Origin of the sequence: Salinarimonas sp. NSM, assembly GCF_052380005.1 — a bacterium.
Taxonomy (GTDB): Bacteria; Pseudomonadota; Alphaproteobacteria; order Rhizobiales; family Beijerinckiaceae; genus Salinarimonas.
Genome location: NZ_JBQTCJ010000002.1, coordinates 110244 through 166856 on the forward strand (window position 1 = coordinate 110244; position 56613 = coordinate 166856).

Consider the following 56613-nt stretch of genomic DNA (forward strand, 5'->3'; position numbering starts at 1 on the left):
AGGTGGTCGACGAGATCGCGCTCGCCGTGACCCGCGCGGCGGCCTGACGCCGCCGCGAGGCCGCCGTACGCCGTCCCGAGGGCACGCCGTGCTCGCCCCCCCTTCGCGGCCGGTGGGAGCGCGGCCACGCCACCGTCCGAAGCGATCGGCCCCGGCGGGGGACGGCGACCGGTCACGGAGGCTTAACCCTAACGCTTAAGGTTAAGCTGTGCTTAAGGAAATCCTGCAATCGTCCCCTTCGTGAGAGCCGCGGGCCGTTCGCCCGCCGCGACGAGAACGGGGACACCACGCCATGATTCGCCTCGAGCCGGCCCTCGTGGCCGCCCTCGCCGCCGTCGGCGGCGTCATCGCGACGAGCGCCAGCGCCGCCGACCTGCCCACCCTTCCGCCCGCACCCGTCCCCGTCGCCGTCGAGAGCTTCGCCGGCGGCTGGTACCTGCGCGGCGACATCGGCCTGTCGAACCAGCGCTCCGACGATCCGAAGAACCCGCTGCTCGATGCCGCCCAGCCCGCGGCCGCCGTCGAGACGCTGCAGTCCGACTTCTCCTCCGCGGGCTTCGTCGGCGTCGGCGCGGGTTATCGCTTCAATTCCTGGTTCCGTGCCGACGTGACCGGCGAGTACCGCGGACGCGCGCATTACCGCGGGCTCGACCGCGTCCGGTGGATCGGCGCGAACGGCTTCAACCAGACGAACGAGCTCTACTTCGACAAGACCGAGTGGGTCGGCCTCGTCAACGGCTACCTCGATCTCGGCACCTGGTACGGCGTGACGCCCTTCGTCGGCGCCGGCATCGGCTTCGCGCACGTGACGATCGACAACTTCCGCGACATCGGCACGATCTTCCCGAGCAACGTCTCCGCCTTCAGCAACAGCGTCACCTACGCCGACAAGGAGTCGCGGACGAACTTCGCCTGGGCGCTCTACGCCGGCCTGGGCTACGAGGTCTCGCCGAACCTGTCGCTCGAGCTCGGCTACCGCTACCTCGCCATGGGCGACGGCGGCACCGGCGAGACCTACCGCTTCGACGGCGTCAGCACGGTGCGCGACGAGTGGGAGATCGACGCGATCCACTCGCACGACCTGAAGCTCGGCATGCGCTGGAACCTGCAGGCTCCCGCCCGGGCCGTCCATCCCGCACCGCTCAGCCGCAGCTTCTGATCGACGAGGGAGATCCGCGCATGCCCGCCTCGACCGTGCCCGCGCTCCTGCTCATCGGCCGACGCCGCGTCGCGGCCGCCGTGGTCGCGAGCGCGCTCGCCGTGCCGGCGCTCGCGCCGGCCCACGCCGCGGACATGGGAGCCGCGGACGTGGGAGCCGCGGACATGGGGGACCTGCCGCCCCTGCCGGCGATCGAGCCGGCGCCGGCGGCGCCGGTCGGCTCCGGATGGTACCTGCGCGGAGACATCTTCCACGCCACGCTCCGGGATCCGGACGTCACCGCCACGAACGGCGCCGTCGCGGCCTTTCCGGGCGCGACGGTCGACGGCGGCGTCGGGTTCGGGCTCGGGGCGGGCTACAAGGCCAACTCCTGGCTTCGCTTCGACGTCACCGCGGATCACCGCGGCGGGCTCGACGCGGAGATCTTCTCCGGCACGCCCGTCGCCGGTGCGCGCGGGACGTCGACCTTCTCCTCGACAGCGCTGCTCGCCAACGCCTATCTCGACCTGGGCACCTGGCACGGCTTCACGCCCTATGTCGGTGCGGGCGTCGGCTGGGCCTGGAACAGCCTCGACGGGCTCACCGTCTCGGGCTGCCCGGCCCCGTGCGCGGTCGCCGGCGTTTCCCTCGCTGGGCTCGACCGCGCCCACGAGACGACGGGCAGCTTCGCCTACGCGCTCACGGCCGGCGTCTCGGTCGACGCGGGGCGCAGCCTCAGCCTCGACCTGAACTACCGCTACGTTCATCTGGGGGAGGCGGCGACCGGCTTCGTCGGCGGCACGCGCATCGCGGCCGACGCGCTCTCGGCGCACGAGGCCCGCATCGGCCTGCGCTGGAGCTTCGCCGAGCCCGCGCCGGAGACGCCCCACGACTCCCCGCTCTCGCGCGCGTTCTGAGGCGTGGCGGCAACCAAGCATTAACGTTACCGGAAGACTATCGTCGTCGAGAGTGAGACCCGCCATAGGGCTTCCGAAGGGGATTCCTCGCCATGCGTACGTCCATCGCGGTCGCCTTCGCCACCGCCGTCACCCTCCTCCCGGGCGTCGCCGGCGCCGTCGACCTCGGCCCCCTGCGCGGCGCGCAGGGTTTCGGCGTGACACCCGTAACGACTTGGCAGGGCGGCTATTTCGGCCTCACCGCCGGCTACGGGCAGATGAGCTCCGACGCGACGGGCGTCTTCGCGGAGCCGATCTCGCGGCATCTGCGCGACACGGTGATCGAAAACGAGATGCGGGTCTCGACCTTCATCCAGCCGGTCGTCCGCGACTCCAAGGAGGCGGTGTACGGCGCCTTCGCCGGATACAATTTCCAGTTCTCAGAAGCCGTGCTCGGCATCGAGCTGGACTTCGCGCGCGGCGAGCATCGGGTCTCCGGCTCGGATACGCTCGGCCGCTCGCGGCAGCTGAGCAACGGCTTCCTCGGGAACGCCGTCGCCAGCGGGACCTTCGACCTCGCGCTCGACAACGTCGTCACGCTGCGCGCCCGCGCCGGCTACACGATCGGCGACTTCCTGCCCTTCATCACCGGTGGCGTGGCGCTCGCCCAGTACGAGCGCACCCGTCGGACCGATCTCGTCTATTCCGAGACGAACCACCAGACGCTGCCCAATCGCGGGCCGTTCGCCTGGAGCGAGACCTCCCCGAGCAGCGGCACCACCATCGGCCTGGCCGGCGGCGCCGGCATCGACGTGGCGCTGACCGAGAACATCTTCCTGCGCGGCGAATGGCAGTACGCCTTCTTCCCCGACGCCGGGGGGTCCGAGGTGTCGCTGAGCACCCTGCGCGGCGCCGCCGGCGTGAAGTTCTGACGTCGCCGCGGGGCCTCAGCCGCCGCGCGCCTCGAGGATCATCGCGCTCGCCTTCTCGGCGATCATGATGGTGGGCGAGTTGGTGTTGCCCGACGTGATCCGCGGCATCGCGGAGGCGTCGACGACCCGCAGGCCGGCGATCCCGTGCACGCGGAGCCGCGCGTCGAGCACCGCCGTCGGATCGGAGGCGAGCCCCATCTTCGCCGTGCCGACGGGGTGGAAGATCGTCGTGCCGATCTCGCCCGCGGCCCTCGCCAGCGCCTCGTCGCCGTCGAGGTCGGGCCCCGGCTTGAACTCCTGCGGCCGGAAGCGCGCGAGGGGCGGCTGCGCGACGATGCGCCGGGCGAGCCGGATCGAATCGGCTGCGACGCGGCGGTCCTCCTCCGTATCGAGGTAGTTGGGCTGGATCGCCGGCGGCGCGTGCGGGTCCGGGCTCGCGGCGTGGACCGAGCCTCGGCTCGTCGGGCGCAGGTTGCACACGCTCGCGGTGAAGGCCGCGAAGGGATGGGGCGCGTCGCCGAACTTGTCGAGCGACAGCGGCTGGAAGTGGAATTGCAGGTTGGGAGTCTCGTAGTCCGGCGAGGAGCGGGCGAAGGCGCCGAGCTGCGAGGGCGCCATGGTCAGCGGCCCGCGCCGGGAGAGCGCGTACTCGAGCCCCATCCAGGCGCGCCGCCAGAGCTTTCCGTAGTCCTCGTTCAAGGTGCGCACGCCCTCGACCTTGAAGATCGGCCGCAGCTGGAGATGGTCCTGGAGGTTCTCGCCGACGCCGGGCAGGTGCCGGCGCGTCTCGATGCCGAGTGCCTGCAGCCGCGCGCCGTCGCCGACGCCGGAGAGCTCCAGGATCTGCGGCGACTTCACCGCTCCCGCGCAGAGCACGACCTCGCCGGAGGCCTGCGCGGTGAACGTCTCGCCGCCGCGCGAGAGCACGACGCCGGCCGCGCGCCCGTCCTCGATCACGACGCGCTCGACGCTCACCCCCGTCTCGAGCCGCAGGTTCGGCCGCGAGAGGGCGGGCTTCAGGAAGCCGCGGGCGCTCGACCAGCGCCGGCCGCCCTTCTGGTTGACCTGGAAGTAGCCGACCCCGGAATTGTCGCCGCGGTTGAAGTCGTCGGTCGCCGGGATGCCGGCGGCGACGCAGGCGTCGATGACGGCGTCGAGCAGCGCCCAGCGAACGCGCGGATAATCGACGCGCCACTCGCCGCCCGCACCGTGATGCTCGTCCGGCCGCGCGTGGTCCTGGTGCTGGCGGAAGACGGGCCGCACGTCCTCCCAGCCCCAGCCCTCGAGGCCGAGCTGGCGCCAGCCGTCGTAGTCCTGCGCCTGGCCGCGCATGTAGATCATCGCGTTGATGGCGGACGAGCCGCCGATCACCTTGCCGCGGGGATAGGCGAGGCTGCGCCCGTTCAGCCCCGGCACCGGCTCGGTCCTGAGCATCCAGTCCGCGCGCGGGTTGCCGATGGCGAAGAGGTACCCCACGGGGATGTGGAACCAGATCCAGTCGTCCTTGCCCCCGGCCTCCAGCAGGAGGACGCGCACCGACGGATCGCGCGAGAGCCGGTTGGCGACGACGCAGCCGGCCGAGCCGGCGCCGACGACGACGTAGTCGTATGTCCCGAGATCCTGCACGGCCCCGCTCTCGCCAAATGGTCACGTTCGCGGCGGGACCCTAGCGCGCGCACGCGCCCGTGACGATGCGCATGTGCGCAAGCGCCGCTCGGGCGCGAGACGGTGGCGGAGGCGGGGCGCGTACCCGGAGAGATGCGGACGCGGTGGCGTGATGAGGGGGAAGCACGATGGGGGCCGCGCTGGAGAGCCATATCGGGGGAAGGCCGAAATACGGCCTGAGCGCGACGGCCATATTTCAGGCTCGCCAATATATGACCTGCAAGGGCGCCCTTTATTATAGGCTGGGCGATATATGGCGGGAGCTGCCACCCCATGCTAAATGCAGACCGACATCCGATACGACGTCGGCAGACGGCGAAACAGCGACGCTCTGATTTTGCGACCATCTGCCGGAGAGACACCGGCTGCTGGTGACCCGCGAGATGGGGGTGCCGCGGCCAACGGGCTGATCGTGCTGGAGCGGCTGTTCCAACGGCCGATCATCACCGTCAACGAGATGGCTCTCGCTCTGAACGTCTCGTATGCGGCAGCCAACCAGATCGTGCAGCGTCTCGCAGTGGCGGGAATACTGGAGGAGATCACCGGTCAGCGGCGAAACCGCGTCTACCGCTACACGCCGTACGTCGACTTGTTCACCGAGCGCGGCGCGATCTCCCGAGACGATGAGGACGCGACGACCCTTTGGTGACGACCGTCTGATGGACAGGCCGCGCGCTGGCCACCTCGCCCCGAGGCCGTTTCACCTCGAAGCAGGCGGACCTGTCGGCTCGACGCCGCTCACGCGCGGCGGCGTGCGTCCTTGCGCCGCAGGCGGACCACGACGTCCACGCGGGCGACCTCGAAGCCTTCCGGCGGCTCGGGCAGGTCCATCACGGTCACGCCCTCGGCCGGCACGTCCATCAGCTCCTCCTCGCCCTCGACGAAGAAGTGGTGGTGCTCGGTCGGGTTCGTGTCGAAATAAGCCTTGGACCCGTCCACCGCGAGCTGGCGCAGCAGGCCCGCCTCGGTGAACTGGTGGAGCGTGTTGTACACGGTCGCGAGCGAGACGGGGACGCGCGCGCGCATCGCCTCGTCGTAGAGCATCTCGGCCGTGATGTGCCGGTCGCCCTTGCCGAACAAGAGCCAGCCGAGGGAAACCCGCTGGCGCGTCGGCCTCAGGCCGACCCGGCGCAGCTTGTCGCGCAGGTTCGAGAGCGGGCAGCCGGGGCGCCCGGCCTGCGCGCCGGCGAAGGGGGCGGCAGGGGACGCGGAAGGAGCGCTGTGATCCATGGCGGAGTCGTGACGCCTCGTTCGGGTGAGCGGCGGGAACGCCCGCGCGGGGCGCTCGTTCTTTCCTTTGTAGGGTTTGCGCGCCGCACCCGCAACCCGGCAAAGCACGGAAGCGTCTCACCGGGACGTCGGCGCGCGCACGGCTGCAACGGTCGATCGGAGGTGGCGAAGCCGCGCGCCCGGCACCGGCCCGCTTCGCGAGCGGCACCGATCCGCGCTTTCGCGCGGCTCGCAACGTGTGTTACCAGGGCCGTCCCGAGCCGCGGGTCCGCCTTCGGCCAGGACGGGATTCGTGAGACCAGAAGAGGACCGGCCGCACGCATGAGCCAGACGCTCGCCAGAAAGCCCGAATACTCCTACGAGGAGCTGCTCGCCTGCGGACGCGGCGAGCTGTTCGGCCCCGGCAACGCCCAGCTTCCGCTGCCGCCGATGCTGATGTTCGATCGGATCACCTCGATCGGCGAGGACGGCGGGGCCTACGGCAAGGGCCACGTCCGCGCCGAGCTCGACGTGCGCCCGGACCTCTGGTTCTTCGCCTGCCACTTCAAGGGCGATCCCGTCATGCCCGGCTGCCTGGGCGTCGACGCGCTCTGGCAGCTGTGCGGCTTCCATCTCGGCTGGCTCGGCGCGCACGGGCGCGGCCGCGCGCTCGGGGTGGGCGAGGTGAAGTTCTCCGACCAGGTCTTGCCGAGCGTGAGCAAGGTGGTCTACGGCGTCGACCTGAAGCGCGTGTTCCGCTCGAAGCTCGTCCTCGGCATCGCCGACGGCTTCCTCGAGGCGGACGGCCGGCGCATCTACGAGGCGAAGGACCTGCGGGTGGGCCTGTTCCAGGCCGAGGCCGCGGGCGGCTGAGCCCGCCGAGACGCCGGACAGGCGCGAGCGCGGGCCGGACAGGGAGGTATCAGCGAATGAGGCGCGTCGTCGTCACGGGGATGGGCATCGTCTCCTCGATCGGGGACGACATTCCCCAGGTGCTCGAGAGCCTGCGCCAGGGGCGCTCGGGCATCGTCTTCGCCGAGGACTACGCGCGGCTGAACTTCCGCTGCCGCGTCCACGGCGCTCCGCGCGTCGTGCCCGAGGAGAAGGTCGACCGGCGTGCCATGCGCTTCCACGCCCGCGGCACGGGCTGGAACCACGTCGCCATGGACGAGGCGATCGCCGATTCGGGGCTCGAGCCCGGCGAGGTCTCCAACGAGCGCACCGGCATCATCATGGGCTCGGGCGGACCTTCCACGCGCACCGTCGTCGAGGCGGCGGCGATCACGCAGGACAAGGGTCCCAAGCGCATCGGCCCCTTCGCGGTGCCCAAGTCGATGTCCTCGACCGCGTCGGCCACGCTCGCGACCTGGTTCAAGATCAAGGGCGTGAACTACTCGATCTCGTCCGCCTGCGCGACCTCGAACCATTGCATCGGCAACGCCTACGAGACCATCGCGATGGGTCGCCAGGACGTGATCTTCGCCGGAGGCTGCGAGGATCTCGACTGGACCATGTCGAACCTGTTCGACGCCATGGGCGCCATGTCGACGAAGTACAACGACACGCCCGCCGTCGCGTCGCGGGCCTACGACGTCAACCGCGACGGGTTCGTCATCGCCGGCGGCGCCGGCGTGCTGGTGCTCGAGGAGTACGAGCACGCGCGTGCACGCGGCGCGAGGATCCACGGCGAGATCGTCGGCTACGGCGCCACCTCCGACGGCTACGACATGGTCGCCCCCTCGGGCGAGGGCGCGGTGCGCTGCATGCGCCAGGCGCTGTCGACCGTGAAGGTGCCCGTCGACTACATCAACCCGCACGCCACCTCGACGCCGGTCGGCGACGAGAAGGAGATCGAGGCGTTGCGCGAGGTCTTCGGCACGGGCGACGCGTGCCCGCCGATCGCCGCCACGAAGTCGCTCACCGGTCATTCGCTCGGCGCCACCGGCGTGCAGGAAGCGATCTACTCCCTCCTGATGATGAACAACGACTTCATCTGCGCCTCCGCCAACATCGAGGAGCTCGACCCGTCCTTCGCCGACATGCCGATCGTGCGCGAGCGCCGCGACGGGGTCTCGCTCGGCTGCGTGCTGTCGAACTCGTTCGGGTTCGGCGGGACGAACGCGACGATCGTGATGAAGCGCTTGGAGGCGTAGTGTTTCGCGGCGTCGCGCTTTCTCCTCGACGCCCCACACCCCCGGCCCCTCTCCACGAGGGAGAGGGGAGACCGGCGCAGCCGGCATGAGCGGCGCGCACATCCCGCCGCCGGACGGATGGTCGAGACGCCCGCGGCACACGCGACGCCCTCCCCTCTCCCTGGTGGAGAGGGGCCGGGGGTGTGGGGCGCCGGGTGAAGAGCTCGACGCCGCATCCACGCAACTCGATGATCCTAGAAGAAGCGACCAGGAGACCGACACGATGACCGGGCTGATGCAGGGCAAGCGGGGCCTGATCATGGGCGTCGCCAACGACCATTCGATCGCCTGGGGCATCGCGCGCACGCTCGCTGCGCACGGGGCCGAGCTCGCCTTCACCTACCAGGGCGAGGCGCTCGGCCGGCGGGTGACGCCGCTCGCGCAGTCCGTCGGCTCCGATCTCGCGATCCCCTGCGACGTCGAGGACGTCGCGACGCTCGACGCCGCCTTCGCCCGGCTCGACGAGGCCTGGGACGGCAGGCTCGACTTCGTCGTCCACGCGATCGGCTTCTCGGCGAAGGCCGAGCTCAAGGGCCGCTACATCGACGCCACGACGCGGGAGAACTTCTCGCGCACGATGGTGATCTCGGCCTTCTCCTTCACCGAGGTGGCGCAGCGCGCGGCCAAGCGCATGGGCACGGGCGGCGCGCTCCTCACGCTGACCTACGGCGGCTCGAGCCGGGTGATGCCGAACTACAACGTCATGGGCCTCGCCAAGGCGGCGCTCGAGGCCTCGGTGCGCTATCTCGCCAACGACCTGGGGCCCGAGGGTATCCGCGTCAACGCGCTCTCGCCCGGGCCGGTGCGCACGCTCGCGGGCGCCGGCATCGCGGACGCGCGCCTGATGTACGCCCACCAGGCGGCGAACGCGCCTCTCCGGCGCACGGTGACCCTCGACGAGATCGGCGGCTCGGCGCTCTACCTGCTTTCGGACCTCGCCGGCGGGGTGACCGGCGAGATCCACCACGTCGATTCGGGCTACAACATCGTCTCGATGCCGCGCCCGGACGTGCTCAAGGCGCAGGACGACGCCGGCGTCACCGACGCCTGAGGGTTGCCCCCGGCGTCGTCAGCGCGGCGCGCGCTTGGCCAGGATGCGCTGGAGGGTGCGGCGATGCATGTTGAGGCGCCGCGCCGTCTCCGACACGTTGCGGCCGCACAGCTCGTAGACGCGCTGGATGTGCTCCCAGCGCACCCGGTCCGCCGACATCGGGTTCTCCGGCGGCTCGGCGCGGGCGCCGGGCTCGGCCCGCAGCGCCGCGTCGATCTCGTCGGCGTCGGCGGGCTTGGCGAGGTAGTCGAAGGCGCCGAGCTTCACGGCGGTCACGGCGGTGGCGATGTTGCCGTAGCCGGTGAGCACCACACCGCGTGCATCGGGCCGCTTCTCCTTGAGGCGCGTGATCACCTCCAGCCCGTTGCCGTCGCCCAGCCGCATGTCGATCACCGCGAAGGCGGGGGGCGCGCCGTCGACGGCGGCGATGCCGTCCGCGACGCTCTCGGCCACCCGAACCACGTAGCCGCGGCTCTCCATGGCGCGCGCGAGGCGCGTCGAGAAGGGGCGGTCGTCATCGACGATGAGGAGGGTCATGTCCTCCTGCGTCCGTGTCGGGGCCTCCAGGCTCTGCGCTTCGACCATCGTCCTCGTACTCCTGCTTCGGTGGCCGGACTGCGCCCGTCCCACACCCGCCCAGTCGGCTCGTCCTCACGTGCCGAGTCGTTCCGTTGAAAAGTCATGTAGGACGCCCGGCGGGCTTATCCAGCGCAGCGCCGTCGGTCACGTTCTCGTGATGAACGATTGGTCGACGGAATGCTCAGCCGCCGGCCTCGAACGCGGCGCGCGACCAGGCCACGCGGGCGATGGCGCCGACCTCGGGGGCGGGGCCGTTGGTGAGGGTGAGCTGCGCGCCCGTGCGTTCGATCAGCGTCTTCGCGATGAAGACGCCGAGCCCGTGGCCCGCGGCCTCCTCCTCGGGCCCGCGCTTGTCGTGCCCGCGGGTCGTGACGTAGGGCTCGCCGAGCCGCAGCAGCACCTCGGCGGGAAAGCCCGGGCCGTCGTCGCGGATCTCGATCCAGACCTGCCGCTCGTCCCAGCCCGCCTCGACCACGACCTCGTCGTCGGCGAAGTCGACCGCGTTGTCGAGCAGGTTGGTGAGCCCGTAGACGAGGCCCGCGTTGCGCCGCCCACGCGGCGGCGCGCCCTCGCCCGTGCGGGTGACGCGGATGGCGACGCCGATGCCGCGCATCGGGTCGACGAGGTCCTCGACGAGGTGCATGAGCGTCATGCGCTCGAGGAACTCCCCGTCAGCCTCATCCCCGCGCGAGGTGAGCTGGCCGAGGATGCCGCGGCAGCGCTCGACCTGCTCGCGCAGGAGGGTGACGTCCTCGGCGAGCTCGTCGTTGCCGGCGAGCCGCTTCGAGAGCTCCTTGGCCACGAGCGCGATCGTCGCCAGCGGGGTGCCGAGCTCGTGCGCGGCGGCGGCGGCGAGGCCGTCGATCTGGGAGAGATGCTGCTCGCGCGCGAGCACGAGCTCGGTCGCCGCGAGCGCCTGCGAGAGCTGGCGCGCCTCCTCCGCCACGCGCCAGGCGTAGACGCCGGTGAAGCCCGTTCCGAGCAGGATCGCCGCCCAGACGCCGACCACGTAGACGAAGGGCAGTTCCAGCATCTCCCCCTCGCGCCAGGGCAGCGGCAGGTGCGCGAAGCCGAGGGCGGTGGCGCAGGCGACGACGAGCGCGCCCAGCAGCAGCGTGCGCCTGGGCGTGAGCGCCGTCGCCGAGATCAGGACCGGGGCGAGGAACAGGATCGCGAAGGGGTTCTGCAGGCCGCCCGTGAGGAACAGGAGGGCGGCGAGCTGGGCGACGTCGAAGGCGAGCAGGAAGGTCGCCGCGTCGTCCGACAGCCGGTGGCTCGCGGGGTAGCGGACCCGGAGCGCGAGGTTGAGCCAGGCCGAGGCCGCGATCAGCACGAAGCAGGCGCCGAAGGCCAGGGCGTAGCCGAGCCCGAAATGCACGCCCGCCACCGCCGCGCTCTGGCCGATCACGGCGAGCCAGCGCAGGCGCACGAGCGTGTCGAGGCGCAGGCGCCGGGCGCTTCCGGTGAGGCGATGGGGCTCGATGGCGTTCACGGGAGAATAGGTAGCGTGGAAGAGGTCGCTCGAACAGGAGCCGCCGTTCTCGTGCGCGTCTCGTGCGCGCGCCGACGGACGGCGATCTGTATCGACACAGAGACGATGTGATAAGAGGTCCTATGTAGGAATGCGGTCGACCGATCGCCGCATTCCCGCCAGGATGGGGAACGGCCGGGGGATCGGGTGGGTTCGCGTCACACCCGACCGCCGAGGTCGGCGCGGCCCGGGACGCCGGGCGCCGTTCGCGAAAGGTTGGCTGACGATGGATCCCGCTTACTTCTGGTACGAAGCCGGTCACATGATGCTGGCCCCGGCCCGCGCGGCGACCGACGCGACGCGCATCGCCTTCAAGAATCCCGTCAACCCGCTCACGCACACGCCCTACGGCAAGGCGATGGCGGCGGGCTGCGAGCTGTTCGAGCGCGTGACGCGGCGCTACGGCAAGCCCGCCTTCCTGCTCGACGAGACCCGCGTCGACGGCGTGCCGACGCCGGTCTACGAGCGCGTGGCCTGGGAGCGGCCCTTCTGCCGCCTGCTGCATTTCGATCGCGCCATCGCCGATCCCGATCGTCCGTCGGACCCGAAGGTGCTGATGGTCGCGCCGATGTCGGGCCACTACGCCACGCTCCTGCGCGGCACGGTCGAGGCCTTCCTGCCCAATCACGAGGTCTACATCACCGACTGGGCGGACGCCCGCGAGGTGCCGCTCGTCGAGGGCGCCTTCGATCTCGACACCTACATCGACTACGTGATCCAGATGTGCCGCCTGCTCGGCCCGGACGTGCACGTCATGGCCGTGTGCCAGCCCGCCGTGCCGGTGCTCGCCGCGATCTCGCTGATGGAAGCGGCGGACGATCCCTGCATCCCGCGCTCGATGACGCTGATGGGCGGGCCGATCGACACGCGCCGCTCGCCCACCGCGGTCAACCTGGTGGCCCAGGAGCGCGGCACGGAGTGGTTCCGGCGCAACTGCATCGTCAAGGTGCCGCCACCGAACCTAGGCCTGTGGCGTGACGTCTACCCGGGGTTCTACCAGCTCTCCGGCTTCATGGCGATGAACCTCGATCGTCACATCTCCGCCCACTGGGAGATGTTCAACCACCTCGTCGACGACGATGGCGATTCGGCCGAGAAGCACCGCGAGTTCTACGACGAGTACCTCGCGGTGATGGACCTCACGGCGGAGTTCTACCTCCAGACCGTCGAGACGGTGTTCGTCTCGCACGCGCTGCCGAAGGGCGAGATGACCCATCGCGGGCGCCCGGTCGACCCCTCCGCCATCACGCGCTGCGCCATCATGGCCGTCGAGGGCGAGCGCGACGACATCTCCGGCGTCGGGCAGACGCTGGCGGCGCTCGAGCTGACGCCGAACCTGCCGGACGACCGCAAGCTCTACCACCTCCAGGCGCGCGTCGGGCATTACGGCGTGTTCAACGGCTCGCGCTTCCGCGCCGAGGTCGCACCGCGCATCGGCGCCTTCATGCGCGCGCAGGAGGCGAAGGCGCGAGGGGAGGCGCAAGGCCAGCGTCGCCGCGGGCCCCGCGCGGTCGCCGGCTGATCGCGCCGGCATGAGCGAGGAGGACGATGCGCCGCCTCCCGGCGCCTTGGTCGCCCCGGCCGCGGCGCGCAACCGCGGCCCGATCCTCGCGGTGCTGCGCAGGGTCCTGCCGCCGACGGGCGTCGTGCTCGAGATCGCGAGCGGAACGGGCGAGCATGCCGTCCACATGGCCCGCGCGCTGCCGGGCCTCACGTGGCTGCCGAGCGACCCGGACCCGCAGGCTCGTGCGAGCATCGACGCCCGGCGGGCGCACGCGGACCTCGCCAACCTCGAGCCGCCGATCGCGCTCGACGCCGCCGCGCCCGGTTGGCCGGTCGCGCGCGCCGACGCCGTCGTATCGATCAACATGATCCATATCGCGCCGTGGGAGGCGGGGCTCGGGCTGATGGCGGGCGCCGGACGGCTGCTGCCACCCGGCGCACCGCTCGTGCTCTACGGCCCCTTCAACCTGGAGGGCCGCTTCACGGCCCCGTCCAACGCGGAGTTCGACGCCTCCCTGAAGGCGCGCGATCGGCGTTGGGGGATCCGCGACGTCGCCGACGTCGCTGCAGCCGCCGCTGTCCGGGACCTGTCGCTCGTCGAGCGGGTCGACATGCCCGCGAACAACATGATGCTCGTCTTCCGCCGCGGCGGGTGAGGCCACGTCGTCAGTTCGGGTCGGCGGTGGGGACCGGGTTCACCTCGTTCGCGGGCGAGTTCACCGCGGGCGTCTCCGTGGGCGCCGCGACATCCGGCGCGGACTCGAAGGCCCAGCCCATGTAGACGAGGAAGGCCAGCGTCGCGAGCGCCATGGAGATGACGAGAATCGCGAGGACGGGCCGGCCGCGCCAGCCCTGGCGCGCGCGCACGTCTTCGACTTTGCGGTCCATCGGGTACCCTTTCGTATCGGAACGTCGACGTCGCGCCGCGTCGGGCGGCGGCGTCGGGACACGAAGGGAGAACGCGGCGCGAGGCTGGGCCGTTCCGCGCCGATCCGCGTCCGCGTCGGCGTCGCCCAGTCGCCCAGTCGCCAGCCGCTCAGCCGCGCGCCTCGTCGCCGGAGGCGAGGATCGCCTCGACGAGCTCCTGCACCGCGAGCGCCTCGGCCAGCGAGGCGAGGCCGTGCGGCGCGCCGCGGGTCATGGCGGAGACCTTCTCGAGCTGGCGCGCGAGGGTGATCGGGCGCGCCTCCTCCTGCGGCAGCGCGCCCTCGGCCTCGCGCCAGGCGCCGTCGACGAGGCGCTCGGCGATCGACCAGTCGCGCAGGCGGATCGTGCCGTTCTCGCCGTGGAGCGTGAGGGCGTTGGTGTCGGCCTTCTCCGTCTCGCCGACGCGGCCGTTCACGCGCACGGGCAGCGTTCCGCAGGCCAGCTCCGCCGCGACCGCCCGCTCGCTCGCGCCGTCGACGGGATAGCGCACGCTCGCCGGCCCGAGCGTCGCGGGTCCGAGCAGGCGTCCGGCGAGGAACAGGAAGTGCGAGAGCACCTCGCGGGTGAAGCCGCCCTGAAGGCGCCGGTCGAGCCAGGCGGCGGCGTCCTCCTGCCAGGGGCGCGGCCAGGCCGCGAAGCCGACCTCGATGTCGGCCTCCCGCAGCCGCCCCACGGTGCCGTCCGCCATCCAGGCCTCGAGCTGATCGACGGCGGGCGACGAGGCGAAGGGAAAGTTCACCGCCGCCCGCATGCCGGCAGCGTCCGCGTCGCGCACGAAGGCGCGGGCCTGGCCGACGTCGACGGCGAGCGGCTTCTCGCAGAACAGCGCCTTGCCGGCGGCGAGGGCGGCGCGGGCATGGTCGAGATGCGAGGCGGGAGGGGCCGCCACGTAGACGCACGCGCAGGTCTCGATGAGCGGGGCGACGCCGTCGAAGCGGGCGATCTCCGGGAAGCTCTCGGCGAGCCGCGCCATCGCGGCCGGCGAGGGGTCCCACACGCCGCACACGCGCACGGACGACGCACCCGGCCCGAGCGCGGCCCGCAGCAGCCGCTCGCCCATGATGCCGTAGCCGATGATGCCGATCCCGATGCCGTCGCCGCCGCGATCCATTGACCGTCCCGAAGATGAAGAAGCTCCCGCCTGATTGCCATGGCGCCCCCGTTTCGCCAAGTGGCGAAAACGCGACAGCGCTGGGGAGATCGGCCCGGGCGGGATGCGGCGCTCGGCCCCTGGACAGGGGCGGGCGCGGGGCCGACACTCCGGCCGATCGGTGAGGACGCGAGACGAAGGGACCACATGCGCGACGAAGAACCCGCGAAGGGGCGGCAGCCGGCAGCGAGCCCCGTGCGCGCCGGCCGCGGGCCGCGCCGGCGCCCGCGTGGCCGCCCCCTCGAAGAGACGGCGCTCGCCGAGGTGCGCGCGCTCCTCGACGGCATGCCGCGCCGCCGCGACCTGCTGATCGAGGCGCTCCACCGCCTCCAGGACGGCGTCGGGCACCTCTCGGCCCGCCACCTGAAGGCGCTGGCCGAGGAGTTCCGCATTCCCGAGGCGGAGGTCCACGAGGTCGCGAGCTTCTACCACCATTTCGACATCGTGAAGGAGGGCGAGGCCCCGCCGCCGCCGCTGACGATCCGCGTCTGCGACGGCGTCGCGTGCATGATGGCCGGTGCCGAGCGGCTGCGCGGGGCGCTCGCCGAGGGCGTCGACCCGGCCGCGATCCGTGTGCTCGCCGCCCCCTGCATCGGGCGCTGCGCCGGCGCGCCAGCGGTCCACGTCGGCACGCGCGCGATCGAGCGGGCGACGCCCGAGGCGGTGCTCGCCGCGGCGCGGGCGGGCGACACGGTCGAGCCGGTGCCCGCGGACGCGATCGGGCTCGAGGCCTACCGGGCCGGGGGCGGCTATCGCCTGCTCGAGGACTGCCTGTCGGGCGCGCGCGACGCCGAGAGCCTCGTCGCGCTCCTCTCCGACGCGGATCTGCGCGGGCTCGGCGGCGCGGGCTTCCCGGCCGGGCGCAAGTGGGCGATCGTGCGCGGCCGTCCCGGCCCGCGGCTGATGACGGTGAACGGCGACGAGGGCGAGCCCGGCACGTTCAAGGATCGCTTCCATCTCGAGCGCGACCCGCACCGCTTCCTCGAGGGTGCCCTCGTCGCGGCTTTCGCGGTGGAGGCGACGCGGCTCTACGTCTACCTGCGCGACGAGTACGCCGGCGTGCGCGCGCTGCTCGAGCGCGAGATCGCCGCGGTGAAGGCGGCGGGGCTCGACCGGCACGCGCCGATCGAGATCCGGCGCGGGGCGGGGGCCTACATCTGCGGCGAGGAGAGCGCGATGCTCGAATCGATCGAGGGAAAGCGCGGCCTTCCCCGGCACCGCCCGCCCTACATCGCGCAATCCGGCCTGTTCGGCCGCCCGACGCTCAACCACAATGTCGAGACGCTCCACTGGATCCGCGACATCGTCGAGAAGGGGCCCGCCTGGTTCGCGGGGCTGGGCCGGCGCGGGCACAAGGGCCTGCGCTCGTTCTCGGTATCCGGGCGCGTGCGCGACCCCGGCGTCAAGCTCGCCCCCGCCGGCATCACCTGCCGGGAGCTGATCGCCGAGTTCTGCGGCGGCATGGCGGAGGGCCACATGCTCGCGGGCTATCTCCCGGGAGGCGCATCGGGGGGGATCCTGCCCGCTCGGATGGCGGACCTGCCGCTCGACTTCGGCATGCTCGAGCCGCACAAGGCCTTCGTCGGCTCGCACGCGGTCGTGGTCCTCTCGGACCGCGACGACGTGCGCGCCATCGCGCTCAACCTCGTGCGCTTCTTCCGCCACGAGTCGTGCGGGCAATGCACGCCCTGCCGCACCGGCACGCAGAAGCTCGAGGCCCTCCTCGCGGCCGGGCGCTGGGACCTGCATCTGCTGGGCGATCTCGAGCAGGTGATGCGCGACGCCTCGATCTGCGGGCTCGGCCAGGCGGCGCCGAACCCGGTCGCGAGCGTGCTCAACTACTTCGCGGAGGAGACGTGCTGAGCCCGCGCGCCCCCGTCGTTCTCGCGCGTGTCGCCCGCCGGGACGGGCGCTCCGGCGAGCAGGCGCGCGAGCACGACGTCCCACGCGAGCGTCTCGCGCCGCGCCGCGACGCAGGCTGCGTCGGCGTCGCTCGGGAGGCAGGCGCGCACGCGCGCGCGATCGTCGTCGGCGGCGGCGGCGATCATCGGCGTCCGCCGGTGCGGGCGAAGGCGCGCCTCGGCGCGATGGAGGCAGGCGCGCATGGCGCACAGCCGCCCGCCCGACAGGCGATCGAGCACGAGCTCGGGGATCGCATGGGCCGGCAGCACGCCCGTCGCCACCGGGACGCCCGCGTCGAGGACGAAGAGCGGCGTCTGCATCATGCCGGGCTCCCCGGTCGGTCCCGCGACGAGGCCGTTCTCGGCGCGGCCGCTCGCACGATAGGGCGCGTGATCGGCGCCGAGCGGCGGGGCGTGGTCGCCGAGCACCACGACGATCGCGTCCGGGTCGTGCGCCGCGAGCCAGGCGAGATGCAGCTCGACCGCCGCGAAGCTCCAGTACGCGGCGTTGGCCCAGCCGTGCACCGCGGCGTCGTACGGAGAGACGGCCACGATGTCGGGGCGCTTCGCCCGGTCGCGCTCGAAGGGGAAGTGCGCGGCGTTCACGAACGTGTAGTCGAGGAAGGGGCGCCCTTGCGCGAGGCGCGCGGCGATGCGCTCCCGGGCGTGCGCCAGGGTCGCCTCCGCCGAGAGCCAGCGGCCGTCGAGGTCGTGCATGGGGGCGAAGTCGCGGTCGAACTCGGCGTGCGTGAAGCCGATATGGCGGTAGGCGCTCTCGGCACTGAAGAAGGCCGGATGGCTCGGCACGCGGCCCTCCGTCGCGAAGCCGCGCTCGGCGAGGAGCCGCGGGAGGCACGGCAGGGGGCGCGCGATCGCGTTGAAGACGAGACCCGAGGCGTGCGTCAGGGCCGGGACGCCGCAGAGCACCTCGAACTCCGTGTTGGAGGAGCGGTTGCCGAAGATCGGCACGAGCGCGCGATCGCTGCCGCCGCGCGCGCGCCAGGCCCGCAGCACCGGCGGCGCGGGATCGGGCTCGTGCGCGAAGCCGGCGAGCCAGGAGGGGTCGACGAGGCTCTCGGCGACGACGATGTGGACGTTGCGCGCGGCGAGCGGCGGCAGCGCGGTCGTGCCGATCGGCTGCGGCAGCTCGGCGGCGTCGAGGTCCCCGGCCGCGGCGCGCACGTGGGCGCGCTCGACCTCCTCGACGAAGCGCGTCGCCGCCTGCAGCCAGTGCCCGTAGACCGGCAGGCTGAACTGCTGCATCGGCAGGACCTTGGCCACGGCGGCGGCGGCGGCGGGGGAGAGGCTCGCCGCGACGAGTCCGCCGACGACGATCGCGGGCGCGGCGAAGGCCACGGCGGCCTCCCGCGCCGTCGGCCGGCGCAGCCCCAGGGCGAAGAGCGCCAGCAGCGCGAGGACGATCGCCGCGGCAGCGGCGACCTGCCAGTACGGCAGCGTGCGCGCGGCGTCGACGACGAGGAGCAGGTCGCCGGCCACCGCGGTCTCCCCGAGCGCGGCGAACTTGGCCGCGGACGCAGCGAGCGGCAACGCGGCGAGGAGCGCGCACACGAACGTCGCGCGCCATCCCGGCTTCTGGACCGCCAGCAACGCCGCGCCGAGCATCAGCGTGAGCGCCCCGTCGAGGAACAGGCTGAACGCCCGCATCAGCGGCGGCAGGACATCGAAGGCGAGCGGCGCCGTCGCCGCCAGCGCCGCGGCCAGAACGATCAACGGAGCGAACGACGACGTGCGCGGCTCCGGCGGGCGGGCGAGGGCGCTCCGGCGGGTGCTCTCGACCAGGCTCTTTCGCGCAGTGGGCATGGCGGGCATGGCTCGTTGCGGCTCGCAGACGGACGCGACCCTAGGCGCGACGCGTTAACCCCCCGTTCCCCGCCGCCCCCGTCCCGCAGGGAGACCGCCCGATGACGATCCGCTTCACCCTCGACGGCCGTACGGTCGCCGCGCGCGAGGGCGAGACCATCTGGGAGGTCGCCCGCCGCGAGGGCACGACGATCCCGCATCTGTGCCACCGTCCCGAGCCGGGCTACCGGCCCGACGGGAACTGCCGCGCCTGCATGGTCGAGATCGAGGGCGAGCGCGTGCTCGCCGCCTCCTGCATCCGCCCGCCGGCGGAGGGGATGGTCGTGCGCACCGCCTCCGAGCGGGCGCGCGCCGCCCGCAAGCTCGTGATGGAGCTGCTCGTGGCCGACCAGCCGCCCCGGGAGCTGGCCCACGACGCCGCCTCCCCGCTCTGGCGCTTCGCCGACGAGCAGGGGGGCGCGCACGCCCGCTTCCCGGGCCGCGATCGTCCGGCCGCGCCGGACCTCTCCCATCCCGCCATGGCGGTGAACCTCGACGCGTGCATCTCCTGCACGCTGTGCGCCCGCGCCTGCCGCGAGGTGCAGGTCAACGACGTCATCGGAATGGCCTATCGCGGCGACCACCACCGCCCGGTCTTCGATCTCGACGACGCGATGGGCGCCTCGACCTGCGTCGCCTGCGGCGAGTGCGTCCAGGCCTGCCCGACCGGCGCGCTGATGCCGGCCTCGATCGTCGATCCGAAGACGCAGGTCGGCACGCGCGGGGCGGACGAGACGGTTGAGTCCGTCTGCCCCTATTGCGGCGTCGGGTGCCAGATCTCCTACCAGCTGCGGGACGGGAAGATCGCCTATGTCGAGGGCCGCGACGGGCCGGCCAACGAGAGCCGCCTGTGCGTGAAGGGCCGCTTCGGCTTCGACTACGTCGCGAGCCCGCAGCGCCTCACGGTGCCGCTGATCCGCCGCGCGGGCGCGCCCAAGGGCCTGAACGTCGACCCGGCGAACCCGCTCACGCATTTCCGCGAGGCGACCTGGGAGGAGGCGCTCGACGCCGCCGCCGCCGGCCTCGCCCGCATCCGCGATGCGCACGGGGGCCGCGCGGTCGCCGGCTTCGGCTCCGCCAAGGGCTCGAACGAGGAGGCCTACCTCGTCCAGAAGCTCATCCGCCAGGCCTTCGGCCACAACAACGTCGACCATTGCACGCGGCTGTGCCACGCCTCCTCGGTCGCCGCGCTGATGGAGGGGATCGGCTCGGGCGCCGTCACCGCGCCGTTCAACGACGCGCTCGTGGCCGACGTCATCGTCGTCATCGGCGCGAACCCCACCGAGAATCACCCGGTCGCCGCCACCTATTTCAAGCAGGCGGTGAAGCGTGGCGCGAAGCTCGTCGTCATCGACCCGCGCGGCAACGCGCTGATGGCCAAGCACGCGACCCACAAGCTGCGCTTCCGTCCGGGCTCGGACGTCGCGCTGCTCAACGCGATGATGCACGTCATCGCGACGGAGGGCCTCGTCGCCGCGGACTACGTCGCCACCCACACCGAGGGGTACGAACGGCTGGTGGAGCATCTCGCCGCCTACGCACCCGACGCGATGGCCGATCGCTGCGGCGTCGACGCGGGCACGATCCGGGAGGTGGCGCGGCTCTATGCGACCGCGGAGCGGTCGATGATCTTCTGGGGCATGGGCGTCTCCCAGCACGTCCACGGCACCGACAACGCGCGCTGCCTGATCTCGCTCGCCCTGATGACCGGGCAGGTCGGGCGCCCTGGTACGGGGCTCCATCCCCTGCGCGGGCAGAACAACGTCCAGGGCGCCTCCGACGCCGGGTTGATCCCGATGGTCCTGCCGGACTACGCCAAGGTCGGCGATCCCGCGCAGCGCGCGCGCTTCGAGGCGGCCTGGGGCTTCCCGGTCTCGCCGCAGCCGGGGCTGACCGTCACCGAGATCATGGACGCGATCCACGCGGGCGACATCCGCGCGCTCTACGTCATGGGCGAGAACCCGGCGATGTCGGACCCGGACGTCGCCCACGCCCGCGACGCGCTCGCCGCGCTCGAGCACTGCGTCGTCCAGGACATCTTCCTCACCGAGACGGCGATGTACGCCGACGTCGTCCTCCCCGCCTCCGCCTGGCCGGAGAAGACCGGCACGGTGACGAACACCAACCGGCAGGTCCAGATGGGCCGCCCGGCGCTGCCGCCGCCCGGGCAGGCGCGGGAGGATTTCACGATCCTCGTCGATCTCGGCCGCCGCCTCGGCCTGCCCTGGGACTACGCGCACCCGCGGGACGTCTTCGCCGAGATGGCGGGCGTGATGCCCTCGCTCGCCAACATCTCCTGGGAGCGGCTCGCGCGCGAGGGTGCCGTCACCTACCCGTGCCCCGCGCCGGACGCGCCGGGCCATGCGGTCGTCTTCGGCGACGCCTTCCCGCGTGCGGGCGGCAGGGCGCTGTTCGTGCCGGCGGGCCTGCGCGATCCCGACGAGACGCCCGACGAGGCCTATCCGATGGTGCTCACGACCGGGCGGCAGCTGGAGCATTGGCACACCGGCGCCATGACCCGGCGTGCCGGCATCCTCGACGCGCTCGAGCCGGCGCCGACCGCGAGCCTCAACCCGCGCACGCTCGCCCGCCTGGGCGTCGCCGCCGGCGCGCCGATCCGCGTCGAGACCCGCCGCGGCGCGATCACGCTCAGCGCCCGCGCGGACGCGGCGCTGCAGGAGGACATGGTCTTCGTGCCGTTCGCCTACGTGGAGGCGGCGGCGAACCTGCTGACCAACCCGGCGATCGACCCCGACGGCAAAATCCCGGAGTTCAAGTACTGCGCGGCCCGTGTCGTCGCAGCCTGACATGCTCCCGCCGCCCGTTCGAGAGGATGCCCGAGATGACCGACCCGCGCCGTAACGCCCGCACCGTCCGCGCGCCGCGCGGGCCGCAGCTCACCGCCAGGAGCTGGCTCACCGAGGCGCCGCTGCGGATGCTGATGAACAACCTCGACCCGGAGGTGGCGGAGAACCCGCACGAGCTCGTCGTCTACGGCGGCATCGGGCGCGCGGCGCGGACCTGGGGCGACTTCGACGCCATCGTCGCGGCGCTCACCGACCTCGGCGAGGACGAGACGCTGCTCGTCCAGTCCGGCAAGCCGGTGGGGGTCTTCCGCACGCACCCCGACGCGCCGCGGGTGCTGATCGCCAACTCGAACCTCGTGCCGCACTGGGCCACCTGGGCGCATTTCAACGAGCTCGACCGCAAGGGGCTCGCGATGTACGGCCAGATGACCGCGGGCTCGTGGATCTACATCGGCACGCAGGGCATCGTGCAGGGCACCTACGAGACCTTCGCCGAGGCCGGTCGGCAGCACTACGGCGGATCCCTGAAGGGCCGCTGGATCCTCACCGCCGGGCTCGGCGGCATGGGCGGCGCGCAGCCGCTCGCCGCCGTGATGGCGGGCGCCTCCTGCCTCGCGATCGAGTGCGACCCGGACCGGATCGATTTCCGCCTGCGCACCCGCTACCTCGACGAGAGGACCGACAGCCTCGACGAGGCGCTCGCCATGGTGGAGCGCTGGACGAGGGCCGGCGCGGCGAAGTCGGTGGGGCTCGTCGGCAACGCCGCCGAGATCGTGCCCGAGCTCGTGCGCCGGGGCGTGCGCCCCGACATCGTCACGGACCAGACCTCCGCGCACGATCCGATCAACGGCTATCTCCCCGCCGGCTGGACGCTCGCCGAGTGGCGCGAGACGCGCGAGAGCGACCCGGCCGCCGTCGAGCACGCGGCCCGTGCGTCGATGCGCACCCATGTCGAGGCGATGGTGGCCTTCTGGAACGCGGGCGTGCCGACGTTGGATTACGGCAACAACATCCGCCAGGTGGCGAAGGAGGAGGGCCTCGAGACCGCCTTCGCCTTCCCGGGCTTCGTGCCGGCCTACATCCGCCCGCTGTTCTGCCGCGGCATCGGCCCCTTCCGCTGGGCGGCGCTCTCCGGCGACCCCGAGGACATCTACAGGACCGACGCCAAGGTGAAGGAGCTCACCCCGGGCGACACGCACCTGCACGCCTGGCTCGACATGGCCCGGGAGCGGATCGCCTTCCAGGGCCTGCCGGCGCGGATCTGCTGGGTGGGGCTGGGCCTTCGCGACAGGCTCGGCCTCGCTTTCAACGAGATGGTGGCCGAGGGCGAGCTGAAGGCGCCGGTGGTGATCGGGCGCGACCATCTCGATTCGGGCTCCGTCGCCTCCCCCAACCGCGAGACCGAGGCGATGAAGGACGGCTCGGACGCCGTGTCCGACTGGCCGCTCCTCAACGCGCTCCTCAACACCGCATCCGGCGCGACCTGGGTGTCGCTCCACCACGGCGGCGGCGTCGGCATGGGCTTCTCCCAGCATGCCGGCATGGTGATCTGCGCCGACGGGACCGAGGCGGCGGTGAAGCGCATCGCCCGCGTGCTGTGGAACGACCCCGCCACCGGCGTCATGCGCCACGCCGACGCCGGCTACGAGGAGGCCCGCGACTGCGCCCGGGAGAACGGGCTCCGGCTGCCGGGGATCCTGGGGAGCTGACCGCCCCCGTCATCCCGGATTGCGATAGCCAGGTCCGGGACCCAGACGCTCCGGAGCCGTGACGAGCGCGTGCCGACGCCGCGTCGTGACACGCCTCCGGCAGCGTTCGTGGACGCGCGCGCTTCCGCGCACGCTGAACACGCTCCTGCGGATCTGGGCCCCGGGCCCGCTTCGCGACCAGGGGTGACAACTCCTGTCATCCCGGATTGCGAAGCAAGTCCGGGACCCAGAACCACAGGTGCCCGTCGAGCGGCGTGCATACGCCGCGGCGTGACGCGCCTCCATCGGCGTTTCGTGGACGCGCGCGCTCCCGCGCACGCTGAACACACGCCTGTGGTTCTGGGCCCCGGGCCCGCTTCGCGGCCCGGGTTGACAACCGGTGTCATCCCGGATTGCGAAGCAAGTCCGGGACCCAGAACCACAGGTGCCGATCGAGCGGCGTGCATACGCTGCGTCGTGACGCGCCTCCATCGGCGTTTCGTGGACGCGCGCACTATCGCGCACGCTGAACACACCCCTGCGGATCTGGGCCCCGGGCCCGCTTCGCGACCCGGGTGACAGAGGCACTACCGCAGCCGCGCGCCGCCCTGCGGGTCGAACAGGTAGATGCGGGCGGGATCGATCGCGACGGCGACCCGCGCCCCGGGGCGCGGGGCGTCGGTGCCGCGGGTCTCGACCACGAGCCGCGCCCCCCCGCCCGCGTCGCAATGCACGTGGCAGACCGAGCCCAGGTTCTCGACGATGTCGACGACGAGCCCCTCGCCGGGCGCGAGCGTCAGGTCCTCCGGCCGCAGGCCCACCGTCACCGCGCCGTCTCGCGGGCGCACCGGCGTCTCGGCCGTCCGTCCGAGCGCGGGGATCGCGACGCCGCCCGCCTCGGCTCGGCCGTCGAGGAAGTTCATCGAGGGCGAGCCGATGAAGCCCGCGACGAAGCGGTTGTCCGGGTCCTGGTAGAGCGCGAGCGGCGCACCGACCTGCTCCACGCGCCCGGCGCGAAGGACCACGATCTTGTCGGCGAGCGTCATCGCCTCGACCTGGTCGTGGGTCACGTAGACCATGGTCGCGCCCAGGGACTTGTGCAGATGGGCGATCTCCACGCGCATCTCGACCCGAAGCTCCGCGTCTAGGTTGGAGAGCGGCTCGTCGAACAGGAATACGGAGGGGTCGCGCACGATGGCGCGTCCGATCGCGACGCGCTGGCGCTGGCCGCCCGAGAGCGCCTTCGGCTTGCGCGCGAGATAGGGCTCGAGCCGCAGCGTGCGCGCGGCCTCCTTCACCCGGCGGGCGACCTCGTCCTTCGGGTGCCCGGTCATCTTGAGGCCGAAGCCCATGTTCTCCGCGACCGTCATGTGCGGGTAGAGCGCGTAGGTCTGGAAGACCATGGCGACGCCCCGCTCGGAGGGGTCGGCGCGGGTGACGTCCTCGCCCGCGATGACGATGCGCCCGTCGGTCGTCTCCTCGAGGCCGGCGATCATGCGCAGGAGCGTCGACTTCCCGCAGCCGGAGGGGCCGACGAAGACGCACAGCTCCCCCTCCGCGATCTCGAGATCGATGCCGTGGATCACCTGGGTCTCGCCATAGCGCTTGATCACGCGCTCCAGGCTCACGCCGGTCATGCGCTCGTCCCTCCGCTCGTCGGGGCGCGTCGCGCGCCGGGAAAGGTGAAGGCGGCCGCCTCGCGGGCGATGTCCGCCGCGGTCTCGGCCAGGCGCGGCGCGAGCGCCGCGAGGTCGTCGAGCGAATGGCGCAGCGTCGAGGAGGTCACCGACATGGCGCCCAGCGGGCGCCCCGCCTCGTCGAGGATCGGGACGGCCACGCAGATGATCGTCGGCTCGTGCTCCTCGCGGTCGAAGGCGACGCCGGTCGCGCGGATCTCGGCGAGCTCGGCACGCAACGCATCGGGCGAGACCCGGGTCGCGGGTGTGTGCGCATACCAGCTCTGCTGCGCGAGCGCCTTCTCCAGCGCCGGCGGGTCGAGGTGGGCGAGCATCGCCTTGCCGACGCCCGTGCAGTAGGCCGGCCCGATCTTGCCCGCGTCCGAGAACATCGGGATCGGGCGGCGCGCGTTGCGCTTGTCGACGTAGAGGACCTGGCCGTTGTCGAGCTTGGCGAGGTGCACCGTCTCGCCGATCGCCTCCGAGAGCCGGTCGAGATGCGGGCGCGCCAGCGGCGCCAGCGTCGTCTGCTGCCAGGCGGCGTGGGCGAGGCGGATCAGTCGCGAGCCCAGCGCGTAGGTGTGATCGGCCTCGTCGTAGGCCAGCATGCGCTGGCTCACCAGCGTCTGGAGCAGGCGGTAGAGCGTGGCCTTCGGCAGATCGGCGCCGGAGAGGATCTCGGCGAAGCGCACCGGGCGGCCGTATCCGGCCACCTCGTCGAGCAGCGTCAACGCCTTCCCCACCGTGCCGTCGGCGGGCTTGTCCATGCCCGGTCCCTCCGCTCGTTTCCATCCCGCGGCGCAGCATTCGCCGGCTGCGCTCTTCTGGTTGACAAGCCTAGCGAGGAGAGGCATCGTTTTCAATAATCAAAACACGGTTCCATTATTCGGAACAAATCCGAAGGCGGAGCCATCGGGAGGAGACCTGGAATGCCGTCCGTCACGAAAACCACGCTCGCCGTCCTCGCCGCCACGACCATGCTCGCCGGCGCCGCCGCTCCCGCCGCCGCGCAGGGCGAGCCGCTCACCGGCGAGCTGCGCATCTTCCTCGACACGTCGAACCCGGCGCCGCGCGCCGCGATGGAGGGGATGATCGCGCGCTTCCAGGAGATGCACCCCGATCTCGAGATCGAGACGACGATCATCGACCGCGAGGCCTACAAGACGCAGCTGCGCAACTTCCTCTCCGCCAACGCGCCGGACGTCGCCACCTGGCACGCGGGCAACCGCATGGCTCCCTACGTCGAGGCCGGGCTCTTCGAGGACGTCTCCGACCTGTGGGACGAGGAGATGTCGCGCGATCTCGCCTCGACCAAGGGCTCGATGACGATGGACGGCAAGCAGTGGGGCGTGCCCTACACCTATTATCAGTGGGGCGTGTACTACCGCGAGGACCTGTTCGCGCAGTACGGGCTCTCGGAGCCGGAGACGTGGGACGACTTCAAGGCGAACTGCCAGACGCTGCTCGACAACGGCGTCAAGTGCTTCGCCATCGGCACGAAGTTCCTGTGGACCGCGGCTGGCTGGTTCGACTACATCAACCTGCGCACCAACGGCTACGAGTTCCACATGGACCTCACCGCCGGCCGCGTGCCGTGGACCGATGAGCGCGTGCGGGCGACCTTCGCCAACTGGCGCGAGCTCATCGACATGAACGCCTACATCGACAACCACACCTCCTATTCCTGGCAGGAGGCGCTGCCCTTCATGGTGCAGGGCGACGCGGCCATGTACCTGATGGGCAACTTCGTGGTCGCGCCGCTTCGCGAGGCGGGGCTCTCCGACGACCAGCTCGGCTTCTTCCAGTTCCCGGCGATCGACCCGGAGCGGCAGATGGCCGAGGAGGCGCCCACCGACACGTTCCACATCCCGGCCCAGGCGCAGAACAAGGACGCCGCCCGCGCCTTCCTGCGCTACGTGGCGGACGCGGAGAACCAGACGATCATCAACGCCGAGCTCGGCCAGCTGCCGGTCAACGCGCGCGCGACGATCGAGGACGACGAGTTCCTGAACGAGGGCTTCGCCATGCTGTCCGCGGCGCAAGGTCTGGCCCAGTTCTTCGACCGCGACGCGCCGGCCGAGATGGCCAAGGCCGGCATGGAGGGCTTCCAGGAGTTCATGGTGCGCCCGGACAACGTCGACGCGATCCTGGAGCGGCTGGAGCGCGTGCGCCAGCGCGTGTATTGAGCCGTCGAAGTGCGCGCGCGGTCCCGGGCGGCTCGCCGTCCGGGACCGCGGCACCGCATCCTCAGCGACGAACCGAGGAGACCCGCCATGGTCGCCGTCGCGACCCCGCCGCGCGGAGCCAGGCGCAAGGCGCTCGCGCCGTCCGCCTTCGGCGGGTATTGGCGCCGCAACCAACTCGCGCTCGCGCCGTGGCTCTTCCTGGCGCCGGGCGCGCTGTTCTTCGCGCTCTACGTCGTCGCGCCGATCCTGCAGTCCTTCCAGATCTCGCTCTACGAATGGGACGGCCTCGGCACGAAGGAATGGGTGGGCCTGCGCAATTACGAGGAGCTGTGGTGGGACGACGCGTTCTGGACGTCGCTGCGCAACAACGTGATCTGGCTGGTGCTCTACCTCTTGGCGATTCCGGCGGGGCTGTTCATCGCGCTGTTCCTGAACCAGACCGTCGCCGGAATCCGGATCTACAAGTCGCTGTTCTTCTTCCCCTTCGTGATCAGCCAGGTCGTGGTCGGGCTCGTCTTCTCGTGGTTCTACGACCCGACCTTCGGGCTCTTCAACGAGATCCTCGGCGTCTTCGGGCTCGGGCCGATCGCGGTGCTGGGGGATCCGACCTACGTCACCTACGGGATCATCGCCGCAGGCCTGTGGCCGCAGACGGCCTATTGCATGATCCTCTACCTCACCGGGCTCAACGCCGTCGACCCGGAGCAGATCGAGGCCGGGCGGCTCGACGGGGCCAAGGGCTGGCGCATGCTCTGGTACGTCGTCCTGCCGCAGCTGCGCCCGGCGACCTTCATCGCCTTCGTGGTGACGATCATCGGCGCGCTGCGCTCCTTCGACCTCGTGTCGGTGATGACCGCGGGCGGGCCCTTCGGCGAGAGCCGGGTGCTCGCCTACTACATGTTCGAGGTGGCGCTGTCGGAGTACGGCTTCCGCATGGGCTACGGCGCGGCGATCGCCGTGGTGCTGTTCGCCATCATGATGATCTACATCGCCTTCTTCCTCGCCAAGATGTACCGCGACGAGAAGGGCGTGTGATGAGCGCCTCCCTCCGCCAGCGCGTCGCCGCGATCTGCGCGCCCCTCCCCGGGGCTGAGGCCTCCGACCCGTGGGGCGGCGGGCACGAGGCCTGGAAGGTCGGCGGCAAGATGTTCGCGTGCATCGGCTCCGTGACGCCGGGCGTCGCGGTGAAGTGCGCCGACGTCGAGACCGCATCCATGCTGATCGAGGCGGGCGTGGGCGCGCGCGCGCCCTACTTCCACCGCTCCTGGCTGCTCCTGCCGGAGGACGCGCCCGAGGACGAGCTCGCGCATCGGCTCGTCGTCTCCTACGACCTCGTGCGCGCCAAGCTGCCCAGGCGCCTCCTCGCCGACCTGCCCGTGCGGGAGGGCGCCTGACATGTTCCCCACCCCCGTCGAGAAGTCGTCCGCCGCCTGGCGCGCCTCCTATCAGGCGCTCCTGCCCATCGCGCTCGTGCTCTGGCTCCTGCCGCTGATCGCGGTGGCGGTGTTCTCGATCCGGCCGGACGCGGACTTCGCCAACGCGAACTACTGGGGCTGGCCGTCCGCGTTCGACCTGGTGGAGAACTACGGCGCGGTGTTCTTCCGCTCCGACATGCCGCGCTACCTGCTCAACTCGGTGCTGATCACGGTGCCGACCGTGATCGGCGCGGTGGGGCTCGCCTGCATGACGGGCTTCGCGCTCGGCGTGTACAAGTTCAAGGCGAACCTGGTCGTCTTCTTCGTCTTCGTCGCCGGCAACTTCGTGCCCTTCCAGATCCTGATGGTGCCGGTGCGCGAGCTCACCCTCGACCTCGGCCTCTACGACACGAAGACCGGCCTCGTGCTCTTCCACGTCGCCTTCCAGGCGGGGTTCTGCACGCTGTTCATGCGCAACTTCATCCGTGCGCTGCCGCGCGAGCTGATCGAGGCGGCGCGGGTCGAGGGCGTCTCGGAGATCCGGATCTTCTGGTACGTGGTGCTGCCCTTGATGCGCCCGGCCATCGCGGCGCTCTCGGTGCTGATCTTCACCTTCGTCTGGAACGACTACTTCTGGGCGATCGTGCTCACCCAGGGTCCGGACACGCAGCCGGTGACGGCTGGGATCACGGCCTTCAACTCGCAATACCGCGCGGCCTACCACCTGATGAGCGCGGGCTCGATCGTCGCCGCACTGCCGCCCGTGCTGATCTTCTTCCTCATGCAGCGCCACTTCATCGCCGGCCTCACCCTCGGGGCGGTCAAATGAGGCATGCCTGGCGCCTCGACACGCCGGTGCAGACGCTTCTGCTGGCGAGCCGCGCGGGCGGCCTGCCGGAGGTGGCGCACTGGGGCGCGCCCTTGCCGGCCGACGAGGACCTCGCCGCGCTCGCCGAGGCGCTGCTGCCGCGCGAGGTCACGGGAGGCATGGCGGATGCCCGCCCGCCGCTCACCATCTGCCCGCTCGCGGGCGACGGGCACGGCGGCGCGCTCGGGGCCGATCTCGGGGACGCGCACCCGCGGCTCCTGCTCGAGAGCGCCGACTATGCGCAGGGCCGCAGCCTGCGGGCCGTCTTCGTCGGGGACGGCCATCGCTATGCGCTCGCGATCGAGGCCGATGCCGAGACGGACGTGCTCGTCCTCTCGGCGACGCTGGACGCGCCCGCGCCGATCCGCCACCTCGCCGCGCCGGCGCTCCCCGGCCCCCCGCTCGGCGAGGCGGTGACGACCTTCGCCGGGCGCTGGACGTCGGAATTCCAGCGCCGGGACGTGCCCTGGTCCGCCGGGCCGCACCTGCGCGAGATCCGCGAGGGCCGCACCTCGCACGCGGCCTATCCCGGCCTCCTGATGCCCGCGGGGACGCTGCGGCACGAGACCGGCGAGGTCTTCGCCCTCGCGCTGGGGCAATCCACCGGCCACCGCCTCGTCGTCGAGGAGCTGCCGGACGGGCGCCGGCAGGTGATGCTCGGCCCCGTGCTGCACCCCGCCGGCGCGACCCGCGTCGAGGCCGGCCCCCTCTACGCCACGCGCTCGGGCGCGGGCGCGAACGGCGTGCTCGACGCCTTCCACCGGCATCTGCGCGCGCGGATCGTGCGCGTCCCCGATCCGGCGCGCCCGCGGCCGGTGCACTACAATTCCTGGGAGGCGGTCTACTTCCACCACGACATCGAGGAGCTGAAGGAGATCGCCACCCGCGCCGCCGCGCTCGGCGCCGAGCGCTTCGTGCTGGACGACGGCTGGTTCAAGGGTCGCAACAACGACACGACGAGCCTGGGCGACTGGATCGTCGACGCCGACAAGTACCCGGACGGCCTCCACCCGCTCCTCGCCCACGTGCGCGCGCTCGGCATGCGCTTCGGCCTGTGGGTCGAGCCGGAGATGGCGAGCCCGGATTCCGATCTCGCCCGCGCGCATCCGGCGTGGATCCTCGGCCCCGCCGACCAGCCGCTCGCCCGCAACCAACTCGTCCTCGACCTCTCGCGGGAGGACGTGCGCGACCACCTCTTCGCCCGGCTCGACGCGCTGCTCGTCGAGTACGACATCGACTACCTGAAGTGGGACCACAACCGCGCGCTCCCCCGCCCGGATCATCGGCAGGCCGAGGGCTTCGCCGCGCTGTTGACGCGGTTGCGCGTTGCGCATCCCCTGGTTGAGATCGAGAGCTGCGCGTCGGGCGGCGGGCGGCTCGACTGGGGGACGCTGGCGCTCACCCAGCGCGTCTGGCTGTCCGACTCGAACGACGCGCTGGAGCGGCTGCGCATCCAGCACGAGGCGCTGCCCTTCCTGATCCCCGAGGTCACCGGCAGCCATGTAGGTCCGTGCACCTGCCACACCTCCGGGCGCATCCTGCCGATGCGGCTGCGGGCCTGGACGGCGGCGCAGCGCCATTTCGGCTTCGAGATGGACCCCCGCGAGCTCGCGCCCGAGGAGGCGGAGATCCTGGCGGGCGTGTGCGCCTGGTGGAAGGCGCGGCGCGACTGGCTGATGCCGGCGCGGCGCCTGCGAATCGACACCGACGACCCGACCCGCCTCGCCGAGATCGCCATCGCGCCCGACCGCGGCCGCTTCGCGCTGTGGCTCGCGCAGGTCGCGACACCAGGGCGCAGCCTCCCGATCCGCCTGCGCATCCCCGGCCTCGAACAGGACGCACGCTGGCGCGTATCCCTCGCCGACCCCCACGCCCTCTCGCCGCTCTCGCGCGGCGCCCACCCGCTCGCGTCCAGAGCGATCACGCTCTCGGGCGCCGCCCTCGCCGGCGCAGGCCTCGCGCCGCCGCTCCAGGACCCGCAGAGCGTCCTCGTGCTCGAAGGAGAGCGTCTGCCATGAATTCACACGCGACCGCCGAGACCGTCGTGCCCGTCCATCCCGATCTCGCCGGCGCGAGCGTCTTCGTCACAGGCGGCGGCTCGGGCATCGGCGCGGCGCTGACCGAGGGCTTCCTGCGCCAGGGCGCGAAGGTCGCCTTCGTGCAGCGCTCGGACGCCGCCGCCTTCTGCGACCGCATGGCGGAGGCGACCGGCAACCGTCCGCTCTTCATCCGCTGCGACGTCACGGACGCCCCCGCACTCGAGCGGGCCATCGCCGAGGCGTCCGCCGCGCACGGATCCGTCGGCGTGCTGGTCTCCAACGCGGCGAACGACGTGCGCCACACGATCGCCGAAACCGACGCGGCGGCGTGGGAGGCGAACCTCGCCGTCAACCTGACGCCCTACTACGTCGCGGCGCGCGCGGCGGCGCCGGGCATGCGCGCGGCGGGCGGAGGGGCGATCGTCAACATGTCCTCGATCAGCTACATGATGGGCAATGCCGGCTATCCCGCCTACGTCACGGCGAATGCCGGCATCACCGGCCTCACGAGGGCGCTCGCCCGCGAGTTGGGGCCCGACGGCATCCGCGTCAACGCGCTGATGCCGGGCTGGGTGCTGACGGAAAAGCAGATTTCCCACTGGGCGACGCCGCAGGATCTCGCCGCCCATCTGGACAAGCAATGCCTGAAGCGGCACCTGGAGCCCGCCGACATGGTCGGCGGATGCCTATTCCTGGCGTCCGGCGCGAGCCGGATGATGACGGGCCAGGCTCTGGTGATCGACGGCGGGGTCGTGGTGACGGGATGACGAAGACGATCGAGACGGCGGGTAAGGGAACCGAGGCGGCCGCGGCGCCCGAGCGCATCGCGGCGGAGTGGATCGGCCTCGACTGGGGCACGACGAACCTGCGCGCCTACGCCATGGCCGGCGAGGCCTGCCTCGCCGAGGCCCGCGCCCGCAAGGGCATGAACACGCTCGCCACGCGCGACGACTTCGAGCGCGCGCTGTTCGATACGGTCGGCGCTTGGCTTCCCGAGGACCCCGAGGCCCGCGTGCGCGTGGTCGCCTGCGGGATGGTCGGCGCCCGCCAGGGCTGGCGCGAGGCGCCCTACCTGCGCGCGCCGACGAAGCCGATCGGCGAGCCCCGTGCCGTGCCGACCTCGCGGCCGGGCATCCTCGTGGAGATCCTGCCCGGCATCAGCCAGGACGAGCCCGCCGAGGTGATGCGCGGGGAGGAGACCCAGATCGCGGGGCTGCTGGCGGCCGAGCCGGACTTCGAAGGCGTCGTCTGCCTGCCGGGCACGCACACGAAGTGGGTGCGCGTCGCCGACGGCTGCATCGTCGCCTTCCGCACGGCCATGACGGGCGAGATCTTCGGGCTCCTGTCCGAGCGCTCGGTGCTGCGCCACGTGATGGACGAGGAGTGGGACGACGGCATCTTCGCCGCCGCGGTGGCGGAGGCCGCCGCCGATCCCGCGCAGGCGCCGCTCGCCTTCTTCCGCATCCGCGCGCAGAGCCTCCTGCACGACACGATCCCCGGCGAGAGCCGCGCGCGGCTGTCGGGCCTCCTGATCGGCGCGGAGCTCGCCGCGCTCGGGCCGTTCCGGGAGGCGGCGGCGGTGCGGGTCGTCGGCAACGCCGTGCTGGCGGGGCACTACGCCAAGGCGCTCGGCGCGCTCGGGCAGGGCGCCATCCTGCACGACGGCGCCGCCATGACCCGCGCCGGCCTCGCGGCCGCCTGGGCGCGAGGCGCGCCGTGAGCGAGACGCCCCTCGCCTGCCGGCGGCCGCTGATCGCCATCCTGCGCGGCATCGCGCCGTCCGAGGCGGTGCCGGTGGCGCGCGCCCTCGTCGAGGCGGGGTTCGGCCTGATCGAGGTGCCGCTGAACTCGCCCGACCCGCTCGCCTCCATCGCCGCCATGGCCGACGCGCTGGGGGACCGCGCGGACTTCGGCGCGGGGACGGTGCTGACGCCCGAGGAGGTCGTCGCCGTCGCCGGCGCGGGGGCGCGGTTCGTCGTGTCGCCCAACACCGACGCCGCCGTGATCCGCGAGACGAAGCGGCGCGGGCTCGGCTCGTATCCCGGCGCCTTCACGCCCACCGAGTGCCTCGCGGCGCTGAAGGCCGGGGCGGACGCGCTCAAGATCTTCCCCGCCTCGATGATGGGACCCTCCGGCCTGAAGGCCATCCGCGCGGTGCTGCCCGCCGGCACGCGCGTCTACGCCGTCGGCGGCGCCGACGCCGACACCTTCCCCGCGTGGCTGGCCGCGGGCGCCGACGGCTTCGGCATCGGCTCGGCGCTCTACGCGCCGGGGCGCGGTGCGGACGAGGTGGGGCGACGGGCGCGGGCGATCGTGGCGGCGTATGATGGGGCGGTTGCATCGCCCCTCGGACGAAAGTAGAGCCGCATGCCCACCCCCAAGCTCGGCGTCTGCTACTACCCGGAGCATTGGCCCGAATCGCGCTGGGTGACCGACGCGCGGATGATGCGCGAGGCCGGCATCTCATTGGTACGCATCGGCGAGTTCGCCTGGAGCCGGCTCGAGCCGCGCCCCGGCGTCCTCGATTTCGCCTGGCTCGACCGGGCGATCGCGACGCTGGGCGAGGCCGGGCTCGGCGTCGTGCTCGGCACGCCCACCGCGACGCCGCCGCGGTGGATGCTCGACCGGCATCCGGACATGCTCGCGGTGGACGCCGAGGGGCGCCCGCGCAAGTTCGGCTCTCGGCGGCACTATTGCTTCGCCCACGAGGGCTACCGCGCCGAGGCCGCGCGCATCGCCGGCATCCTCGGGGCGCGATACGGACGCGACCCGCGGGTCGTCGCCTGGCAGATCGACAACGAGTACGGCTGCCACGACACGGTCGTGAGCTACTCCGACGCCGCCGCACGCGGATTCCGCCGCTGGCTGGCGGAGCGCCACGGCGGGATCGAGGCGCTCAACGCCGCCTGGGGCAACGTCTTCTGGTCGATGGAATACGCCTCGTTCGACGAGATCGACCCGCCCAACCTCACGGTGACGCAGGCGAACCCGGCGCACGTGCTCGACTATCGCCGCTTCCTGTCCGATTGCGTCGTCGCCTTCAACGAGGCCCAGGTCGCGGCGCTGCGGCCGCACACCGACGCGCCGCTGTCGCACAACTACATGGGCCGCATCCTCTCCTTCGATCATTTCGCGGTGGGGCGCGACCTCGAGATCGCGACCTGGGACAGCTATCCGTTGGGATTCCTGGAGGACCGCTCCGACCAGGGCGAGGACTGGCGCCGGCGCTTCGCGCGCCAGGGCGACCCAGATTTCCAGGCCTTCCACCACGACCTCTACCGCGCGGTGGGCCGCGGGCGCTGGTGGGTGATGGAGCAGCAGCCCGGCCCGGTGAACTGGGCGCCGCACAACCCCGCACCCCTCGACGGCATGGTCGCGCTGTGGACCTGGGAGGCGATCGCCCACGGCGCCGAGGCCGTGTGCTACTTCCGCTGGCGCCAGGCGCCCTTCGCGCAGGAGCAGATGCACGCGGGCCTGCTGCGCCCGGACGGCGCGCCCGCGCCCGGCCTCGCCGAGGCGCGCGCCGTGGCGGACGCGCTCACCGACCTGCCCGAGACCGGCACCGCCCCCGTCGGCCTCGTCGTCGACTACGAGGCGTCCTGGGTGTGGGAGACCGAGCGGCAGGGGGAGGAGTGCGACTATTTCCGCCTCGTGTTCGACGTCTACCGCGCCCTGCGGCGCGCCGGGCTCTCCGTCGACGTCGTTCCGCCGACGACCGCCGATCTCTCGCCCTGGGCGATGGTGCTCGCGCCCGGCCTCGCGATCTGGCCGTCGGCGCTGCGCGACGCCTTCGCAGCCTACGACGGCGTCGCCCTCCTCGGCCCGCGCACCGGCGCGAAGACGAGGGATTTCCGCATCCCCGACGCGCTGCCGCCGGAGGTGCCGCGTCTCGATGTCCGCGTGGCGCGCATCGAGACGCTTCGCGCCGACTGCCCCGTGCCGCTGGCGGAGGGCGGCGCATTCCGGTTCTGGCGCGAGGTCGTCGAGGGCGCGGCGCCGGTTCTGGAGACCTGCGCGGATGGGACGCCGGCGCTCGTTGGCGACCCGCGCCGCGCCTATCTCGCCGGCTGGCCGGACGATGCCGCGCTGGACCGGATCGTGCGCCGCGCCGCCGCCACCGCGGGCCTTCCGACGCTCGCGCTCCCCGACGGCCTGCGCGTGCGCGATCGCGGGAGCGTGCGCTTCGTCACGAACTATTCGGCCGAGGCGATGGCGCTCGACGGCGTGCTCCCCGGCGCGACGGGTACCCTCCCGCCCGCCGGCGTCCTGCGCCTGCCGCGGGGCTGAGCCGCTCGCGTCGCTCGGCCGCGCGCTACGGCGCCGTCCGCTGCGCGACCCGCGCCGCCCGCGCCTGGCGCACGAGCGAGGCGGTGTAGAGCGCGAGCGCCGCCCAGATCAGGGCGAAGGCGAGGAGCTGCGCGCGTCCAAACGGCTCACCGAACAGGAACACCGCGGTGAGGAAGATCATGGTCGGCGCGATGTACTGCAGAATGCCGATCGTCGACAGCCGCAGGCCCTTGGCGCCGTAGGCGTAGAGGATCAGCGGCACGGCGGTGACGATGCCCGACCCGATCAGGAGCCAGCCGTCGGAGGCCGCGGCGGTGAAGAAGTGGCTCTCGCCGCGCGCCGCGATCGCCGCGAGGACGACGATCGCCACCGGCGAGAGGACGAGCACCTCGAGCAGGAAGCCCTGGTTCGGCCCGATCGGCAGCCACTTCTTGAAGAAGGCGTAGCCGCCCCAGCTGAACGTCAGCGCCAGCGCGGCGACGGGCACGCGCCCGCTCTGCACCGTCAGGAGGACCACGGCGGCCGCTGCGAGCACGATCGCGGCGATCTGCGCCGGCCTCAGCCGCTCCTTCAGCAGCACCGCCCCCAGGAACACCGAGAAGAGCGGGTTGACGTAGTAGCCGAGCGCCGCGTCGAGCGCGTAGCCTGCGCCCACCGCCCAGACGTAGGTCCCCCAATTGACGGTGATGAAGGCGGCCGTGACCGCGGCCATGACCAGCGTGCGCGGCGACGTCAGCGCGCGGCGCAGGTCGCCCGTGCGCCCGGTCGCCCACAGGATCGCGGCGGCGACGGGAATCGACCACAGGATTCTGTGCGCGACCACCTCGACGGGCGGCACGTGGGCGAGCGCCTTCATGTAGAGCGGCAGGAAGCCCCACAGGAAGTAGGCCGACACCGCGAAGCCGAACCCGGCCGCCGTATCCTCGTTCGTCGCCGGTGCGGCCATGCTGCTCTCGCCTCGACCCTCTGCGAGACCCGCCCCGCGGGGCGCCCGCGGGCAGAGGAAGACCACCGAACCGGGCGCGAGGCAAGCGCGCGGCCGGCACGCCCGATCGCAGCCGACCTGTGCCCCCGCGCGCGGGTCCCCCGCCGCCACGCCGCTCAGGCGAGCAGCGGGATCGCGTCGCGCCATGCGAAGGCCAGCGCCAGACCCACGGCGACGGCACCCGTCAGCACGGCGAACCAGAACGCGCGCTCCATCCTCATCGGCATCTCCCCATAGGGCATCGCCAGCCGCGATCAGACGAACTCGAAGACCTCGGTGCGAATGTGCGACTGCGGCACGCCGAGATCCACGAGCGCGGCACGGGCGGCCTCCGTCATCGGCGTGGGTCCGCACAGGAAGCACACGAGACCCTCCCTCGAACACGGCAGGTGCCGTTCGATGATGTCTCGCGTGACGTACCCACGCTCCCCGCTCCAGCTTTCGGGCGGATCGGCGAGAACGTGGACGACGGTCAGTCTCAGGCGTGCCGCGAGCCCGTCGATTTCCGCGCGATAGCTGCTCTCCGATATCGTCGCGTTGCCGTAGAAGAGCCAGAGCGGACGCGTCGCGCCGCGCTCGGCCAGGCTGCGCAGCATGCTCAGGATCGGCGTCACGCCGATGCCGCCGGCGATGAAGACGTAGCCGGTCGCCTCTGGATGCGCGTCGACCGAGAACACGCCATAGGGTCCGTCGAGGTAGGCGATCTCGCCGGGCGTTATGTCGCGAACCGTGCCGGTGAAGTCGCCCAGTGCCTTGATGCCGAAGTGCATTCGCGGCAGCTCCTCGGGTGGGGATTCGATCGAGAACGGATGCTCGCGCAGCAGGAAAGGCGACGATCTCAGCGTCAGCCACGCGAACTGCCCGGGTGCGAACCGCCTCATGCCGGGATGCCCCTGCGGCTCGAGGACGAGGGTCGCGACGTCGCCGGGCCTGGCCCGAACGTCCACGACCCGGTAGGGTGCGCCCACCTGGCGCCACGGCTTCACGAGCCGCACCCACAGGATCGCCCCGAGCCACGACGCGGTGAGAGCGACCCACACGGCGGTCGTGCCGGACAGCGCGGTGTAGGTTCCGACGCCGAGGACGTGGGCGACGGCCGCGGCGAAGCCCGTCGTCGCGAGCCCGGCGTGGAGGTAGCGCCAGGCGCCGTACTCGAGGCGCAGCCGCTTTCGCCATTGCGAGGTGACGACCGCCGCCCCGAGCAGCAGCAGCGCAGCGCGCCCCGAGGTCAGCTCCCACCGCGCCTCGCGCGGGTCCAGCACGCCGAGAGCGTCCTCGTAGAACAGCCACAGGATGGCGAAGTGCGTGGCGACGAGGCCGATCGCGATCCAGGCGAGGTAGCGGTGCAGGAGGTAGACGACGTCGATGCCGAACGGGCTCGTCAGGCGACGGAACCGGGCGGTGAGCACGAACTGCAGGCCGAAGAGGCCGAGGCCGGCGAAGCCCAGCCCCATCGAGAATTCCCACGCCCGCTCGCCGGGGGGGTGAAGCCCGCCGGCGAGGAGGACGACGACGGGCGCGCAAACGAGCGCGAAGTACCCGGCGATCCACGCGGCGCGGCGCCAGCGACCTCCCACCGTCAGATCCCGGTGCGGATCGACGGCGCGCCCTTGTGGTCGTCCAGCCGGCCGAGCGTGCCGTCCAGGACGCGACGCAGCTTCTGGAGCGCGCCGGAAACCGCGCCGTCGATCGTCGCGGCGTCCTCGGTGACGGTTTCGGGTCTGCGGCCTGCCGGCCGGACCTCGATCACGCAACGCTTGTCGTCGGGGCCGGGCTTGGCGCCGTTCACGTCGCTCAGATGGACCTCGAGCCGCGTGATCCGCTCCTCGAAGCGTCCGAGAGCGTCGCGGGCGGCGGCCTCGACGCGGCTCGCGAGGGCATCGTCGCCGGCGATGCTGGAATCCGTATTGACCTGAACCTGCATGTCAGACTCACTCCGTCGTGCGGGCACTCCCTCGTGCGGGATCGTGCCCGAGCCGTGCGATGCGGACCGGCGCCGAGCGGCGCCGGGTCCGGCGGCCTCAGAAGATCAGCAGAAGGACGATGATGATCGGGATCGGGATGCCGATCATCCACAGCAATGCACCCTTGAGCATGACGTCTCTCCTTCTTCGCCGCGGCAACAACCGTGGCCGTCGAGAAGTTCCTCGGCAGACCCGGGGATGCCGCCGCACGGCTCTCGGCGTGGTTTCGCCGGTTCGGGAAATGCTCTAGAAGCGCGCGTTGAAGACGGCACGCAGAGCCGAGGAAAGCGCCTTCGACCGATGAGCGACACGATCGTCACCCGCTTCGCGCCCTCCCCGACGGGGTTCCTCCACATCGGCGGGGCGCGCACCGCCCTGTTCAACTGGCTGCTCGCCCGCCGGCACGGCGGCAGGATGCTCCTGCGCATCGAGGATACCGACCGCGAGCGCTCGACGGACGCGGCCATCGCCGCGATCCTCGACGGGCTGAGATGGCTCGGGCTCGACTGGGACGGGGAGGCCGTGCACCAGTTCGCCCGCGCCGAGCGCCACCGCGAGGTGGCGCTCCGGCTGCTGGCGGAGGGCAAGGCGTACTACTGCTATGCGAGCCAGGACGAGCTCACCGAGATGCGCGAGCGCGCCAAGGCCGAGAAGCGCCCGCTGCGCTACGACGGCCGCTGGCGCGACCGCGACCCGTCGGAGGCGCCCGCGGGCGTGAAGCCCGTCGTGCGCTTCAAGGCGCCGCTCGAGGGCGAGACCGTCGTCGAGGACAGGGTGCAGGGCCGCGTCACGTGGTCCAACAAGGAGCTCGACGACCTCGTGCTGCTGCGCTCGGACGGGACGCCCACCTACATGCTCGCCGTCGTCGTCGACGATCACGACATGGGCGTCACCCACATCGTGCGCGGCGACGACCACCTCACCAATGCCGCCCGCCAGAGCCAGATCTACCACGCGCTCGGCTGGACCGTGCCGGTGATGGCGCACATCCCGCTCATCCACGGCGCGGACGGGGCGAAGCTCTCGAAACGCCATGGCGCGCTCGGCGTCGAGGCCTACCGCGCCATGGGCTACCTGCCCGAGGCGCTGCGCAACTATCTCGTGCGGCTCGGCTGGGCCCACGGCGACCAGGAGATCTTCACGACGCAGGAGATGATCGACGCCTTCGAACTGGCCGGCATCGGCCGCTCGGCGGCGCGGTTCGACTTCGTCAAGCTCGAGGCCCTCAACGGCCACTGGATGCGCCACACGGACGACGTGCGGCTCGTCGACGCCCTGGAGACGATCCTGCCCGAGATCGGGCCGGAGCGCGGGCTCGGGCCGACGTTCCCGCCCGACCTGCGCGCGAAGCTCGTCGCGGCCATGCCCGGCCTGAAGGAGCGCGCGCGCACACTCGTCGAGCTCCTCGACGGCGCCGCCTATCTCTGGCGCGCCCGCCCGCTCGCCATGGACGAGAAGGCCGCGCGGCTCCTCGACGAGGCGGCGCGCGCGCGGATCGCCGCTCTCGTTCCGCGGCTCGAGGCGCTCGAGCCCTTCGACGCCGCGACTACGGAGGCCGCCGTGCGCGCCTTCGCGGAGGAGACCGGCGTCAAGCTCGGACAGGTCGCGCAGCCGCTGCGCGCCGCTCTGACCGGCACCACGACCTCCCCGCCGCTCTTCGACGTGATGGCGGTGCTCGGGCGCTCGGAGACGCTCGCGCGCCTGAGAGATCAGGAAAAACCCTGATATTTCGACACCAACGCGTGGTCCACGTTCGCGCGGCTGCCCAAAACCCCGCCTTTCGGCGTGCTTGAACGATGCGAGGGGATCGGCTAACCCGTCTCCACCTTCGCGTCAGCGACAGCCGCCGGAAGGGTCCGCGATCGTCCCGGGTCTCTTCTCCGGCGCGAGACCGGCCCGCCTTTCGGAAGGCGCTCAGCATGAAAGGGCCAACTCGCATGAGCAGCACCACGAGCACCCTGCAGATGGACGGCAAGTCGGTCGAGCTGCCGGTGAAACCGGGCACGATCGGGCCGAGCGTCGTCGACATCTCGAAGCTCTACGGGCAGACCGGGGCGTTCACCTACGATCCCGGCTTCACCTCGACGGCCTCGTGCGAGTCGAGCATCACCTACATCGACGGCGACGAGGGCACGCTGCTCTATCGCGGCTACCCGATCGAGCAGCTCGCCGAGCACGGCGACTTCCTCGAGACCTGCTACCTGCTGCTCTACGGCGAGCTGCCGACAGCCGCCCAGAAGGCGGACTTCGACTATCGCGTGACGCGCCACACGATGGTCCACGAGCAGATGCAGCGCTTCTTCATGGGCTTCCGCCGCGACGCCCACCCGATGGCGATCATGGTCGGCTCGGTGGGTGCGCTCTCGGCGTTCTACCACGACTCGACCGACATCTCGGACGCCCAGCAGCGCATGATCGCGTCGATGCGCATGATCGCCAAGATCCCGACGCTGGCGGCGATGGCGTTCAAGTACTCGATCGGCCAGCCCTTCGTCTATCCGAAGAACGAGCTCGACTACGCCTCGAACTTCCTGCGCATGTGCTTCGCGGTGCCCTGCGAGGAGTACAAGGTCAACCCGATCCTGTCGCGCGCGCTCGACCGGATCTTCATCCTCCACGCCGACCACGAGCAGAACGCCTCGACCTCGACCGTGCGCCTCGCCGGCTCGTCGGGCGCCAACCCCTTCGCCTGCATCGCCGCGGGCGTCGCCTGCCTGTGGGGCCCCGCGCACGGCGGCGCCAACGAGGCGGCGCTGAGGATGCTCGAGGAGATCGGCACGCCCGACCGCATCCCCGAGTTCGTGGCCCGCGCCAAGGACAAGAACGACCCCTTCCGCCTGATGGGCTTCGGCCACCGGGTCTACAAGAACTACGACCCGCGCGCCAAGATCATGCAGAAGACCACCCACGAGGTGCTGAGCGAGCTGGGCATCAAGGACGACCCGCTGCTCGAGGTCGCCGTGGAGCTCGAGCAGATCGCCCTGCGCGACGAGTACTTCGTCGAGAAGAAGCTCTACCCGAACATCGACTTCTACTCGGGCATCACGCTCAAGGCCATGGGCTTCCCGACGACCATGTTCACCGTGCTCTTCGCGGTGGCGCGCACGGTCGGCTGGATCGCCCAGTGGAAGGAGATGATCGAGGACCCCTCCCAGCGCATCGGCCGCCCCCGCCAGCTCTACGTCGGCGAGCCGCAGCGGGACTACACGCCGATCGCGCAGCGGGGGTGATCCCGGCCGATCGGGTCCGGAAACGAACGCGGGAGGCGGGCTTCGGCCCGCCTTTCGTGCTCTTCGGGCGCCGCCGACGCCCCTCACCGCCCCAGCACCGCCTCCGGCAGCCCCGTCACGATCTCCGGCACCAGCCAGCAGATCGCGAGCCCCAGCGCCTGGAGCGCCACGAAGGCGGGGGCGGCGCGGTAGAGGTCGGCCAGCGTCACCGAGGGCGGGGCGACTGACTTGAGGTAGAACAGGTTGTAGCCGAAGGGCGGCGTCAGGTAGGCCATCTCGAGGTTGAGGATGACGAGGCCGCCGAAGAGGATCGGGTCGAAGCCGATCGCGGTCACGATGGGGATGAAGATCGGCATCGTCAGGAACAGGATGCCGATCGGGTCCATGACGAAGCCGAGCGCGAAGACGATCGCCATCATCGAGAGCACCACCGCGCCGGGCGGCAGGTCGAGGCCCTCGACGAGGCCGCGGATGAAGGTCTCCCCGCCGGTGCCGGAATAGACCGCCACGAACAGGAGCGCGTTGATCGCGATCCACATCACCATGGCGGTCTGCCGGCCGGTCTCCAGCGCCATGGTCGCGAGGTCGCCCGCCCGCAGGCGCCGCTGGAGCGCGGCGACGAGGAGGCTCGTCGCAGCCCCCATGGCGGCGGCCTCGGTGGGGCTCGCGAGGCCGGCGAACATCGAGCCGAGCACGGCGAGGACGACGACGATGGCCGGGACGACGCGCAGCGTCGCGACGAGCCGCTCGCGCCGCCCGACCTTCGCCCGCTCCGCTTTCGGCAACGCGGGCGCGAGGCGCGGGTCGAGCCCCGCGCGCACCAGCACGTAGGTGCAGAACAGCGCGGTCAGCAGCAGCCCCGGCCCGACGCCGGCGAGGAACATCTTGCCGATTGAGACGCCGGCGAGCCCGCTGTAGACGATGGCGATCAGGCTCGGCGGGATCAGCTGCCCGAGCGCCCCGCCAGCGAGGATGACGCCGAGCGCGATACCCCGGTCGTAGCCGCGCTCCAGCATGGCCGGCAGCGCGAGCCGCCCCATCGCCATCACGCCCACCGCGCTCACCCCCGACATCGCCGCGATCCCCGCGCAGGCGAGCACGGTGCCCACCGCGAGCCCGCCGCGCAGCGCGCCCATCCACAGGTGCATGGCCGCGTAGAGGTCGTCGGCGATGCCGGCGCGGGCGAGCACGCTCGCCATGAACATGAAGAAGGGCAGGGCGATTAGCGTCTGGTTGGAGAGCGCGCCGGCGACCTGGCTCGACAGCAGGAAGGCCGAGAACGGCCCCCATTCGACGAAGCCCACGACGATGGCGACGATGCCGAGCGCGAAGGCGATCGGCACGCCGATCAGCACCGTCGCGAACAGGAGCCCGAACAGGACGAGGGTGAGCGCCGCGCCCTCCATCACGGCCCCCGCGCGGCGCGGCGCAGCTCCGCGACCGCGATCGCCAGGGCCTGGAGCGCCATCAGCGCGATCGAGAGCCCGACGATCACCCAGGAGGGCCAGATCGGCGGATCCCAGGGCGTGCGCGTCCGCTCGAGCCTCGCGACGGCGTCGATGACGCGGGCGTGGACGATGACGCCGAGCACCACGAGGTAGGCGAGCACGAGGAGGTGGGCGATCCCGTCGAGCGCCGCGCGCACCCGCGGCGGCACGATCTGGTGGAGAAGGTCGACCTGCACGTGGGCGCGGGCCTTCAGCGCCTCCGCGCCGCACAGGAAGAACAGCGCGCCGAACAGGATCTGGGTGAGCTCGCCCGCCCAGATCGTCGGCGCGCCGAAGGCGTAGCGCGCGCCCACCTCCCACACGACGATCGCGATCATGGGCAGCACGAGCAGGCTCGCGAGCCGGCCCACGCGCGCGACGATCGCCTCGATCACGGCCATGGCACGCCCTCCCCGCACGCCCTCCCCGGCTTCGCGCGTCAGTCGGCGACGGCGTGGCCGAGCGAGCGCAGGTAGGCGTTGCGCGAGGCGAAGGCTGCGGCGAAGGCCTCCGAGCGGGGCAGGTAGACCTCCTTCATCACCGCCACGCGCGTCTCCTCGACGCGGCGCATGTCGTCCGCCGGCCATTCGAGGAAGGTCGCGCCGGCGTCCGCCATCTCGCGCATCAGCCGTGCCTCCTCGGCCTTCGCGGTGCGCCACCAGTCGAAGGCGGCGGCGCGCAGGGCCGCGTCGACGACGGCCTTCAGGTCGTCCGGCAGCGCCTCCCAGGCGTCGCCGTTGACGATCCAGTCCGAGGAGCCGCCGGCGGTGAAGGAGGGCAGCACGACCCAGGGGGCGACCTCCTGCCAGCCGAGGCCGTGGTGGATCGGCAGCGAGGTGAACTCCGCCCCCTCGATCACGCCGCGCTGGAGGCCGGTGTAGATCTCCTCCGCGGGCATCGAGACCACGGCCGCCCCGAGCCGGCTGAAGGCGTCGGCGGTCAGCCCCGTGGAGCGGATCTTCACGCCCTCGAGCGCGTCGAGGCTCTCCACCGGCTCGGTCAGCCAGAGCTGCTCGCCGAGCAGCGGCGAGACGCCGAGATAGTGCAGGCCGTGCTCCGCGAGCACCGGCCGCAGCAGGTCGGCGCCGCCGCCGTCGTAGAACCAGCCGACGCCCTGGAGCGGATCGTAGCCCGCTGCCCACTCGTTGATGCCGTAGAGCGCGGGCTCGCGGCCGACGTAGTAGACGAGATAGGTGTGGCCGAGCTCCAGCGCGCCGGCGCGGACCGCCTCGACCACTTCCGGCGTCGGCACGAGCTGGCCCGCCGGGAACACGTCGATGCGCATGCGCCCGTTCGAGGCCTCGGCGACGCGGTCGGCGAAGCTGCGCACGAGAGCGTCGAGCTCGGTCGTCGCGGCACCCGCGACCGTCTGCATGCGCCAGGTGACCTCGGCGGCGGCGGCGGGCGTCGGGGCGAGGGCGAGCCCGGGGCTCAAGGCGAGCGTGGCGGCGGCGAGGGCGGTCGCGGGGAGACGAGCGCGCATGGCGAGATCCTCCGGGATGGCCGGCCGGCGCCGGCACCCGAAGGGTTCGCGGCGGGCCGGGAATGTGTGACGGGACCGGAACGGGGCGGCTGCTCCAGCGGACCCGACCACGAAATCAGTATTCGAACAACTCTTGATAGATCGCCTTGCTGCTACAATGGTGTTGCGATTGCTGTTGCAGCGATGCTGGATAGCGCTCACCAGCGGAACGCCCGCGGGGCAGTCATGCCGCACCGCAACGAAGAAAGTCCCATCAGTGCGCATCTCTCCTTGACAACCTGTCGCAGCGGGCGCAAATGAACCCTCGTTCATCCCGATTGAATGAGCGTTCATTCAATCGTGGCCGTATGCATCACCAGCGGCAGCGGGCGGTTGCCGTGATCGGAAGCGAGAGACCATGGACGACCGAGCACAGGGCGCGAGCGCGCCGAGCGCGCAGCCCCTCGCCCAGGACCGGCGCCTCGCCATCCTGGACGCGGCGGAGCTGTGCTTCGCCCGGGCGGGCTTCCATCGCACGACGATGCAGGACATCGCCGCCGCCGCCGGCATGTCGGTGGGCAACCTCTACCGCTACTTCGCCAACAAGGACGCCGTGATCATCGCCCTCGGAGAGCGCGACCGCACCGAGGTGGCGCGCGACTTCGCAGCGCTCGACGATGCGCAGGACTTCCTCGCCGCCTTCCGCGCCATCGGCGAGAAGCACCTGCGGGCCATGCCCGCGACGCGCTCCGCGATCTGCCTCGAGATCTGGGCGGAGGCGACGCGCAACGCCGTCTTCGCCGAGATCACCCGGGCCTTCGAGACCGAGGTGACCGGCCGGCTGGAGCGCGCCTTCGCGCTCGCCCAGGCGCGTGGCGCCATCCGTTCCAAGGCCGACCCTCGCGCGCTCGCGGTGACGATCGGGACGCTGGCCGACGGTCTGTTCGTGCGGCGCGCGGTCTCCCAATCCTTCGACGCGGGCGCCGAGATCGACCGCGTCCTGGCGCTCGTCGGCGCCATCCTCCACGGCGCCATCGACGGCGCATCGACCGCATCCGAGCCCGGGCCGGAGCGCCCGGCGACGTCCCCCGAGGTTCTGCAATGAACGCCTCCCGTATCGCATCGATCGCCATCGTCATCGGCGCCGTCGCCTGGGTGGCGTCCGGCCAGGCGGTGGTCACGGCGCTCCTCGGCGAGCCGAAGGCGGCCGTCGCCGCCGCGCCGCAGCCCGAGGGAGGGGCGGCCGAGGAGCACGATCTCTTCGCCGTCGCGGTCCACCGCGTGCCGGTGGTCGATCACGCCCGCACGATCACGCTCTCGGGCTTCACCCGGGCCGACCGCCGCGCGTCCGCCGTCACCCGTGCCCAGGGCACCGTCGTCGAGCTCGCGGTGCGCCGCGGGACCGAGGTGGCGGAGGGCGACGTCGTCGCCGTCCTCTCCGACGAGGCCCGCGAGGCGCAGGTCGTCCAGGCCCGCGCCCGGCTCGAGCAGCGGATCGCCGAGGGCGAGGCGCGCATGCGCCTCATCGAGAACGGCACGCTGCCCGCCCTCCAGCGCCCCGAGATCGAGGCGGACCTCAAGAGCGCCGAAGCGGCGCTCGCCCAGGCCGAGGCGGAGGCCGCCCGCGGCTTCGTGCGCGCGCCGCTCGCCGGCGTGGTCGACGCGGTCCCCGCCGAGCTCGGCCAGGCGCTCCAGGTCGGCGATCCGGTGGCCGAGATCATCGCGCTCGACCCGATGCTCGTCGTCGTCGAGATCGCCGAGCGCCAGCTCGGCGGCGTGCGCGTCGGTGATCATGCCGAGGTGCGGCTCGTCACCGGCCAGACGGCGCGGGGCGAGGTGCGCTTCGTCTCGAACCGCGCATCCGAGGGCACGCGCACCTACCGCGTCGAGATCGGCATCGACAACGCCGAGGGCGCCATCGCCGACGGCATCACCGCAGAGGCGACGCTCGCGCTCGCCGCCGTGCCGGCCGCCGAGATCCCGCGCTCGGCTCTCACCTTCTCGGGCGAGGGCACGCTCGGCGTGCGGATCGTCGACGCGGAGGAGCGCGTGGCGTTCGTCCCGGTCGGGCTCGTCGAGGACGGGCGCGAGACGCTGTGGGTGTCGGGCATCCCCGACGGCGCCGCCGTGATCGTGCAGGGCCAGGACTTCGTCGTCGAGGGCCAGCACGTCGCGCCGGTGCCCTTCGCGCTGGCCGCCGCGCGCCGCTGATCGGCCGCGCGGACATCCTCGAGACTGGAGCCCGGCGCCGAGCCGGGGAGACCGATGGGCAGAATCGTCGACTACGCCATCTCGCACGCGCGCCTGACGCTCGCGATCCTGGCCTTCGTCCTGATCGCGGGCTTCGTCGCCTATCAGGAGATCCCCAAGGAGGCCGAGCCGGACGTCCAGGTCCCGCTCGTCTACGTGGGCCTGCATCAGCGCGGCATCTCGCCGGAGGATGCCGAGCGGCTGCTGCTGCGTCCCATGGAGACGAAGCTCAAGTCGGTCGAGAGCGTCAAGGAGATGCGCTCGGCCGCCTACGAGGGCGGCGGCTTCGTGCTGCTCGAGTTCGAGGCCGGCTTCGACGGCGACGCGGCGCTCGCCGACGTGCGCGCCAAGGTCGACTCGGCGCGCAGCGAGCTGCCGCGCGACGCCGACGAGCCGACGGTGGAGGAAGTCAACCTCTCGCTCTTCCCCGTGCTCGTCGTCGGGCTCGGCGGCGACATCCCCGAGCGCACGCTGCTGCGGCTCGCGCGCGACGCGGAGACCGCGATCGAGCAGGTGCCGGGCGTCCTCTCGGCGGAGCTGCGCGGCGCGCGCGACGAGGTCGTCGAGATCATCGCCGAGCCGATGCTGCTGCGCTCCTACGGGCTCGACCTCACCGACGTGATCAACGCCTTCAACGCCGGCAACAGCCTCGTCGCCGCCGGCGCGCTCGAGGGCGACACCGGCCGTTTCGCCGTGAAGGTGCCCGCGCTCATCGAGAACGCGCAGGACATCCTCGACTTCCCCATCGCCGCGAGCGGGGACGCCGTCGTGCGGCTCGGCGACGTCGCCGAGGTGCGCCCCACCTTCAAGGACCCGGACTCGATCACGCGCATCAACGGCAAGCCGGCGATCGTGCTCGAGGTCTCCAAGCGCACCGGCGCGAACCTGATCGAGACGGTCGACGCCGTGAAGGCCACCGTCGAGGCCCTGCGCCAGACCTGGCCGGCGACGGTCGAGATCACCTTCTCGCAGGACAAGTCCGGCGACATCCGCACGATGCTCCACGAGCTGCAGAACTCGGTCATCACCGCGGTGCTGCTCGTCATCGTGATCATGCTCTACACGCTCGGCGCGCGGGCCTCGATCTTCATCGGAATCGCCATCCCCGGCGCCTTCCTGGCGGGCATCCTCGCGCTCTACCTCGCGGGGCTGACCGTCAACATCGTCGTCCTGTTCTCGCTCATCCTGGCGGTGGGCATGCTCGTCGACGACGCGATCATCGTCTCGGAATTCGCCGAGCGGCGCATGAGCGAGGGCATGGCCGCCCCGCAGGCCTACGCGCTCGCCGCCAAGCGCATGGCGGGGCCGGTGATCGCGGCGACGGCGACGCGCGTCGCCGCCTTCTCGCCGCTGCTGTTCTGGCCGGGCATCGTCGGCGAGTTCATGATGTACATGCCGCTGACGCTGATCGCCACGCTCTCGGCGTCCCTCGTCATCGCGCTGATCTTCACCCCGACGCTGGGCGCGCTCCTCGCCAAGCCGCCGAAGGAGACCCACGAGGAAGGGCATCTGCCCGAGCGTGGCGCCTATCTCGGCCTCATCCGCCTCGTCACCCGCCATCCGGTCGTGACGATCGCGCTCACCGTCGCGCTCCTCGTCTCCGTGGTGCAGACCTACGGCCGCTACGGCAACGGCGTCGAGTTCTTCCCCGACGTCGAGCCCGAATTCGCACTCGTCCAGGTCCGCGCCCGCGGCAACCTCGCCATCCAGGAGAAGGACGCGCTCGTGCGCGCGGTCGAGGAGCGGCTCATCGGAATGGACGAGCTCGAGACGGTCTACGCCCGTGTCGGCTCGGGCCAGCGCGGCTCGCAGGAGGTGACGGAGGACACGGTCGGCACGGTTCAGTTCGAGCTCGTCGACTGGCGCGAGCGCCGCTCCGCGTCCGAGATCATGGCGGACATCCGTGGACGCACGGCCGACATTCCCGGCGCGATCATCGAGGTGACGAAGCCCGCCGCCGGTCCCCCGACCGGCAAGCCGATCACGATCGAGGTCGGCGCGATCGACCCGGCGCGCCTGTTCCCGGCGGCGCAGCGCGTGGCCGAGCTGCTGCGCGCCGTGCCCGAGGCACGCGACGTCGACGACGGCCTGCCGCTGCCGGGCGTCGACTGGACGCTCGAGGTCGACAAGGCCGAGGCCGCCCGCTACGGCGCCAATGCGCTCACCGTCGGCAACGTGGTGCAGCTCGTCACCAACGGGCTCAAGGTCACCGAGTACCGGCCCAACGACACCGACACCTCGGTCGACGTGCTCGTGCGCTTCCCCGAGGAGCGGCGCTCGCTCGACCAGCTCGACGAGCTGCGGGTGAACACGCCCGCGGGCTCGGTGCCGATCGCGAACTTCGTCACCCGCGAGCCGGTGGAGCGCGTGGGGCTGATCAACCGCGTCGACGGACGGCGCGTCGTCACCGTCACGGCGAACGTGGCGGAGGGCGTGCAGTCGGCCGCGGTGCAGGCGGCGGTGGAGGCGCAGCTCGCCCGGCTGGACCTCGGCCCGGGCATCACCTGGCGCATGAAGGGCGAGGACGAGGAGCGCGAGAAGGCGAGCGCCTTCCTCGTCACCGCCTTCGGCGCGGCGCTGTTCCTGATCTTCGCCATCCTGCTCGCGCAGTTCAACAAGTTCACGAGCGTGCTGATCACGCTCTCGGCCGTCATCATGTCGACGATCGGCGTGCTGATCGGGCTCATGGTCATGGGCCAGGCCTTCGGCGTGGTGATGACCGGCATCGGCGTCATCGCCAATGCGGGCGTGATCGTGAACAACAACATCGTGCTCATCGACACCTACGACCGGCTGCGCCGGGAGGGCGTCGAGGCCAGGCTCGCGATCCTGCGGACCTGCCACGAGCGCGCGCGCCCGGTGCTGCTCACCGCCGTCACCGCCGTGCTCGGCGTGCTCGGCATCGCCTTCGGCGTGAACATCGACTTCGTCCAGCGGGCGGTCGACGTCGGGGCGCCCTCCACGCAATGGTGGGTTCAGCTCTCCACCGCGATCGTGTTCGGCCTCTCCTTCGCGACCATGCTGACGCTGATCGTCACGCCGGCGATGCTGATGGCGCTCGCGGATCTCGCCGCCTGGAACGCCCGGCGCAAGGCGCGTCAGGCGGATCGTAAGGCCGCCAAGGCGGCCGCCCGCGCCCCGGCGGCGGTGCCCGCCGAGTGACGCCCCCCGAGTGATCGGTCGCGTGATCGAGGTCGTGAGCGGCGGCCTCAGGCACTCTCGCGCGCGGGGACGCGCTTCACCCGCGCGCGGGCGTCACGCTGCCAGCGCTCCGTCGCCACGCGGGCGTGGAACAGCGGATCGCCGGGACGCAGGTTGACCGCCAGGTCGGCGATGGCGACGCGGTCCGGATAGAGCGTCTCGAGCACGCTGCCCGGCAGCGTCGCCGAGTCGAGCCGGTCGCAGAATCGCTCCTCGTGGAGAGCCCGCACGATCGCGTCCTCCAGCAGCACGCCCGGGCCGAGCGCGCGGTGGCGCTCGTCGTAGGCGGTCTTGACCAGGAAAGCGGTGCCGGCGCTCACCAGCGCGAGGCTCGCGGCGATCGGCGCGTCGTCGAGCGCGATGACGTCGGCGCGCGCCGTAACCGGGCCGCGGGCGGAGAGGAACAGCTCGCGCGCGAAGGCGCGGGTGACCGGGTCCGTCCCGAGCGCCGTGCCCAGGCGCCCCTTCCAGCCGCCGGTCTCGAGCGTCATGAAGTCGTCCACCGCCCGCGCCAGCGCCGCGCCGCCGCGGGCGACCCGATGGGCGACGCGTCCGCGCTCGGCGAGGCGGCGCCGGCAGCGCTCGAGCCCCTTGCGCCGGGAGCGGCCGAGCGCCTCTGCGACGTAGGCCTCGTAGTGCGTGCGCACCGAGAGGACCGGCCTCTGGAACGGCGCCAGCGCCGCGACGTCCGCGCCGATGCGCGCGAAAGCCTCGCGCACAGCGATACCGATCGGCGAGGCGACGGGGAGCATCGGGAACAGGAAGGCGCCGCCCCTGCAGGCGCGGCGGATCGCGCGCACGAGCCCGTCCGCCCAGCCGTCCGGCGCGTCGCGGGCGACCAGCGGCGTCGAGAGCGTCGAGAAGGGCGAGCCGAGCACGCCGGGCGCGTCGCACCAGCCGAGCCGGCCCGCGCGGGCCGTCACCGGCAGGAGCGCCACCAGCCGCGCCCCGGAGCGGACGCAGGCGAAGCGTGGGCGCGGCGCGCAGAAGCGGTGGGCGAGATGGGTGTCGACGAGCGGGCGGGTGAAGAACGGGTTCGCGGCGCGGGCGTTCGAAGCGAGCGCGTCCCAGGCGTCGCGCTCGCCTTCCAGCCCCTCGCGGTCGAGGATGTCGATCGTCATCGCAGGCATGGGTCGGCAGTCCATCCGCCGTCGGGTGCGCCCATCCGGCTTCCCGGAACGAACTTCGAGAGGGGGGCGGATGTTTCAGGAAAGATCGCCGGCGCGGCTGTGACCCGCGGACGCTCCGAACAAGTGTAAAGGATGGAACCGGACGCGTCGCTCGCGGGTTGACGAGCGCTCGCGCATGCGGCCGGTCCGGCGGAGCTTGCTCGGGTTGCGCGTGGTGCGCACCGGAGGCGGAATTCTGTCGATGAACCCCTGACATGCTCGATAGGCTCACGCAGACCCCGCCGCCCGACCCGCGCGACTCGGCCGCTCCAACGGCGCCGAGGGTGCCGCGATTGCCACGTCCGGCGGCGCTCCCCTACTTTCTCGTGGTGGCGGTGCTCGCGCCGCTCGTCTTCTTCGGGCTCGCCGCCGCCGACGACTGGCGCGCGATCGAGAGCGAGGCGCGGGAGCGTATCGTCTACATCCGCGATGCCGTCGCCGAGCACGCCAAGCGCGTCTTCCAGACGCACGAGCTCGTCGCAGTGTCGATCCGCGGGCGGATCGGCGGCATGAGCTGGGACGAGATCGCGTCCTCGGCGGAGCTGAAGGCCTATCTCGGCGAGATCGAGCGAAACTTCGAGGAGGTGCACGAGATCTGGCTCGTCGACCGCGAGGGGCGGTTGCGCGCCTCGAGCCACGCCGTTCCGGTCCCTGTGCGCGACGTCTCCGATCGGCCGTGGTTTCGCGCGGCGCAGCGGGAAGGCGGCATGCTCGTCGTCGGCCCGCCGGAGGACGAGGCGGCCTACTTCACGCGGAGGCTGCCCCGCCTGAGCGGCCCGGTGGGCAGCGATTTCGAGGGCGTGATCCGCATCTGGATCGCGCCGAGCTACTTCACGGACTTCTACGACAGCGCCTATCCCGCGGAGGGCGAGATCGCCCTCGTGCTCGGCAATGGCGAGGTGCTGGTGAAGCATCCCCCGCACGCGGAGCTGCCCGGCCGCATCCCGCGCGAGCCGGTCGGCGCCGAGGGCCGCGCCGAGGACGGCACGCCGAGCGCAGTCGGCTTCGATCCCGAGGGTACGGGCGGGGCCGGGCTGCGCAGCATCGTCTTCGAGGCCGTATCGGCCCCGGAGGGCGAGCCGCGCATCCAGACCTGGACGCGTCTGGGCGACCTGCCGGTCTATGCCGCCTTCGCGATCGACCGCGCCAGCCTGGAGGCGGCCTGGCGCAGCCGGCTCGCGGGCTACGTGGCGTACTTCGTGCCCGCCGTCGCGGCGCTCCTCTTCCTGGGAGCGCTCGCCTGGCGGAGCCACCGGGCGCTCGAGGAGAAGGTGGAGCTGCGCACACGCGCGCTCTCGGAGGCGGTCGCCGAGAAGAACCAGCTACTCAAGGAGGTGCACCACCGGGTCAAGAACAACATGCAGATCGTCTCGAGCCTGATTCGCATGCAGGAGCGCGTGCACACCTCGCCCGAGGATACGATCCGCCGCGTGCAGGCGATGGCGCTCGTTCACGACCTGATCTACAGTCACGGTGAGTTCGCGAGCGTCAACCTCGGCGCCTACGTGAGGCGCCTGAGCGAGATGCTCGTGGGCGCCGGCACCGGACCCGGCGCGGGACCGGGTGTCGCCGCCCCGCGGGTGCGCTTCGCCTTCGACCTCGATCACGTGGCGGTCACGCTCGATCGGGCGATGCCCTTCGCGCTGATTCTATCGGAGGTGCTCACGAACGCATTCGACCACGCCTTCCCGGACGGCGAGGGCCGGGTCACGATCACGCTCGACCGGCACGACGGGCGTGTGGAGCTGCGCGTCGCCGACGACGGCCGCGGCTTCGACCCGGACGCGACGACCGCCGGCTTCGGGCTGAAGCTGATCCGTTCGCTCGCTGTGCAGCTGGAAGCCGACATGCGCTTCGAGCCGGCTGCCGTCGACGAGCTCGCGCGGGACGGCCGGGCCGACGGCGGGCCCCATCCGAGCGAGCGCCTCGCGGCTGGCCGCGGATCGGTTTTCGTGCTGGAGTTCCCCGCCTGAGGGGCCGCGCCGTGCGCGCCGCGACGCTTGCGTCCGGCCTGCGCGGGCCTCACGATCGCGGCCCGCGCACGAAAGGGACCCGCCATGCTCGACGTCCGCCCCGTGGTCGTCTTCGATGCCTTCGGCACGCTGTTCGACGTCCATTCCGCCGTCGCCCGCAACGCGGCGTCCATCGGTCCCGCCTCGGTGCACCTCTCGGAGATCTGGCGGGCGAAGCAGCTCGAGTACACCTGGACGCTGTCGCTGATGGGGCGCTTCGAGCCGTTCTGGCGGCTGACCGAGCTGGCGCTCGACCAGGCGCTCGCACGCTCGCCGGAGGTCGACCCGATCGTGCGCGACACGCTGCTCGCGAGCTATCGCACGCTCGACGCCTACGCGGAGGTGCCCCGCACGCTCGCGCGGCTGCGCGCGCGGGGCGCGCGCACCGCGATCCTCTCGAACGGCGACGAGGCCATGCTCGCCGACGCCGTCGCGTCGGCGGGCATCGGCGGCGCCCTCGACGCCGTGCTGTCGGTCGATCGCGTGCGTGTGTTCAAGACCGACCCGCGCACCTACGCCCTCGTCGAGGCCGAGCTCGGATGCGCCCGCTCGGACGTGCTGTTCGTCTCGTCTAACCGCTGGGACGTCGCCGGCGCCGTCGCCTACGGCTTCGCCGCCGCGTGGGTCAACCGGTCCGGCGCGCCCGACGAGTACGCCGATCTCGCGCCGGAGGCGACGATCGCGGATCTCGACGCGGTGCCCTGAGCGCCTCCCCCCGCGATGCGAGGGGGAGGCGGGGCCGCGCGTCACTGCGCGGTGGCGTCCTCGACGGCCGGCGACCCGCCCGTCGTCCCGGTCGCCTCCGGCGCGTCGTACGTCACGCGCCACAGCGTGCCGGCGGTCTCGTCGGCGACGATCAGCGCGCCGTCGGGCATTACGGCGACGTCCGTCGGGCGGCCCCAGACCACGGCGCGCTCGTCGCCTTCGACCCAGAAGCCGGTCATGAAGTTCTCGTAGCCACCCTCCGGCTCGCCGTTCTCGAACGGCACGCGCACGACCTTGTACCCGGTGGGGTCGGCGCGGTTCCAGGAGCCCTTGAGCGCCACGAAGGCGTCGCCGCTGTACTCCTCCGGGAACATGCCGGCGTCGTAGAAGGCGAGGTTCATCGCCGAGGAATGCGCCTCGAACAGGAGGTCGGGCGTGATCGTCGCCGAGACCTTCTCCGGCGCGCGCTCGGCGAAGCCCGGCTGCTCCAGGCCGCCGGCATAGGCCCAGGGCCAGCCGTAGAAGCCGCCCTCCTCGACCTGCGTCAGGAAGTCCGGCACGAGCTCGTCGCCGAGCCCGTCGCGTTCCTGCACGATCGCCCAGAGCGCGCCCGTCTCGGGGTGCAGCGCCATGCCGATCGGGTTGCGCGTGCCGGAGGCGTAGGTGCGCTGGCTCGACCCGTCGAGGTCGAAGGCCTGGATCGTGGCGCGCGGCTCCGCCTCCTCGGCGATGTTGCCCGCCGAGCCGACGCCCACGTACATGACGCCCGCCTCCTCGTCACGCAGCAGCGAGCGCGTGGTGTGGCCGATCGGGCGGCCGAAGACGCCCTCGTCGGTCACCGCGAAATGGTCCATCGGCGCCTGCGGCCGGCGCTGGTCCTCCGGCACCTCCGAGCGGGGGGAGGGGTAGAAGAGCTCCGCACCGGTGGCGCGGATCTCGCCGTCGGCATAGGGCACGCGCCAGATGCCGCGCACGTCCGCCACGAGGACGTCGCCGGCGTTCTCGCCCCTCTCGATGCGGGCGATGCCGTAGGGCTGCTGGAAGCCGCTGGCGAACAGGCTCACGGTCTCGGCGGTGCCGTCGCCGTCCGAGTCGCGCAGGAACATCACGTCGCCCTGCGACTGGCGCGCCACGAGGAGATCGCCGCTCTCGAGCACGAAGAGCTTGCGCGGCCCGTCGAGCTCGGCGAAGAGCGCCGCCTCGAAGCCCTCCGGAACGTTGGGCGTGCGGCCGTCCCGAGCGATGGTGAGTGCCGGGTTGCGCACCGCCTCGTCGGGCTGGGGCGGGGGCAGGTCGGCGGGCTCGACCCGGAATCGCTTGCCGACCTCCTGGTCCTGGAAGGCGGGGACCGCGGGGCTGACGGCGGTCGCGCCCGGCGCGGCCGCGCTCCCTTGCGCGTGCGTGGCCGAAGACGCGGCCATGGCGAGGAGGCTGGCGGCGGCGAGGTGGGGGATACGGTTCGTCACGAGGCGTCTCTCCGTCCTGTCGCAGGTGATCCTGCCACGGCAACAGGAGGGCGAGCGGCGCGGTTCCCCGCGCGGGGGCGCGCGCAACGGTCGCGCGGCGGCGCGCCGCGCGCTATACCGCCGTCGACCGGAGCGGAGGAAACGAAAATGGCCGACGAGCTCGTTCTCTACACGAACCCGATGTCGCGCGGGCGCATCGCCCGCTGGATGCTGGAGGAGATCGGCACGCCCTACGCGGTCGAGATCGTGCAGTACGGCGAGGAGATGCAGGGGGAGGCCTACCGCGCGATCAACCCGATGGCGAAGGTGCCCGCGCTCAGGCACGGCGAGACGGTCGTCACCGAGGTCGCCGCCATCTGCGCCTATCTCGCCGACGCCTTCCCGGAGGCGGGGCTGGCACCGGCGCACGGCTCGCGGGAGCGCGGCACGTACTACCGCTGGCTCTTCTTCGGGGCCGGACCGATGGAGGCGGCGGTGACGAATCGCGCCCTGGGCTTCGTACCGCCGCCGGAGCGGTCGCGGATGGTGGGCTACGGCAGCTTCGAGCGCATGCTCGACGCGCTGGAGGGCGCCGTCGCGGCGGGACCCTTCATCCTGGGCGAGCGCTTCAGCGCCGTGGACGTGCTCCTCGGCGCGCAGGTGGGCTGGGGTCTCACCTTCGGCACGTTGGAGAAGCGGCCCGCCTTCGAGGCCTATGCCGAGCGGACCATGGGTCGACCCGCCGCCCGGCGCGCACAGGCGATCGACGAGGCGGCGGCCCCGCCCGCGCACTGATCACGCGTCACGCCCGCCAGGTCGCGTCGAGCACCCGCAGCCAGTTGCGCCAGCAGATCTTCTCCAGCGCCTCGCCGCCGTAGCCGCGCTCGGCGAGCGCCGCGACGAGGTTGGGCAGCCCGCGCGCGTCGCCGATCGCGTCGGGCATCGTCGCGCCGTCGAAGTCCGAGCCGAGGCCCACGCCGTCGATGCCGACCAGCGAGACCAGATGGTCGATGTGGTCGACCATCATCGAAAGCGGCGTGGCCGCGTCGCGCCGCCCGTCCGGGCGGATGAACGAGGTGGCGAAGTTGAGCCCCACCATGCCGCGGCTCTCGCGTATGGCGGCGAGCTGCGCATCGGTGAGGTTGCGGGCGTGGGGGCAGACGGCATGGGCGTTCGAGTGGGTCGCGACGAGCGGCGCGCGGC

Annotated in this window: 48 protein-coding genes (2 of these 48 running past the window's edge); 30 read left to right on the plus strand and 18 right to left on the minus strand. The window is 72.0% G+C overall.

The genetic code is table 11. The annotated features are described in order from the left end of the window. The 4 genes from glmM to ACTZWW_RS01855 all read left to right on the plus strand — a co-directional run. Positions 1–47: the 3' end of a phosphoglucosamine mutase gene (glmM, locus tag ACTZWW_RS01840; protein WP_444779223.1), read on the plus strand. 1294 nt of this gene lie to the left of the window's left edge; the window shows 47 of its 1341 coding nt (coding positions 1295–1341); the start codon falls outside the window, past its left edge; its stop codon occupies positions 45–47. 245 nt (positions 48–292) lie between these two features. Further along, entirely contained in the window at positions 293–1159 is an 867-nt protein-coding gene (locus ACTZWW_RS01845; RefSeq protein ID WP_444779224.1) for an outer membrane protein, read from the plus strand. A 20-nt stretch (positions 1160–1179) separates the two neighbouring features. Then, positions 1180–2055, plus strand: a complete 876-nt coding sequence (locus ACTZWW_RS01850) for an outer membrane protein (RefSeq protein WP_444779225.1) — start codon at positions 1180–1182, stop codon at positions 2053–2055. A gap of 92 nt (positions 2056–2147) precedes the next feature. Then, on the plus strand, positions 2148–2966 hold the full coding sequence (locus tag ACTZWW_RS01855) for an outer membrane protein (RefSeq protein ID WP_444779226.1): 819 nt from the start codon (positions 2148–2150) through the stop codon (positions 2964–2966). A gap of 15 nt (positions 2967–2981) precedes the next feature. Here ACTZWW_RS01855 and ACTZWW_RS01860 read toward each other — a convergent pair whose 3' ends face one another. Next, positions 2982–4592, minus strand: coding sequence for a GMC family oxidoreductase (locus ACTZWW_RS01860; protein ID WP_444779227.1), 1611 nt, complete (start codon positions 4590–4592; stop codon positions 2982–2984). Positions 4593–4911: 319 nt separating this feature from the next. On the opposite strand from ACTZWW_RS01860, the gene ACTZWW_RS01865 reads away from it, so the two are divergent. Next, positions 4912–5280, plus strand: a complete 369-nt coding sequence (locus ACTZWW_RS01865) for a hypothetical protein (RefSeq protein WP_444779228.1) — start codon at positions 4912–4914, stop codon at positions 5278–5280. 89 nt (positions 5281–5369) lie between these two features. Here the strand turns inward: ACTZWW_RS01865 and irr are convergent, their stop codons facing one another. Further along, a complete protein-coding gene (irr, locus tag ACTZWW_RS01870) occupies positions 5370–5861 on the minus strand; it encodes a Fur family transcriptional regulator Irr (protein ID WP_444779229.1) in 492 nt (163 codons plus the stop codon). A 321-nt stretch (positions 5862–6182) separates the two neighbouring features. Between irr and fabA the strand changes: the two genes are divergently transcribed. The 3 genes from fabA (at position 6183) to fabI (ending at position 9083) form a co-directional block, all read left to right on the plus strand. Beyond that, a complete protein-coding gene (gene fabA / locus ACTZWW_RS01875; protein WP_444779230.1) occupies positions 6183–6713 on the plus strand; it encodes a 3-hydroxyacyl-[acyl-carrier-protein] dehydratase FabA in 531 nt (176 codons plus the stop codon). A 56-nt stretch (positions 6714–6769) separates the two neighbouring features. Then, entirely contained in the window at positions 6770–7993 is a 1224-nt protein-coding gene (fabB, locus tag ACTZWW_RS01880) for a beta-ketoacyl-ACP synthase I (RefSeq protein ID WP_444779231.1), read from the plus strand. A gap of 262 nt (positions 7994–8255) precedes the next feature. Then, entirely contained in the window at positions 8256–9083 is an 828-nt protein-coding gene (gene fabI / locus ACTZWW_RS01885; protein ID WP_444779232.1) for an enoyl-ACP reductase FabI, read from the plus strand. Positions 9084–9101: 18 nt separating this feature from the next. Here fabI and ACTZWW_RS01890 read toward each other — a convergent pair whose 3' ends face one another. Together ACTZWW_RS01890 and ACTZWW_RS01895 are read right to left on the minus strand one after the other, a co-directional pair. Then, positions 9102–9668, minus strand: coding sequence for an ActR/PrrA/RegA family redox response regulator transcription factor (locus ACTZWW_RS01890; protein ID WP_444779233.1), 567 nt, complete (start codon positions 9666–9668; stop codon positions 9102–9104). 175 nt (positions 9669–9843) lie between these two features. Beyond that, positions 9844–11154 (minus strand): ActS/PrrB/RegB family redox-sensitive histidine kinase, encoded by a 1311-nt coding sequence (locus ACTZWW_RS01895; protein WP_444779234.1) that lies wholly within the window; start codon positions 11152–11154, stop codon positions 9844–9846. A gap of 265 nt (positions 11155–11419) precedes the next feature. Here ACTZWW_RS01895 and ACTZWW_RS01900 point away from each other — a divergent pair, with 265 nt between their 5' ends. Together ACTZWW_RS01900 and ACTZWW_RS01905 are read left to right on the plus strand one after the other, a co-directional pair. After that, positions 11420–12715, plus strand: a complete 1296-nt coding sequence (locus ACTZWW_RS01900; protein ID WP_444779235.1) for a polyhydroxyalkanoate depolymerase — start codon at positions 11420–11422, stop codon at positions 12713–12715. A 10-nt stretch (positions 12716–12725) separates the two neighbouring features. After that, the gene (locus ACTZWW_RS01905) at positions 12726–13352 is read left to right on the plus strand and encodes a DUF938 domain-containing protein (RefSeq protein WP_444779236.1); all 627 of its coding nucleotides are present in this window, start codon (positions 12726–12728) and stop codon (positions 13350–13352) included. Positions 13353–13362: 10 nt separating this feature from the next. Here the strand turns inward: ACTZWW_RS01905 and ACTZWW_RS01910 are convergent, their stop codons facing one another. Both ACTZWW_RS01910 and ACTZWW_RS01915 read right to left on the minus strand, forming a co-directional pair. Then, a complete protein-coding gene (locus ACTZWW_RS01910; RefSeq protein WP_444779237.1) occupies positions 13363–13584 on the minus strand; it encodes a hypothetical protein in 222 nt (73 codons plus the stop codon). 148 nt (positions 13585–13732) lie between these two features. Continuing rightward, positions 13733–14734 (minus strand): Gfo/Idh/MocA family protein, encoded by a 1002-nt coding sequence (locus ACTZWW_RS01915; RefSeq protein ID WP_444779238.1) that lies wholly within the window; start codon positions 14732–14734, stop codon positions 13733–13735. Positions 14735–14920: 186 nt separating this feature from the next. Here ACTZWW_RS01915 and ACTZWW_RS01920 point away from each other — a divergent pair, with 186 nt between their 5' ends. After that, positions 14921–16636: an NAD(P)H-dependent oxidoreductase subunit E gene (locus tag ACTZWW_RS01920; protein WP_444779239.1), complete on the plus strand. Its 1716-nt coding sequence runs from the start codon at positions 14921–14923 to the stop codon at positions 16634–16636. Here the strand turns inward: ACTZWW_RS01920 and ACTZWW_RS01925 are convergent. After that, positions 16612–18495, minus strand: a complete 1884-nt coding sequence (locus tag ACTZWW_RS01925; protein ID WP_444779240.1) for a sulfatase-like hydrolase/transferase — start codon at positions 18493–18495, stop codon at positions 16612–16614. The two genes, ACTZWW_RS01920 and ACTZWW_RS01925, sit on opposite strands and share 25 nt — an antisense overlap. 101 nt (positions 18496–18596) lie before the next feature. On the opposite strand from ACTZWW_RS01925, the gene fdhF reads away from it, so the two are divergent. After that, on the plus strand, positions 18597–21341 hold the full coding sequence (fdhF, locus tag ACTZWW_RS01930) for a formate dehydrogenase subunit alpha (RefSeq protein WP_444779241.1): 2745 nt from the start codon (positions 18597–18599) through the stop codon (positions 21339–21341). Between the two features lie 35 nt (positions 21342–21376). After that, the gene (gene hutU / locus ACTZWW_RS01935) at positions 21377–23050 is read left to right on the plus strand and encodes a urocanate hydratase (RefSeq protein ID WP_444779242.1); all 1674 of its coding nucleotides are present in this window, start codon (positions 21377–21379) and stop codon (positions 23048–23050) included. Between the two features lie 566 nt (positions 23051–23616). Here the strand turns inward: hutU and ACTZWW_RS01940 are convergent. Then, on the minus strand, positions 23617–24666 hold the full coding sequence (locus ACTZWW_RS01940; protein WP_444779243.1) for an ABC transporter ATP-binding protein: 1050 nt from the start codon (positions 24664–24666) through the stop codon (positions 23617–23619). Beyond that, entirely contained in the window at positions 24663–25472 is an 810-nt protein-coding gene (locus tag ACTZWW_RS01945; RefSeq protein WP_444779244.1) for an IclR family transcriptional regulator, read from the minus strand. The genes ACTZWW_RS01940 and ACTZWW_RS01945 overlap by 4 nt, the downstream gene beginning before the upstream one ends. A 162-nt stretch (positions 25473–25634) precedes the next feature. Here ACTZWW_RS01945 and ACTZWW_RS01950 point away from each other — a divergent pair, with 162 nt between their 5' ends. The 9 genes from ACTZWW_RS01950 to ACTZWW_RS01990 all read left to right on the plus strand — a co-directional run bounded on the left by ACTZWW_RS01950 (position 25635) and on the right by ACTZWW_RS01990 (position 35500). After that, entirely contained in the window at positions 25635–26891 is a 1257-nt protein-coding gene (locus ACTZWW_RS01950) for an ABC transporter substrate-binding protein (RefSeq protein ID WP_444779245.1), read from the plus strand. 87 nt (positions 26892–26978) lie between these two features. Further along, positions 26979–27926: a carbohydrate ABC transporter permease gene (locus tag ACTZWW_RS01955; protein ID WP_444779246.1), complete on the plus strand. Its 948-nt coding sequence runs from the start codon at positions 26979–26981 to the stop codon at positions 27924–27926. Next, a complete protein-coding gene (locus ACTZWW_RS01960) occupies positions 27926–28285 on the plus strand; it encodes an MmcQ/YjbR family DNA-binding protein (RefSeq protein WP_444779247.1) in 360 nt (119 codons plus the stop codon). Before ACTZWW_RS01955 ends, ACTZWW_RS01960 begins: the two co-directional genes overlap by 1 nt. 1 nt (position 28286) lies before the next feature. Further along, positions 28287–29135, plus strand: a complete 849-nt coding sequence (locus ACTZWW_RS01965; protein ID WP_444779248.1) for a carbohydrate ABC transporter permease — start codon at positions 28287–28289, stop codon at positions 29133–29135. Further along, positions 29132–31192, plus strand: coding sequence for an alpha-galactosidase (locus ACTZWW_RS01970; protein ID WP_444779249.1), 2061 nt, complete (start codon positions 29132–29134; stop codon positions 31190–31192). Before ACTZWW_RS01965 ends, ACTZWW_RS01970 begins: the two co-directional genes overlap by 4 nt. Next, positions 31189–31980, plus strand: a complete 792-nt coding sequence (locus tag ACTZWW_RS01975) for an SDR family NAD(P)-dependent oxidoreductase (protein ID WP_444779250.1) — start codon at positions 31189–31191, stop codon at positions 31978–31980. Before ACTZWW_RS01970 ends, ACTZWW_RS01975 begins: the two co-directional genes overlap by 4 nt. Then, entirely contained in the window at positions 31977–32933 is a 957-nt protein-coding gene (locus tag ACTZWW_RS01980; protein ID WP_444779251.1) for a 2-dehydro-3-deoxygalactonokinase, read from the plus strand. Before ACTZWW_RS01975 ends, ACTZWW_RS01980 begins: the two co-directional genes overlap by 4 nt. After that, positions 32930–33574, plus strand: a complete 645-nt coding sequence (locus ACTZWW_RS01985; RefSeq protein WP_444779252.1) for a 2-dehydro-3-deoxy-6-phosphogalactonate aldolase — start codon at positions 32930–32932, stop codon at positions 33572–33574. The genes ACTZWW_RS01980 and ACTZWW_RS01985 overlap by 4 nt, the downstream gene beginning before the upstream one ends. A gap of 6 nt (positions 33575–33580) precedes the next feature. Further along, positions 33581–35500 (plus strand): beta-galactosidase, encoded by a 1920-nt coding sequence (locus tag ACTZWW_RS01990; protein ID WP_444779253.1) that lies wholly within the window; start codon positions 33581–33583, stop codon positions 35498–35500. Between the two features lie 25 nt (positions 35501–35525). Here ACTZWW_RS01990 and rarD read toward each other — a convergent pair whose 3' ends face one another. The 3 genes from rarD to ACTZWW_RS02005 all read right to left on the minus strand — a co-directional run bounded on the left by rarD (position 35526) and on the right by ACTZWW_RS02005 (position 38436). Continuing rightward, a complete protein-coding gene (gene rarD / locus ACTZWW_RS01995) occupies positions 35526–36446 on the minus strand; it encodes an EamA family transporter RarD (RefSeq protein WP_444779254.1) in 921 nt (306 codons plus the stop codon). Positions 36447–36739: 293 nt separating this feature from the next. Further along, the gene (locus ACTZWW_RS02000) at positions 36740–38062 is read right to left on the minus strand and encodes a ferredoxin reductase family protein (protein ID WP_444779255.1); all 1323 of its coding nucleotides are present in this window, start codon (positions 38060–38062) and stop codon (positions 36740–36742) included. Between the two features lie 2 nt (positions 38063–38064). Then, on the minus strand, positions 38065–38436 hold the full coding sequence (locus ACTZWW_RS02005) for an HPF/RaiA family ribosome-associated protein (protein WP_444779256.1): 372 nt from the start codon (positions 38434–38436) through the stop codon (positions 38065–38067). Positions 38437–38749: 313 nt separating this feature from the next. On the opposite strand from ACTZWW_RS02005, the gene gltX reads away from it, so the two are divergent. Both gltX and gltA read left to right on the plus strand, forming a co-directional pair. Beyond that, positions 38750–40174 (plus strand): glutamate--tRNA ligase, encoded by a 1425-nt coding sequence (gene gltX, locus ACTZWW_RS02010; RefSeq protein ID WP_444779257.1) that lies wholly within the window; start codon positions 38750–38752, stop codon positions 40172–40174. Positions 40175–40386: 212 nt separating this feature from the next. Beyond that, positions 40387–41679 (plus strand): citrate synthase, encoded by a 1293-nt coding sequence (gene gltA, locus ACTZWW_RS02015; RefSeq protein ID WP_444779258.1) that lies wholly within the window; start codon positions 40387–40389, stop codon positions 41677–41679. An 83-nt stretch (positions 41680–41762) separates the two neighbouring features. Here gltA and ACTZWW_RS02020 read toward each other — a convergent pair whose 3' ends face one another. Genes ACTZWW_RS02020 through dctP form a run of 3 tightly spaced genes read right to left on the minus strand, consistent with a single transcriptional unit; the run spans position 41763 to position 44649 of the window. Next, on the minus strand, positions 41763–43085 hold the full coding sequence (locus ACTZWW_RS02020; RefSeq protein WP_444779259.1) for a TRAP transporter large permease: 1323 nt from the start codon (positions 43083–43085) through the stop codon (positions 41763–41765). Next, positions 43085–43567: a TRAP transporter small permease subunit gene (locus ACTZWW_RS02025; protein ID WP_444779260.1), complete on the minus strand. Its 483-nt coding sequence runs from the start codon at positions 43565–43567 to the stop codon at positions 43085–43087. The genes ACTZWW_RS02020 and ACTZWW_RS02025 overlap by 1 nt, the downstream gene beginning before the upstream one ends. A gap of 38 nt (positions 43568–43605) precedes the next feature. After that, on the minus strand, positions 43606–44649 hold the full coding sequence (gene dctP, locus ACTZWW_RS02030) for a TRAP transporter substrate-binding protein DctP (RefSeq protein ID WP_444779261.1): 1044 nt from the start codon (positions 44647–44649) through the stop codon (positions 43606–43608). Between the two features lie 397 nt (positions 44650–45046). On the opposite strand from dctP, the gene ACTZWW_RS02035 reads away from it, so the two are divergent. Genes ACTZWW_RS02035 through ACTZWW_RS02045 form a run of 3 tightly spaced genes read left to right on the plus strand, consistent with a single transcriptional unit; the run spans position 45047 to position 50040 of the window. Further along, positions 45047–45733 (plus strand): TetR/AcrR family transcriptional regulator, encoded by a 687-nt coding sequence (locus ACTZWW_RS02035; protein WP_444779262.1) that lies wholly within the window; start codon positions 45047–45049, stop codon positions 45731–45733. Beyond that, a complete protein-coding gene (locus ACTZWW_RS02040; RefSeq protein ID WP_444779263.1) occupies positions 45730–46839 on the plus strand; it encodes an efflux RND transporter periplasmic adaptor subunit in 1110 nt (369 codons plus the stop codon). The genes ACTZWW_RS02035 and ACTZWW_RS02040 overlap by 4 nt, the downstream gene beginning before the upstream one ends. A gap of 54 nt (positions 46840–46893) precedes the next feature. Then, the gene (locus tag ACTZWW_RS02045; protein ID WP_444779264.1) at positions 46894–50040 is read left to right on the plus strand and encodes an efflux RND transporter permease subunit; all 3147 of its coding nucleotides are present in this window, start codon (positions 46894–46896) and stop codon (positions 50038–50040) included. A gap of 47 nt (positions 50041–50087) precedes the next feature. Here ACTZWW_RS02045 and ACTZWW_RS02050 read toward each other — a convergent pair whose 3' ends face one another. After that, positions 50088–51200: a GNAT family N-acetyltransferase gene (locus tag ACTZWW_RS02050; protein WP_444779265.1), complete on the minus strand. Its 1113-nt coding sequence runs from the start codon at positions 51198–51200 to the stop codon at positions 50088–50090. 341 nt (positions 51201–51541) lie between these two features. On the opposite strand from ACTZWW_RS02050, the gene ACTZWW_RS02055 reads away from it, so the two are divergent. Then, complete coding sequence (locus ACTZWW_RS02055) at positions 51542–53221, plus strand: sensor histidine kinase (RefSeq protein ID WP_444779266.1); 1680 nt, start codon at positions 51542–51544, stop codon at positions 53219–53221. An 84-nt stretch (positions 53222–53305) separates the two neighbouring features. Then, on the plus strand, positions 53306–53965 hold the full coding sequence (locus ACTZWW_RS02060) for a haloacid dehalogenase type II (protein WP_444779267.1): 660 nt from the start codon (positions 53306–53308) through the stop codon (positions 53963–53965). A gap of 41 nt (positions 53966–54006) precedes the next feature. On the opposite strand, the gene ACTZWW_RS02065 is transcribed toward ACTZWW_RS02060, so the two are convergent. Next, a complete protein-coding gene (locus ACTZWW_RS02065) occupies positions 54007–55431 on the minus strand; it encodes a PQQ-dependent sugar dehydrogenase (protein WP_444779268.1) in 1425 nt (474 codons plus the stop codon). A gap of 147 nt (positions 55432–55578) precedes the next feature. Between ACTZWW_RS02065 and ACTZWW_RS02070 the strand changes: the two genes are divergently transcribed. Next, positions 55579–56205, plus strand: coding sequence for a glutathione S-transferase family protein (locus tag ACTZWW_RS02070; RefSeq protein WP_444779269.1), 627 nt, complete (start codon positions 55579–55581; stop codon positions 56203–56205). Between the two features lie 7 nt (positions 56206–56212). Here the strand turns inward: ACTZWW_RS02070 and ACTZWW_RS02075 are convergent, their stop codons facing one another. After that, positions 56213–56613, minus strand: partial view of a dipeptidase gene (locus tag ACTZWW_RS02075; RefSeq protein ID WP_444779270.1) — the 3' end only. It continues 670 nt past the right edge of the window; the window shows 401 of its 1071 coding nt (coding positions 671–1071); the start codon falls outside the window, past its right edge; its stop codon occupies positions 56213–56215.

Bases quoted from the DNA above. Each gene is read 5' to 3' on its own strand.
- ACTZWW_RS01965 (WP_444779248.1), top strand. From the start codon at position 28,287: ATGTTCCCCACCCCCGTCGAGAAGTCGTCCGCCGCCTGGCGCGCCTCC.
- gltA (WP_444779258.1), top strand. From the start codon at position 40,387: ATGAGCAGCACCACGAGCACCCTGCAGATGGACGGCAAGTCGGTCGAG.
- ACTZWW_RS01900 (WP_444779235.1), top strand. From the start codon at position 11,420: ATGGATCCCGCTTACTTCTGGTACGAAGCCGGTCACATGATGCTGGCC.
- ACTZWW_RS01990 (WP_444779253.1), top strand. From the start codon at position 33,581: ATGCCCACCCCCAAGCTCGGCGTCTGCTACTACCCGGAGCATTGGCCC.
- ACTZWW_RS01925 (WP_444779240.1), bottom strand. From the start codon at position 18,495: ATGCCCACTGCGCGAAAGAGCCTGGTCGAGAGCACCCGCCGGAGCGCC.
- gltX (WP_444779257.1), top strand. From the start codon at position 38,750: ATGAGCGACACGATCGTCACCCGCTTCGCGCCCTCCCCGACGGGGTTC.
- fabB (WP_444779231.1), top strand. From the start codon at position 6,770: ATGAGGCGCGTCGTCGTCACGGGGATGGGCATCGTCTCCTCGATCGGG.
- ACTZWW_RS02070 (WP_444779269.1), top strand. From the start codon at position 55,579: ATGGCCGACGAGCTCGTTCTCTACACGAACCCGATGTCGCGCGGGCGC.
- irr (WP_444779229.1), bottom strand. From the start codon at position 5,861: ATGGATCACAGCGCTCCTTCCGCGTCCCCTGCCGCCCCCTTCGCCGGC.
- ACTZWW_RS01970 (WP_444779249.1), top strand. From the start codon at position 29,132: ATGAGGCATGCCTGGCGCCTCGACACGCCGGTGCAGACGCTTCTGCTG.
- fabI (WP_444779232.1), top strand. From the start codon at position 8,256: ATGACCGGGCTGATGCAGGGCAAGCGGGGCCTGATCATGGGCGTCGCC.
- ACTZWW_RS01850 (WP_444779225.1), top strand. From the start codon at position 1,180: ATGCCCGCCTCGACCGTGCCCGCGCTCCTGCTCATCGGCCGACGCCGC.
- ACTZWW_RS02050 (WP_444779265.1), bottom strand. From the start codon at position 51,200: ATGACGATCGACATCCTCGACCGCGAGGGGCTGGAAGGCGAGCGCGAC.
- ACTZWW_RS01865 (WP_444779228.1), top strand. From the start codon at position 4,912: ATGCAGACCGACATCCGATACGACGTCGGCAGACGGCGAAACAGCGAC.
- ACTZWW_RS01910 (WP_444779237.1), bottom strand. From the start codon at position 13,584: ATGGACCGCAAAGTCGAAGACGTGCGCGCGCGCCAGGGCTGGCGCGGC.
- ACTZWW_RS01855 (WP_444779226.1), top strand. From the start codon at position 2,148: ATGCGTACGTCCATCGCGGTCGCCTTCGCCACCGCCGTCACCCTCCTC.
- ACTZWW_RS01980 (WP_444779251.1), top strand. From the start codon at position 31,977: ATGACGAAGACGATCGAGACGGCGGGTAAGGGAACCGAGGCGGCCGCG.
- ACTZWW_RS01940 (WP_444779243.1), bottom strand. From the start codon at position 24,666: ATGACCGGCGTGAGCCTGGAGCGCGTGATCAAGCGCTATGGCGAGACC.
- ACTZWW_RS01960 (WP_444779247.1), top strand. From the start codon at position 27,926: ATGAGCGCCTCCCTCCGCCAGCGCGTCGCCGCGATCTGCGCGCCCCTC.
- ACTZWW_RS01945 (WP_444779244.1), bottom strand. From the start codon at position 25,472: ATGGACAAGCCCGCCGACGGCACGGTGGGGAAGGCGTTGACGCTGCTC.
- ACTZWW_RS02020 (WP_444779259.1), bottom strand. From the start codon at position 43,085: ATGGAGGGCGCGGCGCTCACCCTCGTCCTGTTCGGGCTCCTGTTCGCG.
- ACTZWW_RS02045 (WP_444779264.1), top strand. From the start codon at position 46,894: ATGGGCAGAATCGTCGACTACGCCATCTCGCACGCGCGCCTGACGCTC.
- ACTZWW_RS02060 (WP_444779267.1), top strand. From the start codon at position 53,306: ATGCTCGACGTCCGCCCCGTGGTCGTCTTCGATGCCTTCGGCACGCTG.
- fdhF (WP_444779241.1), top strand. From the start codon at position 18,597: ATGACGATCCGCTTCACCCTCGACGGCCGTACGGTCGCCGCGCGCGAG.
- ACTZWW_RS01975 (WP_444779250.1), top strand. From the start codon at position 31,189: ATGAATTCACACGCGACCGCCGAGACCGTCGTGCCCGTCCATCCCGAT.
- ACTZWW_RS02025 (WP_444779260.1), bottom strand. From the start codon at position 43,567: ATGGCCGTGATCGAGGCGATCGTCGCGCGCGTGGGCCGGCTCGCGAGC.
- ACTZWW_RS01845 (WP_444779224.1), top strand. From the start codon at position 293: ATGATTCGCCTCGAGCCGGCCCTCGTGGCCGCCCTCGCCGCCGTCGGC.
- ACTZWW_RS01905 (WP_444779236.1), top strand. From the start codon at position 12,726: ATGAGCGAGGAGGACGATGCGCCGCCTCCCGGCGCCTTGGTCGCCCCG.
- ACTZWW_RS01915 (WP_444779238.1), bottom strand. From the start codon at position 14,734: ATGGATCGCGGCGGCGACGGCATCGGGATCGGCATCATCGGCTACGGC.
- fabA (WP_444779230.1), top strand. From the start codon at position 6,183: ATGAGCCAGACGCTCGCCAGAAAGCCCGAATACTCCTACGAGGAGCTG.
- dctP (WP_444779261.1), bottom strand. From the start codon at position 44,649: ATGCGCGCTCGTCTCCCCGCGACCGCCCTCGCCGCCGCCACGCTCGCC.
- ACTZWW_RS01890 (WP_444779233.1), bottom strand. From the start codon at position 9,668: ATGGTCGAAGCGCAGAGCCTGGAGGCCCCGACACGGACGCAGGAGGAC.
- ACTZWW_RS01950 (WP_444779245.1), top strand. From the start codon at position 25,635: ATGCCGTCCGTCACGAAAACCACGCTCGCCGTCCTCGCCGCCACGACC.
- hutU (WP_444779242.1), top strand. From the start codon at position 21,377: ATGACCGACCCGCGCCGTAACGCCCGCACCGTCCGCGCGCCGCGCGGG.
- ACTZWW_RS02035 (WP_444779262.1), top strand. From the start codon at position 45,047: ATGGACGACCGAGCACAGGGCGCGAGCGCGCCGAGCGCGCAGCCCCTC.
- rarD (WP_444779254.1), bottom strand. From the start codon at position 36,446: ATGGCCGCACCGGCGACGAACGAGGATACGGCGGCCGGGTTCGGCTTC.
- ACTZWW_RS01955 (WP_444779246.1), top strand. From the start codon at position 26,979: ATGGTCGCCGTCGCGACCCCGCCGCGCGGAGCCAGGCGCAAGGCGCTC.
- ACTZWW_RS01920 (WP_444779239.1), top strand. From the start codon at position 14,921: ATGCGCGACGAAGAACCCGCGAAGGGGCGGCAGCCGGCAGCGAGCCCC.
- ACTZWW_RS02040 (WP_444779263.1), top strand. From the start codon at position 45,730: ATGAACGCCTCCCGTATCGCATCGATCGCCATCGTCATCGGCGCCGTC.